Annotated in this window: 58 protein-coding genes (1 of these 58 running past the window's edge); 23 read left to right on the top strand and 35 right to left on the bottom strand. The window is 68.7% G+C overall.

Going from position 1 to position 52,514, the window contains the following annotated elements:
* Positions 1-237: 237 nt before the first annotated feature.
* The 4 genes from H165_RS0110935 to glyQ form a co-directional block, all read right to left on the bottom strand.
* Positions 238-1,011, bottom strand: a complete 774-nt coding sequence (locus tag H165_RS0110935) for a lysophospholipid acyltransferase family protein (RefSeq protein WP_017938981.1) — start codon at positions 1,009-1,011, stop codon at positions 238-240.
* 7 nt (positions 1,012-1,018) lie between these two features.
* On the bottom strand, positions 1,019-1,555 hold the full coding sequence (gmhB, locus tag H165_RS0110930; RefSeq protein ID WP_026146551.1) for a D-glycero-beta-D-manno-heptose 1,7-bisphosphate 7-phosphatase: 537 nt from the start codon (positions 1,553-1,555) through the stop codon (positions 1,019-1,021).
* 77 nt (positions 1,556-1,632) lie between these two features.
* Complete coding sequence (gene glyS / locus H165_RS0110925; protein ID WP_017938979.1) at positions 1,633-3,687, bottom strand: glycine--tRNA ligase subunit beta; 2,055 nt, start codon at positions 3,685-3,687, stop codon at positions 1,633-1,635.
* On the bottom strand, positions 3,684-4,634 hold the full coding sequence (glyQ, locus tag H165_RS0110920) for a glycine--tRNA ligase subunit alpha (protein ID WP_026146550.1): 951 nt from the start codon (positions 4,632-4,634) through the stop codon (positions 3,684-3,686). The genes glyS and glyQ overlap by 4 nt, the downstream gene beginning before the upstream one ends.
* Positions 4,635-4,715: 81 nt before the next feature.
* Between glyQ and H165_RS0110915 the strand changes: the two genes are divergently transcribed.
* The 3 genes from H165_RS0110915 (at position 4,716) to H165_RS0110905 (ending at position 6,600) form a co-directional block, all read left to right on the top strand.
* Positions 4,716-5,276 (top strand): DNA-3-methyladenine glycosylase I, encoded by a 561-nt coding sequence (locus H165_RS0110915; protein WP_017938977.1) that lies wholly within the window; start codon positions 4,716-4,718, stop codon positions 5,274-5,276.
* An 81-nt stretch (positions 5,277-5,357) separates the two neighbouring features.
* Positions 5,358-6,245, top strand: coding sequence for a lysophospholipid acyltransferase (locus H165_RS0110910; protein ID WP_017938976.1), 888 nt, complete (start codon positions 5,358-5,360; stop codon positions 6,243-6,245).
* A gap of 79 nt (positions 6,246-6,324) precedes the next feature.
* On the top strand, positions 6,325-6,600 hold the full coding sequence (locus tag H165_RS0110905; RefSeq protein ID WP_026146549.1) for a PilZ domain-containing protein: 276 nt from the start codon (positions 6,325-6,327) through the stop codon (positions 6,598-6,600).
* Here the strand turns inward: H165_RS0110905 and H165_RS0110900 are convergent, their stop codons facing one another.
* The 5 genes from H165_RS0110900 to def all read right to left on the bottom strand — a co-directional run bounded on the left by H165_RS0110900 (position 6,601) and on the right by def (position 11,215).
* A complete protein-coding gene (locus H165_RS0110900; RefSeq protein ID WP_017938974.1) occupies positions 6,601-6,918 on the bottom strand; it encodes a tetratricopeptide repeat protein in 318 nt (105 codons plus the stop codon).
* Positions 6,919-6,938: 20 nt separating this feature from the next.
* Entirely contained in the window at positions 6,939-8,312 is a 1,374-nt protein-coding gene (gene trkA, locus H165_RS0110895; protein WP_017938973.1) for a Trk system potassium transporter TrkA, read from the bottom strand.
* 40 nt (positions 8,313-8,352) lie between these two features.
* A complete protein-coding gene (gene rsmB / locus H165_RS0110890; protein ID WP_017938972.1) occupies positions 8,353-9,657 on the bottom strand; it encodes a 16S rRNA (cytosine(967)-C(5))-methyltransferase RsmB in 1,305 nt (434 codons plus the stop codon).
* Complete coding sequence (gene fmt, locus H165_RS0110885) at positions 9,654-10,598, bottom strand: methionyl-tRNA formyltransferase (protein WP_026146548.1); 945 nt, start codon at positions 10,596-10,598, stop codon at positions 9,654-9,656. The genes rsmB and fmt overlap by 4 nt, the downstream gene beginning before the upstream one ends.
* A gap of 110 nt (positions 10,599-10,708) precedes the next feature.
* Positions 10,709-11,215: a peptide deformylase gene (gene def / locus H165_RS0110880; RefSeq protein WP_017938970.1), complete on the bottom strand. Its 507-nt coding sequence runs from the start codon at positions 11,213-11,215 to the stop codon at positions 10,709-10,711.
* 149 nt (positions 11,216-11,364) lie between these two features.
* On the opposite strand from def, the gene H165_RS0110875 reads away from it, so the two are divergent.
* From H165_RS0110875 to tsaC, 3 genes are all read left to right on the top strand, one after another.
* Positions 11,365-12,390, top strand: a complete 1,026-nt coding sequence (locus H165_RS0110875) for a LysM peptidoglycan-binding domain-containing protein (protein WP_017938969.1) — start codon at positions 11,365-11,367, stop codon at positions 12,388-12,390.
* A gap of 66 nt (positions 12,391-12,456) precedes the next feature.
* Positions 12,457-13,554 carry a DNA-processing protein DprA gene (gene dprA / locus H165_RS0110870; RefSeq protein ID WP_017938968.1) on the top strand — a complete coding sequence of 366 codons (1,098 nt, stop codon included), beginning with the start codon at positions 12,457-12,459 and terminating at the stop codon, positions 13,552-13,554.
* Positions 13,555-13,615: 61 nt separating this feature from the next.
* Positions 13,616-14,173, top strand: a complete 558-nt coding sequence (gene tsaC / locus H165_RS0110865) for an L-threonylcarbamoyladenylate synthase type 1 TsaC (protein ID WP_017938967.1) — start codon at positions 13,616-13,618, stop codon at positions 14,171-14,173.
* A gap of 18 nt (positions 14,174-14,191) precedes the next feature.
* Here the strand turns inward: tsaC and H165_RS0110860 are convergent, their stop codons facing one another.
* Complete coding sequence (locus H165_RS0110860; RefSeq protein WP_017938966.1) at positions 14,192-15,169, bottom strand: NADPH:quinone reductase; 978 nt, start codon at positions 15,167-15,169, stop codon at positions 14,192-14,194.
* Between the two features lie 123 nt (positions 15,170-15,292).
* Between H165_RS0110860 and hemF the strand changes: the two genes are divergently transcribed.
* Genes hemF through H165_RS0110845 form a run of 3 tightly spaced genes read left to right on the top strand, consistent with a single transcriptional unit; the run spans position 15,293 to position 17,943 of the window.
* Positions 15,293-16,207, top strand: a complete 915-nt coding sequence (gene hemF, locus H165_RS0110855) for an oxygen-dependent coproporphyrinogen oxidase (protein WP_026146547.1) — start codon at positions 15,293-15,295, stop codon at positions 16,205-16,207.
* Positions 16,208-16,256: 49 nt separating this feature from the next.
* A complete protein-coding gene (aroE, locus tag H165_RS0110850) occupies positions 16,257-17,075 on the top strand; it encodes a shikimate dehydrogenase (protein ID WP_017938964.1) in 819 nt (272 codons plus the stop codon).
* A gap of 1 nt (position 17,076) precedes the next feature.
* The gene (locus H165_RS0110845) at positions 17,077-17,943 is read left to right on the top strand and encodes a carboxylate/amino acid/amine transporter (RefSeq protein ID WP_017938963.1); all 867 of its coding nucleotides are present in this window, start codon (positions 17,077-17,079) and stop codon (positions 17,941-17,943) included.
* Here the strand turns inward: H165_RS0110845 and H165_RS0110840 are convergent.
* Positions 17,940-18,383 carry an RcnB family protein gene (locus H165_RS0110840; RefSeq protein WP_017938962.1) on the bottom strand — a complete coding sequence of 148 codons (444 nt, stop codon included), beginning with the start codon at positions 18,381-18,383 and terminating at the stop codon, positions 17,940-17,942. The two genes, H165_RS0110845 and H165_RS0110840, sit on opposite strands and share 4 nt — an antisense overlap.
* A gap of 210 nt (positions 18,384-18,593) precedes the next feature.
* Between H165_RS0110840 and pbpG the strand changes: the two genes are divergently transcribed.
* On the top strand, positions 18,594-19,493 hold the full coding sequence (pbpG, locus tag H165_RS0110835; RefSeq protein WP_017938961.1) for a D-alanyl-D-alanine endopeptidase: 900 nt from the start codon (positions 18,594-18,596) through the stop codon (positions 19,491-19,493).
* Between the two features lie 55 nt (positions 19,494-19,548).
* On the opposite strand, the gene H165_RS0110830 is transcribed toward pbpG, so the two are convergent.
* The 7 genes from H165_RS0110830 to betC form a co-directional block, all read right to left on the bottom strand.
* Positions 19,549-20,895: a glutamine synthetase family protein gene (locus tag H165_RS0110830; RefSeq protein ID WP_017938960.1), complete on the bottom strand. Its 1,347-nt coding sequence runs from the start codon at positions 20,893-20,895 to the stop codon at positions 19,549-19,551.
* A 37-nt stretch (positions 20,896-20,932) separates the two neighbouring features.
* Entirely contained in the window at positions 20,933-21,490 is a 558-nt protein-coding gene (locus H165_RS0110825; RefSeq protein WP_017938959.1) for a helix-turn-helix domain-containing protein, read from the bottom strand.
* Positions 21,491-21,570: 80 nt separating this feature from the next.
* Entirely contained in the window at positions 21,571-22,857 is a 1,287-nt protein-coding gene (locus H165_RS0110820) for an NAD(P)/FAD-dependent oxidoreductase (protein WP_017938958.1), read from the bottom strand.
* Between the two features lie 294 nt (positions 22,858-23,151).
* Positions 23,152-24,042 (bottom strand): LysR family transcriptional regulator, encoded by an 891-nt coding sequence (locus H165_RS0110815; protein ID WP_017938957.1) that lies wholly within the window; start codon positions 24,040-24,042, stop codon positions 23,152-23,154.
* Between the two features lie 250 nt (positions 24,043-24,292).
* Entirely contained in the window at positions 24,293-25,852 is a 1,560-nt protein-coding gene (locus H165_RS0110810; protein ID WP_017938956.1) for a SulP family inorganic anion transporter, read from the bottom strand.
* A gap of 238 nt (positions 25,853-26,090) precedes the next feature.
* Complete coding sequence (gene choX / locus H165_RS0110805) at positions 26,091-27,017, bottom strand: choline ABC transporter substrate-binding protein (RefSeq protein WP_017938955.1); 927 nt, start codon at positions 27,015-27,017, stop codon at positions 26,091-26,093.
* A 23-nt stretch (positions 27,018-27,040) separates the two neighbouring features.
* Complete coding sequence (betC, locus tag H165_RS0110800) at positions 27,041-28,546, bottom strand: choline-sulfatase (protein ID WP_017938954.1); 1,506 nt, start codon at positions 28,544-28,546, stop codon at positions 27,041-27,043.
* Between the two features lie 111 nt (positions 28,547-28,657).
* Between betC and H165_RS0110795 the strand changes: the two genes are divergently transcribed.
* Both H165_RS0110795 and H165_RS0110790 read left to right on the top strand, forming a co-directional pair.
* Positions 28,658-29,611, top strand: a complete 954-nt coding sequence (locus H165_RS0110795) for a choline sulfate utilization transcriptional regulator (protein ID WP_017938953.1) — start codon at positions 28,658-28,660, stop codon at positions 29,609-29,611.
* Positions 29,608-29,976 carry a DOPA 4,5-dioxygenase family protein gene (locus H165_RS0110790; RefSeq protein WP_017938952.1) on the top strand — a complete coding sequence of 123 codons (369 nt, stop codon included), beginning with the start codon at positions 29,608-29,610 and terminating at the stop codon, positions 29,974-29,976. The genes H165_RS0110795 and H165_RS0110790 overlap by 4 nt, the downstream gene beginning before the upstream one ends.
* A gap of 278 nt (positions 29,977-30,254) precedes the next feature.
* On the opposite strand, the gene H165_RS0110785 is transcribed toward H165_RS0110790, so the two are convergent.
* Both H165_RS0110785 and H165_RS0110780 read right to left on the bottom strand, forming a co-directional pair.
* Positions 30,255-30,998, bottom strand: coding sequence for an SDR family oxidoreductase (locus tag H165_RS0110785; RefSeq protein ID WP_017938951.1), 744 nt, complete (start codon positions 30,996-30,998; stop codon positions 30,255-30,257).
* Positions 30,999-31,047: 49 nt separating this feature from the next.
* Positions 31,048-32,157: a TRAP transporter substrate-binding protein gene (locus tag H165_RS0110780; protein WP_017938950.1), complete on the bottom strand. Its 1,110-nt coding sequence runs from the start codon at positions 32,155-32,157 to the stop codon at positions 31,048-31,050.
* Between the two features lie 176 nt (positions 32,158-32,333).
* On the opposite strand from H165_RS0110780, the gene H165_RS0110775 reads away from it, so the two are divergent.
* Together H165_RS0110775 and H165_RS0110770 are read left to right on the top strand one after the other, a co-directional pair.
* Positions 32,334-32,873 (top strand): TRAP transporter small permease subunit, encoded by a 540-nt coding sequence (locus tag H165_RS0110775; RefSeq protein ID WP_017938949.1) that lies wholly within the window; start codon positions 32,334-32,336, stop codon positions 32,871-32,873.
* Complete coding sequence (locus H165_RS0110770; protein ID WP_017938948.1) at positions 32,866-34,239, top strand: TRAP transporter large permease; 1,374 nt, start codon at positions 32,866-32,868, stop codon at positions 34,237-34,239. Before H165_RS0110775 ends, H165_RS0110770 begins: the two co-directional genes overlap by 8 nt.
* Before the next feature lie 3 nt (positions 34,240-34,242).
* Here the strand turns inward: H165_RS0110770 and H165_RS0110765 are convergent, their stop codons facing one another.
* The 3 genes from H165_RS0110765 to trpB all read right to left on the bottom strand — a co-directional run bounded on the left by H165_RS0110765 (position 34,243) and on the right by trpB (position 37,884).
* Positions 34,243-35,661 carry a GGDEF domain-containing protein gene (locus tag H165_RS0110765; protein ID WP_017938947.1) on the bottom strand — a complete coding sequence of 473 codons (1,419 nt, stop codon included), beginning with the start codon at positions 35,659-35,661 and terminating at the stop codon, positions 34,243-34,245.
* A 202-nt stretch (positions 35,662-35,863) separates the two neighbouring features.
* Positions 35,864-36,676 carry a tryptophan synthase subunit alpha gene (gene trpA, locus H165_RS0110760; RefSeq protein ID WP_017938946.1) on the bottom strand — a complete coding sequence of 271 codons (813 nt, stop codon included), beginning with the start codon at positions 36,674-36,676 and terminating at the stop codon, positions 35,864-35,866.
* Positions 36,673-37,884, bottom strand: coding sequence for a tryptophan synthase subunit beta (trpB, locus tag H165_RS0110755; RefSeq protein ID WP_017938945.1), 1,212 nt, complete (start codon positions 37,882-37,884; stop codon positions 36,673-36,675). Before trpB ends, trpA begins: the two co-directional genes overlap by 4 nt.
* 127 nt (positions 37,885-38,011) lie before the next feature.
* On the opposite strand from trpB, the gene H165_RS0110750 reads away from it, so the two are divergent.
* Positions 38,012-38,902, top strand: coding sequence for a LysR family transcriptional regulator (locus H165_RS0110750; RefSeq protein WP_017938944.1), 891 nt, complete (start codon positions 38,012-38,014; stop codon positions 38,900-38,902).
* Positions 38,903-38,912: 10 nt separating this feature from the next.
* Here H165_RS0110750 and H165_RS0110745 read toward each other — a convergent pair whose 3' ends face one another.
* Positions 38,913-39,233 carry an ElaB/YgaM/YqjD family protein gene (locus tag H165_RS0110745; protein WP_017938943.1) on the bottom strand — a complete coding sequence of 107 codons (321 nt, stop codon included), beginning with the start codon at positions 39,231-39,233 and terminating at the stop codon, positions 38,913-38,915.
* Positions 39,234-39,366: 133 nt separating this feature from the next.
* Here H165_RS0110745 and H165_RS0110740 point away from each other — a divergent pair, with 133 nt between their 5' ends.
* The 3 genes from H165_RS0110740 to H165_RS0110730 all read left to right on the top strand — a co-directional run bounded on the left by H165_RS0110740 (position 39,367) and on the right by H165_RS0110730 (position 41,146).
* Positions 39,367-39,582, top strand: coding sequence for a dodecin (locus tag H165_RS0110740; protein ID WP_017938942.1), 216 nt, complete (start codon positions 39,367-39,369; stop codon positions 39,580-39,582).
* A gap of 63 nt (positions 39,583-39,645) precedes the next feature.
* Entirely contained in the window at positions 39,646-40,647 is a 1,002-nt protein-coding gene (locus H165_RS0110735; protein ID WP_017938941.1) for an LLM class flavin-dependent oxidoreductase, read from the top strand.
* Positions 40,648-40,714: 67 nt separating this feature from the next.
* Complete coding sequence (locus H165_RS0110730) at positions 40,715-41,146, top strand: OsmC family protein (RefSeq protein WP_017938940.1); 432 nt, start codon at positions 40,715-40,717, stop codon at positions 41,144-41,146.
* A 6-nt stretch (positions 41,147-41,152) separates the two neighbouring features.
* Here H165_RS0110730 and H165_RS0110725 read toward each other — a convergent pair whose 3' ends face one another.
* Together H165_RS0110725 and H165_RS0110720 are read right to left on the bottom strand one after the other, a co-directional pair.
* Positions 41,153-41,584: a PA0061/PA0062 family lipoprotein gene (locus H165_RS0110725; protein ID WP_017938939.1), complete on the bottom strand. Its 432-nt coding sequence runs from the start codon at positions 41,582-41,584 to the stop codon at positions 41,153-41,155.
* Positions 41,585-41,632: 48 nt separating this feature from the next.
* The gene (locus H165_RS0110720; RefSeq protein WP_017938938.1) at positions 41,633-42,046 is read right to left on the bottom strand and encodes a PA0061/PA0062 family lipoprotein; all 414 of its coding nucleotides are present in this window, start codon (positions 42,044-42,046) and stop codon (positions 41,633-41,635) included.
* A gap of 82 nt (positions 42,047-42,128) precedes the next feature.
* Between H165_RS0110720 and H165_RS0110715 the strand changes: the two genes are divergently transcribed.
* Both H165_RS0110715 and H165_RS0110710 read left to right on the top strand, forming a co-directional pair.
* The gene (locus tag H165_RS0110715) at positions 42,129-43,253 is read left to right on the top strand and encodes an aminopeptidase (RefSeq protein ID WP_017938937.1); all 1,125 of its coding nucleotides are present in this window, start codon (positions 42,129-42,131) and stop codon (positions 43,251-43,253) included.
* Positions 43,250-43,483 (top strand): DUF1161 domain-containing protein, encoded by a 234-nt coding sequence (locus H165_RS0110710; RefSeq protein ID WP_026146545.1) that lies wholly within the window; start codon positions 43,250-43,252, stop codon positions 43,481-43,483. Before H165_RS0110715 ends, H165_RS0110710 begins: the two co-directional genes overlap by 4 nt.
* A gap of 63 nt (positions 43,484-43,546) precedes the next feature.
* On the opposite strand, the gene H165_RS0110705 is transcribed toward H165_RS0110710, so the two are convergent.
* The 9 genes from H165_RS0110705 to zur form a co-directional block, all read right to left on the bottom strand.
* Positions 43,547-44,191, bottom strand: coding sequence for an HAD family hydrolase (locus H165_RS0110705; RefSeq protein ID WP_017938935.1), 645 nt, complete (start codon positions 44,189-44,191; stop codon positions 43,547-43,549).
* A 97-nt stretch (positions 44,192-44,288) separates the two neighbouring features.
* Positions 44,289-44,930: a c-type cytochrome gene (locus tag H165_RS0110700; RefSeq protein WP_026146544.1), complete on the bottom strand. Its 642-nt coding sequence runs from the start codon at positions 44,928-44,930 to the stop codon at positions 44,289-44,291.
* 187 nt (positions 44,931-45,117) lie between these two features.
* Complete coding sequence (locus tag H165_RS0110695; RefSeq protein ID WP_017938933.1) at positions 45,118-45,894, bottom strand: MetQ/NlpA family ABC transporter substrate-binding protein; 777 nt, start codon at positions 45,892-45,894, stop codon at positions 45,118-45,120.
* Positions 45,895-45,965: 71 nt separating this feature from the next.
* Complete coding sequence (locus H165_RS0110690; protein ID WP_017938932.1) at positions 45,966-46,634, bottom strand: methionine ABC transporter permease; 669 nt, start codon at positions 46,632-46,634, stop codon at positions 45,966-45,968.
* On the bottom strand, positions 46,634-47,641 hold the full coding sequence (locus tag H165_RS0110685) for a methionine ABC transporter ATP-binding protein (protein ID WP_017938931.1): 1,008 nt from the start codon (positions 47,639-47,641) through the stop codon (positions 46,634-46,636). The genes H165_RS0110690 and H165_RS0110685 overlap by 1 nt, the downstream gene beginning before the upstream one ends.
* Positions 47,642-47,849: 208 nt before the next feature.
* The gene (locus H165_RS0110680) at positions 47,850-48,491 is read right to left on the bottom strand and encodes a hypothetical protein (protein WP_017938930.1); all 642 of its coding nucleotides are present in this window, start codon (positions 48,489-48,491) and stop codon (positions 47,850-47,852) included.
* A gap of 82 nt (positions 48,492-48,573) precedes the next feature.
* Positions 48,574-49,362, bottom strand: coding sequence for a zinc ABC transporter permease subunit ZnuB (znuB, locus tag H165_RS0110675; RefSeq protein WP_017938929.1), 789 nt, complete (start codon positions 49,360-49,362; stop codon positions 48,574-48,576).
* Positions 49,363-49,365: 3 nt separating this feature from the next.
* A complete protein-coding gene (gene znuC, locus H165_RS0110670) occupies positions 49,366-50,160 on the bottom strand; it encodes a zinc ABC transporter ATP-binding protein ZnuC (RefSeq protein WP_017938928.1) in 795 nt (264 codons plus the stop codon).
* On the bottom strand, positions 50,160-50,642 hold the full coding sequence (gene zur, locus H165_RS0110665; RefSeq protein ID WP_017938927.1) for a zinc uptake transcriptional repressor Zur: 483 nt from the start codon (positions 50,640-50,642) through the stop codon (positions 50,160-50,162). The genes znuC and zur overlap by 1 nt, the downstream gene beginning before the upstream one ends.
* A gap of 67 nt (positions 50,643-50,709) precedes the next feature.
* Here zur and H165_RS0110660 point away from each other — a divergent pair, with 67 nt between their 5' ends.
* From H165_RS0110660 to H165_RS0110650, 3 genes are all read left to right on the top strand, one after another.
* The gene (locus H165_RS0110660; RefSeq protein WP_017938926.1) at positions 50,710-51,603 is read left to right on the top strand and encodes a zinc ABC transporter substrate-binding protein; all 894 of its coding nucleotides are present in this window, start codon (positions 50,710-50,712) and stop codon (positions 51,601-51,603) included.
* A 102-nt stretch (positions 51,604-51,705) separates the two neighbouring features.
* A complete protein-coding gene (locus tag H165_RS0110655; protein WP_017938925.1) occupies positions 51,706-52,167 on the top strand; it encodes a bacteriohemerythrin in 462 nt (153 codons plus the stop codon).
* 143 nt (positions 52,168-52,310) lie between these two features.
* On the top strand, positions 52,311-52,514 hold the 5' portion of the coding sequence (locus H165_RS0110650) for an adenosylcobalamin-dependent ribonucleoside-diphosphate reductase (RefSeq protein WP_017938924.1). It continues 1,926 nt past the right edge of the window; the window shows 204 of its 2,130 coding nt (coding positions 1-204); its start codon is at positions 52,311-52,313; its stop codon lies beyond the right edge, outside the window.

Genomic DNA, 52,514 nt, shown 5'->3' with positions numbered 1-52,514 from the left:
GCTTGCGCTTGCCGGCGTACTCGGCGTCGGCGAAGGTCATCTGCTTCATGGAAGAACTCGGGGGGCGTGATTACCGGCGTATTTCACCAGATTCTGGAAGTGTTTTTCAGACCATCCCTAGAGGGGGTGAAGCGGGGAAATGTCGCGTCGAGAGGGAGGGTGTGGGTAAAGCGGGGGATTGAGCAAGGAGCGGAGGAGTCTTAACGACCCCTCCTCCCCTGTCCTAACGGCCAAGCCTTAGGCTGCTGGTTGCTCGCTCTCGGCCTGGGTGACATAGGCCTTGTCCATCCGCGCCACCTGGGCGTTGATCCAGGCCTCGGCGCGCTCGTTGAGCTCGGCGATGGCGCGTGGGCCTTCGCCGTTGGCGTACATGGGCTCGCCGATCACCACTTCGATGCAACCGGGGTGCTTGGCCCAGCCCTCCCGCGGCCAGAAGCGGCCGGCGTCGTGGGCGACGGGCAGCACCGGCAGGCCGGTGTTTACCGCCAGGGCCGCGCCACCGCGGGAGAACTTGCCGGTCTGGCCCACTGGGATGCGGGTGCCCTCGGGGAAGATCAGCACCCAGCAGCCTTCCTTGAGACGCTGCTGGCCCATCTGGGCGACCTGCTTGAGAGCCGCCTTGGGGTTTTCCCGGTCGATGGCGATGGGCCGCAGCAGGGCCATGGTCCAGCCGAAGAAGGGAACGTAGAGCAGCTCGCGCTTGAGAACCTGGGACAGCGGGCTGAAGTAGCCGGAGAGGAAGAAGGTTTCCCAAGTGCTCTGGTGCTTGGCGAGGATCACGCAGGGCTGTTCGGGGATGTTCTCCGCGCCGCTGACTCGGTAGCGGATGCCCGCCACCACCCACGCCAGGCCGATGGCGAAGCGGCACCAGTTCTGCACGATGAACCGGTAGCGGGAACGGTAGCTGGTCAGGAACGGCAGGCAGAGGAAGCTGATCAGGCTCCAGACCAGCGCGCTGAGGGACAGCAGCAGGTAGAAGACGAAGGTTCTGATGGCCTGCACTGTCGTCATCGGGGGGTCAATCCTCTTCAATCAGGTGGTTGGCCACGGCGGCCAGGTCGTCGAAAACCAGGAGGTTCGCGGGTAGCGGCTTGCCAAGGGTGCGTTCGCCCTTGCCGGTTCTGACCAGCACGGGCTGACAGTCGACGGCCAGGGCGGCGTCCAGGTCACCGCTGCTGTCGCCGACGAACCAGACTCCGGCGAGGTCGATGCCATAGTGGCTGGCGATCTGCCGGAGCATACCGGGTTTCGGCTTGCGGCAGTCGCAACCGTCGTTCGGGCCGTGGGGGCAGTGAACGATCAGGCCCAGCTCGCCGCCCTGCTCCGCCACCAGCTGGCGAAGGCGGGCGTGCATGGCCTCCAGGGTGGCCAGATCGTAATAGCCGCGGGCCAGACCGGACTGGTTGGTGGCCACCGCCACCGTCCAGCCGGCCTTGCTCAGGCGGGCGATAGCCTCGATGGAGCCAGGGATCGGGATCCATTCGGCGAGGCTCTTGATGTAGGCGTCGGAGTCCTGGTTGATGACCCCGTCGCGGTCGAGAATGATCAATTTCAAGGCTGCGAGTCTCAAACTGCCGGCCCCGGGCGCGGCGCAGGCCTGCGCCCGAGGCTGGATAGCGGCGGCTGTGGGGCCTAGCCCAGTACCGAGATGTCGGCGACGCCGAGGAACAGGCCGCGCAGCTTGGCCAGCAGGGCGTAGCGGTTGGCGCGCACCTGCGGGTTCTCGGCGTTGACCAGCACGGCTTCGAAGAAGCCGTCCACCGGCTCGCGCAGGGCCGCCAGGCGGGCCAGAGCCTCGGTGTACTGGCGGGCCGCGGCGAGCGGCTGGATCGCCTGGTCGGCCTGCTGGATGGCGGCGTTCAGGGAGAACTCGGTAGGCGTCTCGAAGTAGTGTGCCTCGACGTTCGCCGGGATCTCGCCCTCCACCTTGCCGAGCAGGTTGGAAACGCGCTTGTTGGCGGCGGCCAGGGCCTCGGCCTCGGGCAGCCTGCGGAAGGCCTGGACGGCCTGCACGCGCTGGTCGAAGTCCAGTGGCGAGCCGGGGTTGACCGCGCGCACTGCCTGGTAAACCGCCACGTCGATACCCTCGTCCTCGTAGCGGGCGCGCAGGCGGTCGAAGATGAACTCCTGCACCTGCTCGGCGAGGCCGGCGGCCTTCACCTTGGCACCGTACTGCTGCACGGCGAAGGCGATGGCGGCGGGGATGTCCAGGTCCAGCTGCTTCTCGATGAGGATGCGCAGTACGCCCAGAGCGGCACGACGCAGGGCGTAAGGGTCCTTGCTACCGGTGGGCAGCATGCCGATGCCGAAAATGCCCACCAGAGTGTCCAGCTTGTCGGCGATGGCCACCGCCGCGCCGGTCAGGGTGCTGGGCAGCTCGGCGCCGGCGCCGCGCGGCATGTACTGCTCGTTGAGGGCCAGGGCGACGTCTTCGGGCTCGCCGTCATGCAGCGCGTAGTAGTAACCGGCGATGCCCTGCATTTCCGGGAACTCACCGACCATCTCGGTGGCCAGGTCGCACTTGCAGAGCAGGCCGGCGCGGGCGGCATGGCCGGCATTGCCGCCGATGCGCTCGGCGACGAAGGCGGCCAGTTGGGAAACCCGCTGGGCCTTGTCGTAGACGCTGCCAAGCTGGGCCTGGAAGACCACGTTCTGGAGTCGCTGGTTGAAGCTTTCCAGGGGCTGCTTCTTGTCCTGGTTGAAGAAGAACTCGGCGTCGGTGAGGCGCGGGCGCACCACCTTCTCGTTGCCGGCGATCACCTGCGCCGGGTCGCGGCTCTCCAGGTTGGCCACGGTGATGAAGCGCGGCAGCAGCTTGCCGTGGGCATCCAGCAGGCAGAAGTACTTCTGGTTGTCCTGCATGGTGGAGATCAGCGCCTCCTGGGGCACGGCGAGGAAGCGTTCCTCGAAGGAGCAGACCAGCGGCACCGGCCATTCCACCAGGGCGGTGACCTCGTCGAGCAGCGCCGGCGGAATGATCGCGGTGCCCTGCTCGGCGGCGGCCAGCTCGTTGACGCGCTTCTCGATCAGCGCTCGGCGCTCGGCGAAGTCGGCCAGCACATGGGCGCCACGCAGGTCTTCCAGGTAGGTGGAAGGCTGGCTGATGCGCACCTTCTCCGGATTGTGGAAGCGGTGCCCGCGGGACTCGCGGCCGGCGCGCTGGGCGAGGATCTCGCAGTCCACCACCTCATCGCCGAAGAGCATCACCAGCCACTGGCTGGGACGCACGAACTCCTCGCGGCGCGCCGCCCAGCGCATGCGTTTGGGGATCGGCAGCTCGTTCAGGGAGCTTTCCACGATGCCCGGCAGCAGGCTGACGGTCGGCTGGCCGGGGATGGTGCGGCTGAACTTCAGCTTGGGCCCGCTGCGGTCGATCTGCTCCAGGTCCACGCCGCACTTCTTGGCGAAGCCCAGGGCCGCCTGGGTGGGATTGCCCTCGGCGTCGAAGGCGGCTTGCACCGGCGGGCCGTCGAGGTTGATGCTGCGGTCCGGCTGCTGGCTGGCCAGTTGCTCCACCAGCACCGCCAGACGACGCGGCGCGGCGAACACGCGGGCCTTGGCGTAGCCCAGGCCGGCGCTCTTGAGGCCTTTCTCGATCCCGGCCAGGAAGGCGTCGCCGAGACTCTTCAGAGCCTTCGGCGGCAGTTCTTCGGTACCCAGTTCGACGAGGAAATCTTGTGCACTCATTCTGCGGCCTCCTTCAGCTTGGCCAGTACTTCGTCACGCAGTTCGGGGGTGGCCATGGGGAAGCCGAGCCGGGCGCGGGCGTTCAGGTAGCTCTGCGCCACCGCGCGGGCCAGGGTGCGCACGCGCAGGATGTAGCGCTGGCGCTCGGTCACCGAGATGGCGCGGCGGGCGTCCAGCAGGTTGAAGGTGTGGGAGGCCTTGAGGACCATCTCGTAGGTGGGCAGCGGCAGCTCCAGCTCGAGCAGGCGATTGGCCTCGGCCTCGTAGAAGTCGAACAGCTCGAACAGCTTGGCCACGTTGGCGTGTTCGAAGTTGTAGGTGGACTGCTCCACCTCGTTCTGGTGGAACACGTCGCCGTAGGTCACCTTGCCGAAGGGGCCGTCGGTCCACACCAGGTCGTAGACCGAGTCGACGCCCTGCAGGTACATGGCCAGGCGTTCCAGGCCGTAGGTGATCTCGCCGGTCACCGGGTAGCACTCGATGCCGCCGACCTGCTGGAAGTAGGTGAACTGGGTCACCTCCATGCCGTTCAGCCAGATCTCCCAGCCCAGACCCCAGGCGCCGAGGGTCGGCGATTCCCAGTTGTCCTCGACAAAGCGGATGTCGTGGACCAGCGGGTCGATGCCGATGGCCTTCAGCGAGCCCAGGTAGAGCTCCTGGAAGTTCTCCGGGTTGGGCTTGAGCACCACCTGGAACTGGTAGTAGTGCTGCAGGCGGTTGGGGTTCTCGCCATAGCGGCCGTCGGTCGGTCGGCGGCTCGGCTGTACGTAGGCGGCATTCCAGGTTTCCGGGCCGATGGCGCGCAGGAAGGTGGCGGTGTGGAAGGTGCCCGCGCCGACTTCCATGTCATAAGGCTGCAATACCACGCAGCCCTGCTCCGCCCAGTATTGCTGCAGGGCGAGGATCAGATCTTGGAAGGTGCGCACGGCAGGCGTAGTCTGGGTCACGAAATTCACCTGTACTGAGGCTGCGACGGAAAAGCGCCGAGTATACCCGATCCGCCCCCCTTCCAGACCCCTGAAAGGCTCATGAACCGTTGCTTCTGGTGCTCCGCCGATCCCTTGTACGTCGCCTACCACGACCAGGAATGGGGCGTGCCCCTGCACGAGCCGCGCGCGCTCTTCGAACTGCTGCTGCTGGAGGGCTTCCAGGCCGGCCTGTCGTGGTTCACCGTGCTGCAGAAGCGCGCCCGCTACCGTCAGGTGCTGCACGGCTTCGACCCGCAACGCCTGGCCGCGCTCGACGACGCGGAGATCGAGGCTCTGCTGCAGGATCCGGGGATCATCCGCAACCGCCGCAAGCTCCAGGCCGCCCGGCAGAACGCCCGGGCCTGGCTGAGCCTGGAGGACCCGGTGGCCTGGCTGTGGTCCTTCGTCGGCGGCCACCCGAGGATCAACCACTTCCGTGACCGTCATGAGGTGCCGGTTGTCACCGCCGAGGCCGAGGCAATGAGCCGGGCGCTGCGTAAGGCCGGTTTCAGCTTCGTCGGGCCGACCATCTGCTATGCCTTCATGCAGGCCAGCGGCATGGTCATGGACCATACCCTCGACTGCTTCCGCCACGCGGAGCTGGCCCGGGGTGCCGGCTGAGTCACGCGGCAGTCCATCCGCCCTGCCCGGTTGCCAGCGTGCCGGCTACAATGCAGGACTTTCGCATTTCTGGAGTCGTTCGTGGATAAGTTGAAAGGCTGGTTGGTGGTCGGATTCCTGCGGCTGTTCGCCCTGCTGCCCTGGCGCGCCGTGCAGGCGGTCGGCGCGGCGATCGGCTGGCTGATGTGGAAGCTGCCGAACCGTTCCCGCGAGGTGGCGCGCATCAACCTGACCCGGTGCTTCCCCGAGCTGGATGCCGCCGCCGTCGACCGGCTGCTCCGCAGGAGCCTGATGGACATCGGCAGAACTCTCACGGAAAGCGCCTGCGCGTGGATTTGGCCGGCGGAGCGCTCGATCGCCCTGATCCGCGAGGTGGAGGGCCTGGAGGTGCTCGAGCAGGCGCTGGCCTCGGGCAAGGGAGTGGTCGGCATCACCAGCCACCTGGGCAACTGGGAAGTGCTCAACCACTACTACTGCAGCCTGTGCAAGCCGATCATCTTCTACCGTCCGCCGAAACTGAAGGCGGTGGACGAACTGCTGCAGAAGCAGCGCGTGCAGCTCGGCAACCGGGTGGCGCCGTCCACCAAGGAAGGCATCCTCAGCGTCATCAAGGAGGTGCGCCGCGGCGGCGCGGTGGGCATTCCCGCCGACCCGGAGCCGGCCGAGACCGCCGGCTTCTTCGTGCCCTTCCTCGGCGTGCAGGCGCTGACCAGCAAGTTCGTCTCCGGCATGCTGGCCGGCGGCAAGGCGGTTGGGGTGTTCATCCACGCCCTGCGCCTGGAGGACGGCTCGGGCTTCAAGGTGATCTTCGAGGCGGCTCCCGAGGAGATGTACAGCACCGATGCGGAAACCTCGGTGGCGGCCATGAGCCGGGTGGTGGAGCGCTACGTGCGCACCTGGCCGAGCCAGTACATGTGGACCATGAAGCGCTTCAAGAAGCGTCCGGCCGGCGAGCCACGTTGGTACTGACGGGGTTCCTGCCCCGGGTGCTGGGCGCCAGGCGTCTTTTGGGTTATGAAAGGCGCTTTCCATCAGCAGGGCCAGGCCGATGAGCAACCAGCGCCAGCATCCCCGTACGCCAATGAAGTGCCGGATCAAGATCTGCCATCCGAGTCTCGGCGAGCTGCTCGCCGAAACCCGCGACCTGTCCGACGGCGGAGTCTATGTGCGGCACGCCGGGCTGGTCGGGCTGCCGGTGGGCGCCGAGGTGACCGGCCAGGTCCAGGGCATGCCGATCGAGGCGCCGGTGCTGCGCATGCAGGTGGTGCGCGTGGATGCCGAGGGCGTCGGCCTGCGCTTCTGCGGCGAGGAAGCCGCCGGCTGATCAACCGGTAGCCTTCTCCAGCCGCTTGAGAAACACCGTCATCTCCTTCTCCGCCTGCTTGTCGCCGCGCGCCAGGGCCACGGCGATGCCCTGCTGCCAGGCCTGCCGCGCTCCGGCCGGGTCGCCGGCGCCCTGCAGGGCCTTGCCGAGCAGCTTCCAGGCTGCCGAGTAGTCGGGATCCAGCTCCACGCAGCGGCGCAGGTGCTCGGCGGCGCGGGCGTGCTCGCCGAGGTCCAGGTAGCCCTTGCCGAGGCCGAAGCGCAGCAGCGGGTTGTCGCTGCCCTTGGCGAGTAGCTTCTCCAGTGCCTGGATGCTCATGGGGCCTCCTCGCGGCTGCTTCAGAAGAAGGTCAGGCCGACCTGGAACAGACGCTCGACGTCGCGGATGTACTTCTTGTCCACCAGGAACAGCAGCACATGGTCGCCGGACTCGATGCGGGTGTCGTCGTGGGCGATCAGCACCTCCTCGTCGCGGACCACCGCGCCGATGGTGGTGCCCGGCGGCAGGGCGATGTCGGCGACCGTCCGGCCGACCACCTTGCTGGAGCGCGAATCGCCGTGGGCGACCACCTCGATGGCCTCGGCGGCGCCGCGGCGCAGCGAGTGGGCGCTGACGATGTCGCCGCGGCGTACGTGGGTCAGCAGGGTGCCGATGGTGGCCAGCTGCGGGCTGATGGCGATGTCGATGTTGCCGCCCTGCACCAGATCCACGTAGGCCGGGTTGTTGATGATGCTCATCACCTTGCGCGCGCCGAGGCGCTTGGCGAGCAGCGAGGACATGATGTTGGCCTCGTCGTCGTTGGTCAGGGCGAGGAAGATATCGGCCTCGCTGATGCTCTCCTCCATCAGCAGGTCGCGGTCCGAGGAACTGCCCTGCAGGACGATGGTGCTCTCCAGCGTGTCCGACAGGTAGCGGCAGCGCGTCGGGTTCTTCTCGATGATCTTCACCTGGTAGCGGCTCTCGATGGCTTCGGCGAGACGCTCGCCGATGTTGCCGCCGCCGGCGATGACGATGCGCCGGTAGCTGTCCTCGAGGCGGCGCAGCTCGCTCATCACCGCGCGGATGTGGCCGCGGGCGGCGATGAAGAACACCTCGTCGTCGGCTTCGATCACCGTGTCGCCGTGCGGCATGATCGGCCGGTCGCGGCGGAAGATGGCCGCCACCCGGGTGTCCACGTTGGGCATGTGCTCGCGGATCTGGCGCAGCTGCTGGCCGACCAGCGGGCCGCCGTAGTAGGCCTTGACCGCTACCAGCTGGGCCTTGCCCTCGGCGAAGTCGATCACCTGCAGGGCGCCGGGGTATTCGATCAGCCGCTTGATGTAGTTGGTGACTACCTGCTCGGGGCTGATCAGCACGTCCACCGGGATCGCCTCGTTGCTGAACAGCCCGCTGCGGGTCAGGTAGGCCGATTCGCGCACCCGGGCGATCTTGGTCGGGGTGTGGAACAGGGTGTAGGCCACCTGGCAGGCGACCATGTTGGTCTCGTCGCTGTTGGTCACCGCCACCAGCATGTCGGCATCGTCGGCGCCGGCCTGACGCAGCACCGTGGGGAACGAGGCCTGGCCCTGCACGGTGCGGATGTCCAGGCGGTCGCCGAGGTTGCGCAGGCGTTCGCCGTCGGTGTCCACCACCGTGATGTCGTTGGCTTCGCTGGCCAGGTGCTCGGCGAGGGTGCCGCCGACCTGTCCGGCGCCGAGGATGATGATCTTCACTCAAACGCTCCTTCGGGGATGACGCGAATGACTCGCCGCTTCAGCGGGCGGCGATCTTGATCAGCTTGGCATAGTAGAAGCCGTCGTGACCGTCCGTCTGCGGCAGTAGCTGACGACCATGGGGCTGCTTGAGGCCGAAGCCGCCGGCGATATCCAGCTCGCGGGCCCCCGGGGTGCGGGCCAGGAAGGCGGCGATGGTCTCGCGGTTCTCCTCCGGTAGCACCGAGCAGGTGGCATAGAGCAGCACCCCGCCCACCTCCAGGGTCGGCCACAGGGCATCCAGCAGCTCACCCTGCAGCCTGGCCAGGGCGGCGATGTCCTCGGCCTGGCGGGTCAGCTTGATGTCCGGGTGGCGGCGGATCACCCCGGTGGCCGAGCAGGGCGCATCGAGGAGGATGCGCTGGAACGGTCGGCCGTCCCACCAGGTGGCGGTGTCCCGGGCGTCGGCTGCGACCAGGGATGCCTCCAGACCGAGGCGCACGAGGTTCTCGCGGACCCGCGCCAGGCGCTTGTCCTCCAGCTCCACGGCGAGCACTTCGGCAAGTCCGGGCTCGGCCTCCAGCAGGTGGCAGGTCTTGCCGCCGGGGGCCGCGCAGGCGTCCAGCACCCGCTGACCGGGGGCCAGCTCCAGAAGCTCGGCGGCCAGCTGGGCGGCCTCGTCCTGGACGCTGACCCGGCCTTCGGCGAAGCCCGGCAGGCCGGTGACCTCGCAGGCAGCGGCGAGGACGATGCCGTCGCGGCTGAAGGCGCAGGGCCGGGCGGCGATGCCGGCGGCTTCGAGCTCGGCCAGGTAGGCGTCGCGGGTGCCGTGCCGGCGGTTGACCCTCAGGATCAGTGGCGGATGGGCGTTGTTGGCGGCGCAGATGGCCTCCCAGTGCTCCGGCCAGGCGGCCTTGAGGGCCTTCTGCAGCCAGCGCGGATGGGCGGTGCGCGCCACCGGGTCGCGCTCCAGCTCGGCGAACAGCGCCTCTCCTTCGCGCTGGGCGCGGCGCAGCACGGCGTTGAGCAGGCCCTTGGCCCAGGGCTTCTTGAGCGGGTCGGCGCAGCCCACGGTCTCGCCGATCGCCGCGTGGGCCGGGATGCGGGTGTGGAACAACTGGTAGAGACCGATCAGCAGCAGCGCCTCGATGTCCTTGTCGGCGGCCTTGAAGGGCTTTTGCAGGAGCTTCTCGGCGAGCAGCATCAGCCGCGGCTGCCAGCGCGCGGCGCCGAAGGCCAGATCCTGGGCCAGGGCGCGGTCGCGGCCCGCCAGCCGTTCGAGCTGCGCCGGCAGACTGCCGCTCAGCGAGGCCTTGCCGGCCAGCACGGCGCCCAGCGCCCGGGCGGCGGCCAGGCGCGGATTCATTGGCCGAGCACCGTGCCGACGGCGAACTGCTCGCGGCGGCTGTTGTACAGGTCGGCGAAGGCCAGCGGCTTGCCGCCGGGCAGCTGCAGGCGGGTCAGGCAGAGCACGCCCTCGCCACAGGCCACGGTGAGGCCGTCCCTGCCGGCGGCGAGAATGGTTCCCGGTGCGCCGACGCCTTCTCCGAGGTGGGCGGCAAGCACCTTGAGCGGTTCGCCGTGCAGCGTGCTGTGGGTGCCCGGCCAGGGACTGAAGGCGCGGATGCGCCTCTCCAGCTCGACGGCCGGGCGGCTCCAGTCGATGCGCCCCTCGTCCTTGCTCAGCTTGTGGGCGTAGGTGGCCAGGGCATCGTCCTGGGGCTCGCCTCGGAGAGTCCCGGCGGCCAGGCCGGCGATGGCCTCGAGCACCGCCGGTGGGCCCAGCTCGGCGAGGCGGTCGTGCAGGCTGCCGCCGGTGTCATCGGCGGCGATCGGGGTGGCGACCTTCAGCAGCATGGGCCCGGTGTCCAGGCCGGCTTCCATCTGCATCACCGTCACCCCGCTCTGCGCGTCCCCGGCCTCCACCGCGCGCTGGATCGGCGCCGCGCCGCGCCAGCGCGGCAGCAGCGAGGCGTGGCTGTTGATGCAGCCGAGGCGCGGGATGTCCAGCACCGCCTGAGGCAGGATCAGCCCGTAGGCGACCACCACCATCAGGTCCGGGGCCAGTGCTGCCAGCTCGGACTGAGCGGCGGGATCGCGCAGGCTCGGCGGCTGGTACACAGGAATCCCGTGCTCCACGGCGAGCTGCTTGACCGGGCTGGGCATCAGCTTCTGGCCGCGCCCGGCCGGACGGTCCGGCTGGGTGTAGACGGCGATGATCCGATGCGGGCTGGCCAGCAGGGCCTTGAGGTGGGCGGCGGCGAAATCCGGGGTGCCGGCGAATACGATGCGCAACGACTCAGACATAAGGCGGGGTCACCAAAGGGGGCATATGAAAAAGGCTTGCCGGCGCGGTACCGGGAAGCCCTTGCGCATCGCTTCCCCAGAGCCTGTCGGCAAGCCTCTGCAGGTCGGGATCAGGCGCGCAGGCGGTGCTGCTTTTCCAGCTTCTTCTTGATGCGGTCGCGCTTGAGGCTGGACAGGTAATCGACGAACAGCTTGCCATTGAGGTGGTCGCACTCGTGCTGGATGCACACTGCCAGCAGGCCCTCGGCGATTTCCTCGAAGGGCTGGCCGTCGCGGTCCAGGGCCTTGATGCGCACCTTCTGCGGACGTTCGACGTTCTCGTAGAAGCCGGGAACGGACAGGCAGCCTTCCTGGTACTGGTCCAGCTGATCGGTCAGCGGCTCGAACTCGGGATTGATGAACACCCGCGGTTCGGACTTGTCCTCGGACAGGTCCATCACAACGACGCGCTTGTGCACATTGACCTGGGTCGCCGCCAGGCCGATGCCGGGAGCGGCGTACATGGTCTCGAACATATCGTCGACCAGCTTGCGGATCGAATCGTCGACCACTTCCACCGGCTTGGCGACGGTGCGCAGGCGCGGATCGGGAAATTCGAGGATGGTCAGGATTGCCATATGCGTTTGTGATGCACTTGTGGAATAAATTTAAACACCGCTGCTAATATGCCGAAGTCATTGAAAAAATGGCTTCGGGCCGCGCCCTGCAAGGGTTTCGAAGCGGCGCTAGGGTGCTTGGGAAGATACATAATAATGGGATTCAGCGAATGAGGAAAACTTTACTCGCCCTGCTGTTCCTCGCCGCTGGCGGCGCGGTCCAGGCCGATGTGCAACTGAGGGAGGGGCACCCGGACCGCTACGTGGTGGTCAAGGGTGATACCTTGTGGGACATCTCCGGGAAGTTCCTGCGCCAGCCGTGGAAATGGCCACAGATCTGGCACGCCAACCCGCAGATCGAGAACCCTCACCTGATCTATCCCGGTGACGTGCTCAGCCTGGTCTACGTCGACGGCCAGCCGCGGCTGATGCTCAGCCGGGGCGAATCGCGCGGCACCATCAAGCTGTCGCCGACGGTGCGTCGCACGCCGATGGCCGAGGCGATCCCCACCATTCCGCTGGAGGCGATCAACAGCTTCCTGCTCAACAACCGCATCGTCGACAAGGTGGAGGACTTCGAAGGTCGTCCCTACGTGGTCGCCGGCAACGCTGAGCGGGTAGTCAGCGGCGCCGGGGACCGCGTCTACGCGCGCGGCCTGCTGGAGCCGGGCGTGCAGGTCTACGGCATCTTCCGCCAGGGCCGCACCTACGTCGACCCGGACACCCAGGAATTCCTCGGCATCAACGCCGACGAGATCGGTTCCGGCGAGGTGGTCGCCGAGGAAGGCGACATCTCCACCCTGCTGCTCAGCCGCTCGACCCAGGAGGTGCGCCTCGGCGATCGTCTGTTCCCCACCGAGGAGCGGGCCATCAATTCCACCTTCATGCCCAGCGAGCCGAGCAGTGAGATCCAAGGCCTGATCCTCGACGTGCCGCGCGGGGTGACCCAGATCGGCCAGTTCGACGTGGTGACCATCAACAAGGGCAAGCGCGACGGCCTGGTGGAGGGCAACGTGCTGGCGGTCTACAAGACCGGCGAGACGGTACGCGACCGGGTCACCGGCGACGCGGTGAAGATTCCCGACGAGCGTGCTGGCCTGCTGATGGTGTTCCGCACCTACGACAAGCTCAGCTACGGTCTGGTGCTCAATGCCACCCGGCAGCTGGCGGTTCTCGACAAGGTCCGCAACCCCTGAGCTGAGTCCCCTCCGAGCCCCCGCCCAGGCGGGGGTTCTGCTTTTCGGCGATCAAGGATGATCCGCATGACCTCGAACCTCTCCCCTGCCGAGCTGGAAGCCCGGCTGCGCCTGCACAGTCTCCCCGAACTCGGTCCCGTCCGTCTGCGCCGGCTGATTGCCGCCTTCGGTGACGCTGCCGCCGCGCTCAGCGCTCCAGCCGGTGCCTGGCGCGCCCTGGGCCTGCCGGCGACCAGCTGCGAGGCGCGGCGCAGCGCCGAGACCCGCGAGCGGGCCGCCGCCACGCTGCGCTGGCTGGAAGCTGCCGACCAGTACCTCCTGATGTGGGACGACCCGGCTTACCCGGCGCTGCTCGCCGAGCTGCCGGACGCCCCGCCGCTGCTCTTCGTCGCCGGCGATCCGCAGGCGCTGGAACGCCCGCAGCTGGCCATCGTTGGTAGCCGACGGGCTTCGCGGCCTGGGCTGGACAACGCCCTGGCCTTCGCCCGCAGCCTGGCCGGCGGCGGTTTCGTGATCACCAGTGGCCTGGCGCTGGGCATCGACGGCGCAGCCCACCAGGGCGCCCTGGAGGCCGGCGGGACCACCGTGGCGGTACTCGGCACTGGCCTCGAACGGATCTACCCGGCCCGTCACGGCGAGCTGGCCCGGCAGATCCGCGAACGCGGCGGCGCGCTGGTCTCCGAGCTGCCGCTGGACTGCCCGCCCCAGGCCGCCAACTTCCCGCGCCGCAACCGGATCATCAGCGGCCTGTCCCTGGGCGTGCTGGTGGTCGAGGCCAGCCCGTCCAGCGGCTCGCTGATCACCGCCCGGCTGGCCATGGAGCAGGGCCGCGAGGTCTACGCCCTGCCCGGCTCCATCCATCACCCCGGGGCACGCGGCTGCCACCAGCTGATCCGCGAGGGCGCGACCCTGGTGGAGAGCGTCGAGCACATCCTCGAAGGCCTGCGCGGCTGGCAGCAGTTGGTCCCGGTGCCCGAGAACCTGGGGCCGTCCAGGCCGGCCGAGCATCCCCTGGTGGCCCTGCTGCACGCCGCGCCGGCCAGCAGCGAGGCCCTCGCCGAACGCAGCGGCTGGCCGCTGCCGGAGGTGCTGGCGGCACTCACCGAGCTGGAGCTGGACGGCCGGGTGGTCTGCGAAGGTGGCCTATGGCTGGCCAGGGCATAGGCACGGGCGGGGTGGCGGGCATTTGGGTACACTGCCGGCTTTCCTCTTCGGGAGTCTGGCGATGGTCGGCAGTTGGCGTGTTTGGCAGGTGGCGCGGGTGGTGCGGGACGGCGGGCTGATCGCCTATCCCACCGAGGCGGTCTGGGGCCTGGGCTGCGACCCCTGGGACGAGCTCGCGGTGCTGCGCCTGCTGGCGCTCAAGGAGCGGCCGATGGAGAAGGGACTGATCCTGGTGGCCGCCGATATCGAACAGTTCGACTTCCTTCTCGATGGCCTGCCCGAGGCCTGGCTGGAGCGCCTCGCCGCCAGCTGGCCGGGGCCGAACACCTGGCTGGTGCCGCATCAGGGGCTGCTGCCGGAATGGATCACCGGCGGCAGCGACAAGGTGGCCCTGCGGGTCAGCGACCATCCGCTGGTACGCGCGCTGTGCGCCGAGGTCGGCCCCCTGGTGTCCACCTCGGCGAACCCCAGCGGGCGCCCGGCGGCGCGCAGCCGGCTGCGCGTCGAGCAGTACTTCCACGGCCAGCTGGATGGGGTGCTCAACGGCCAGCTGGGCGGGCGCCGCAACCCCAGCCTGATCCGTGACCTGGTCAGCGGCGCGGTGATCCGCCCGGCCTGAGTCGGGCGGCAGGCTGCCTCAGGGCAGCAGGATGGTCGAGCCGGTGGTCTGCCGGCTGCTCAGGGCTTCCTGGGCCTTGGCGGCCTCGGCCAGCGAATAGCGGCGGCCGATCTCCACCTTGATCTGCCCGGAGAGGATCAGTCCGAACAGCTCGTCGGCCATCGCCTGCAGACGCTCGCGGGTATTGGCGTAGCCGAACAGGGTAGGCCGGGTGACGTACAGCGAGCCCTTCTGCGCCAGTACTGCCAGGTTGACTCCGGTGACCGGTCCGGAGGCGTTGCCGAAGCTGACCAGCAGGCCGCGCGGCGCCACGCAGTCCAGGGATATCTCCCAGGTATCCTTGCCCACCGAGTCGTAGACCACCGGGCACTTCTCGCCGTTGGTCAGCTCCAGCACCCGGGCCGGCACGTCCTCGCGGCTGTAGTCGATGGTCGCCCAGGCGCCGTTGGCCTCGGCCAGCGCGGCCTTCTGCGGCGAGGACACGGTGCCGATCAGCTTGACCCCCAGGGCTCGCGCCCACTGGCAGGCGAGCAGGCCGACCCCGCCGGCGGCGGCATGCCAGAGGATGGTCTGTCCGGGCTGGACCTGGTAGGTCTGGCGCAGCAGGTACTGCACGGTGAGGCCCTTGAGCATCACCGCGGCGGCCTGCTCGAAGTCGATGCCCTCCGGCAGCTTGACCAGGTGGCTGGCCGGCAGCACGTGCAGATCGCTGTAGGCGCCGAGCGGGCCGGTGGCATAGGCCACCCGGTCGCCCACGGCCAGCTCGGTGACCTCGCTGCCCACCGCCTCCACCTCGCCGGCGCCTTCGGTGCCCAGTCCGGAGGGCAGCGCGGGCGGCGCGTAGAGGCCGCTGCGGTAGTAGGTGTCGATGAAATTCAGGCCGATGGCCCGGTTGCGTACGCGGACCTCGTTGGGGCCGGGCTCGGCCGGCTGGTAGTCGAGGTATTCGAGGACCTCGGGGCCGCCGTGGCGGGAGAACTGGATACGCTTGGCCATGTGCTTTCCTCTTAGGCTGAACCTGACATCCAAGCCGGCCGCCTGATCGTCGTCAAGTCTCCCCGCCGGGGGACGATGGTATGCTTGCGCGCAATTTTAGACTTCCATCCCGATGGTGATCCCGTGACCCTACCCGTGGAGGCCGTGAAGGCCTATCTGCTCGACCTGCAAGATCGCATCTGCAACGCCCTGGAAGCCGAGGACGGCCGTGCCCGTTTCCGTGAGGAAAGCTGGCAGCGTCCCGCAGGCGGCGGTGGCCGCACCCGGGTGATCGCCGATGGCGCGCTGATCGAGAAGGGCGGGGTGAACTTTTCCCATGTGTTTGGCGACGGCCTGCCGCCTTCGGCCAGCGCCCATCGCCCGGAACTGGCCGGGCGCAGCTTCCAGGCCCTGGGGGTGTCCCTGGTGATCCACCCGGAGAACCCCCATGTGCCCACCTCTCACGCTAATGTGCGCTTCTTCATCGCCGAGAAGGAGGGCGAGGCACCGGTATGGTGGTTCGGCGGCGGCTTCGACCTGACCCCCTACTACGCCCACGAGGAGGACTGCGTGCACTGGCACAAGGTCGCCCGCGACGCCTGCGCGCCCTTCGGCGCCGACGTTTACCCACGCTACAAGGCCTGGTGCGACCGCTACTTCCACCTCAAGCACCGCGGCGAGCCGCGCGGCATCGGTGGGCTGTTCTTCGACGACCTGAACGAGTGGGACTTCGACACCTGCTTCGCCTTCCTGCGCGCGGTGGGTGACGCCTACCTGGAGGCCTACCTGCCGATCGTCCGCAAGCGCCGCCACACCCCGTTCACCGCGCAGCAGCGCGAGTTCCAGGCGTTCCGTCGCGGCCGCTACGTGGAGTTCAACCTGGTTTACGACCGCGGCACCCTGTTCGGCCTGCAGTCCGGCGGGCGCACCGAGTCGATCCTCATGTCCCTGCCGCCGGTGGTGCGCTGGGGCTACGACTGGAAGCCGCAGCCGGGCAGCGAGGAGGCACGGCTGACCGAGTACTTCCTCCAGGACCGCGACTGGCTGGCCGGCGTCTGACCTGGGTGGCGTCGCGCGCTCTCTACCGACTGAATCCCAAGGACTCTCCATGGATCGCTACGCCGTATTCGGCAACCCCATCGGCCACAGCAAATCGCCGCTGATTCACCGGATGTTCGCCGCGCAGACAGGCCAGCAGCTCAGCTACGAGGCCATACTGGCGCCGCTGGACGACTTCGCCGGGACCGCCCGGGCCTTCTTCCGCGAGGGGCTCGGTGCCAACGTCACCGTGCCGTTCAAGGAGGACGCCTACCGGCTCTGCGACGAGCTGACCGAGCGGGCCCGCCGCGCCGGCGCGGTGAATACCATCAGTCGCCTGGCCGACGGGCGCCTGCGTGGCGACAACACCGACGGCACCGGGTTGGTGCGCGACCTCAAGGTGAATGCCGGGATTCCCCTGGCCGGCCGGCGCATCCTGCTGCTCGGCGCCGGTGGCGCAGCCCGTGGGGTGCTTGAGCCGCTGCTCGCCGAGGCGCCGGCGCAGCTGCTGATCGCCAACCGCACCCTGGAGAAGGCCGAGGTGCTGGCACACCTGTTCGCCGACCTGGGCCCGGTGTCCGCCTGCAGCTTCGAGAGCCTGGCAGGCGAGATGGACCTGATCGTCAATGCCACCTCGGCGAGCCTGGCCGGCGAGCTGCCACCCCTGGCCCCGGAGCTGGTGCGCGCCGGGCATACCTGCTGCTACGACATGATGTACGGCAAGGAGCCTACCGCCTTCAACCGCTGGGCCGCCGGCCTGGGCGCCGCCCGGGTGGTGGACGGCCTGGGCATGCTGGTGGAGCAGGCCGCCGAGGCCTTCCTGGTCTGGCGCGGGGTGCGTCCGGATAGCGTCGCGGTGCTCGCCGAGCTGCGCCGCCAGCTGGGCTGACATGCCCCAGCTGCTGGTGGTCACCGCCCTCTGGGCGTTCTCCTTCAGCCTGATCGGCGAGTACCTGGCCGGGCAGGTGGACAGCGACTTCGCCGTGCTGGTGCGGGTGCTGATCGCCGCTCTGGTGTTCCTGCCCTTGACCCTCTGGCGCGGCCTGCCGCGGCCGCTGCTGGCCGGTTTCTGGCTGGCCGGGGCGCTGCAGTTCGGCATCACCTACCTGTGCCTGTACCGCAGCTTCCAGGTGCTGACGGTGCCGGAGGTGCTGCTGTTCACCGTGCTCACGCCGATCTACGTGACCCTGCTCGACGACGCCCTGGCGCGGCGCTTCAGCCCCTGGGCGCTGCTCGCCGCGCTGGTGGCGGTGAGCGGCGGGGTGATCATCCGTTTCGACCGCCTGGAGGGTGACTACCTGCTCGGCTTCGTTCTCCTGCAGATCGCCAACGCCACCTTCGCCGCCGGCCAGGTGCTGTGCCGGCGTCTGTTGCTGCGCTATCAGCCGCAGCAGCCGCTATACCGCTTCTTCGGTCACTTCTTCCTCGGCGCGCTGGTCCTGGCGCTGCCCTCCTTCCTGCTCTTCGGCAATTCGGACAGGCTGCCGCAGACCGGCGTGCAGTGGGGCGTGCTGCTGTGGATGGGGCTGTTCGCCACGGCCCTGGGGCTGTACTGGTGGGTCAAGGGCAGCACCCGGGTGGATGCCGGCACCCTGGCGATCATGAACGAGCTGCACGTTCCGGCCGGCCTGCTGGTCAACCTGCTGATCTGGAACCGCGACTTCGACCTGCCGCGCCTGGCAGCCGGCGCCGCGGTGATCCTCGCCGCCATGTGGCTGAATCAGCGCGGCCGCCAGCCGGTCGGCACGGCCTCTTAGCCGAGGACGTTGTCGAGGATGGCGTAGACCGCGCCGTTGCTGCGCTTCACCAGTACCAGGTCGCGGCCGACGCGCTGCCACTCGTAGCCGTGGTACTGCGGCAGGCCGCGTAGGGCATGGACGTCCAGACGCTTGCCGTAGCCCTTGGGCAGCGGCTTGCCGCGCTCGATGCGCAGCCCCGGCGGCAGCGCCGGGCCGTGGCCGATCTGCCCGCTCCGCTGGCGGAAGGCGTGGCGTAGCGCCGCCAGATCCCGGGGCGGGATCGGCTGATGCACGGCAGGCGGTGGGGTGTGCCCGGGCAACTGGCGGGCCAGCGCCTTGTGGGCCTGCCCGTGGTGCTGCGGCTGGGGCGGCTGGTGGGCCGGGGCGGCCAGCAGCAGGCTGCTGCTGCCGGCCAGGAACAGACCGAAGAGGACGGCGAGGGAACTGGCTGCTTTCATCGGGCGACTCCTTTTGAACGGTTCTGGCGCGCCCTGGGGTGGCGCGTCCTACAGTCTTAGTGAGCGCCGGCAGCGAATTTATCCTCGGTAAAGACGTCTTTACCCGGATCTTTACCTTGGGCTGCCGGTCGGCGAGGCTTCCCGTATACTGCGCGGGCCGGCAAGGAGTGCTTTGGCCCCCTTCTTCTACTCCAGAGCGGAAATCCCGACGTGAACATCCTTCGTTACCTGGCCAGCGCCGTGCTGGCGGCGGCGACTCTGATCGCCCAGGCCGCTACTCCGGTCCAGGAGCTCGCCTCCGGCAGCGCTCTGCTGGTGGATCTCGACAACGACCAGATCCTCTACTCCAGCAATCCCGACCTGCAGGTGCCGATCGCCTCGGTGACCAAGCTGATGACCGCCATGGTGGTGCTTGACGCCAAGCAGCCGCTGGACGAGCAGCTGTCTGTGGTGATCCGCGACGTGCCGGAGATGCGCGGGGTCTATTCGCGGGTCCGGCTGGGCAGCGAGATCAGCCGCCGCGAAATGCTCCTGCTGACTCTGATGTCCTCGGAGAACCGTGCCGCCGCCAGCCTGGCCCACCACTACCCGGGCGGCGTGCCGGTCTTCGTCGCGGCGATGAACGCCAAGGCCCGCGCCTTGGGCATGAGCCACACCCACTACCAGGAACCCACCGGGCTGTCCGAGGCCAACGTCTCCACTGCCAGCGACCTGGTCAAGCTGCTCAAGGCCACCCGCGACTACCCACTGATCGGCCAGTTCAGCACCACCTCGGAAAAGACCGTGAGCTTCCGCAAGCCGGCCTACAGCCTGGGCTTCCGCAACACCAACAACCTGGTGCGCAAGCCGGACTGGAGCATCCAGATCAGCAAGACCGGCTTCACCAACAAGGCCGGCCACTGCCTGGTGATGCGCACCCAGATGGCCGGTCGCTCGGTGGCCTTTGTGGTCCTCGATGCCTTCGGCAAGTACACCCACATGGCCGATGCGGTACGCCTCAAGCGCTGGCTGGAAACCGGTCGGGTCACCCCGGTGGCCCCGGCGGCGCTGGCCTACAAGCAGCAGCGCCAGGCCGAGCGGGCCCGCCTGGCCCAGGCCTCCAGCCGCTGACGGCATGGCCTTCTACCCTCCCCGCCGGCCCGGCTCTTGCCGGGCCGTCGTCCTTTCAGAGGAACCAGCGGTACTCGCGGGCGCTGATTTCGCTCATGAAATCCAGATGGTCGTGGCGCTTGTTCTCGCAGTAGACGAAGACGAACTCGCTGCCCAGCTTGTCGCGCACCACCGGATGATGCTCCATGGCCGCCACTGCGCCGAGCATGTCCTTGGGAAAGTCGATGCCGCTGGAACGGTCCTGGTTGAGCGGGGCTATGGGCTCCAGACGCTTGTCCAGGCCGTGCTCAATGCCGCTCAGGATGGCTGCCAGGACCAGGTAGGGGTTGGCGTCGGCGCCGGCCAGGCGGTGCTCGATGCGCAGGTTGCGGGCGTCCGACTCGGGGATGCGTAGGCACGCGTCGCGGTCCTCGAAGCCCCAGCTGGCGCGGCTCGCCGCGTTGACCATGGCGCCGTAGCGGCGGAAGGCGTTGTGATTGGCGGCGAAGATCGGCATGCAGTGCGGCAGCAGCTCCAGACAGCCGGCCACCGCATGGCGCAGCGGACGCTGCCCGTCGGCGGCGAGCAGGTTGTTGCCGTCGCGGTCGTAGAGACTGACGTGCACGTGCATGCCGCTGCCCGGGGCGTTCAGGTAGGGCTTGCTCATGAAGCTGGCCCGATAGCCGTGCTTCAGGGCCACGCCACGGGTGCTGCGGCAGAACAGCGCGGCCCAGTCGGCGGCCTGCAGGCCGTCGGCGCTGTGCCCGAAGTTGATCTCGAACTGCCCGGGGCCCAACTCGGCGGTGATCACGTTGGCATCCACGTCCTGCTCGCGGGCCGCCTCGACGATTTCGTGGAGCACGCCGGAGAAGCGCGACAGGCGCTCGATGTGCATGTTCGGCTGGTCGTCCTCGTCGCCGGTCAGCGGGTCGCGGGGGAACTGCGGCAGGCCGTCCTTGAGGGCGCGGTCGAACAGGTAGAACTCCAGCTCGAAGGCCACCACCGGGCGGATGCCGCGGGCTTCCAGGCGCTCGAGTACCCGGGCCAGCACCTCGCGGGGCTCGAATTCGATGGGCGACTCGGTGCCGTCGGAGCTGATCAGCATCTGGCCAAGGGGCTGCGCTTCCCAGCGCACCGGCTTGAGGGTGCCGGGAATCAGGCGCCGTGGGGCATCCGGGTCGCCGTCATGGAAGCAGTAGTCGCCGATCGGGTGCAGGCCACCCTGGGCGCCGAGCAGCACGCAGTTCTGCGGCAGCTTCAAGGGGGCGCCGGCGGCCACCTTCTCGAGCATCTCCACCGGGTAGCGCTTGCCGTAGAAGTGCCCGGGGATGTCCAGGCTGATCAGGTCGACGTAGCGCACCTCGGGATGCCCGGCGCGGAAAGCGCGGACTTCGCTGAGCAGGTCGGGATGGCTGGTTGTCATTGTCAATGGGATCCTTGCGATGCGATGGCCGGGGGCCTCAGGTGAAGACCCAGAGCACTCTGGCGGGCTTGTCGGTGCGGTTGGCGTAGCGGAACTTGGCGTGCGGCGGCAGCTGGAAGGCGTCGCCGGGGCCGAGGGTGACCGGCTCGGCGTCCTCGCCGTGCCAGATGGTCAGCTCGCCCTCGAGGACGTAGCCGCCTTGCTCCGAGCTGTCGTCGAGGTGCCCGGTGCCGCTGGTGGCGCCGGGTTCGAGGTGGCTTTCCAGCATGGAGAAGCCGCCGGACATGGTCGGCGAGACCAGCACGTCGGTGATGCCGCCGGCGTAGTACAGCGTGCGCCGCTCGCCGGGGCGGGTCACCCAGCGCAGCTCGCGCGGCCGGCCGGGGTTGTAGAAGTAGGTGGTCGGCACGCCGAGCGCTTCGCTGATCGCGGTGAGGTCGGCGACGGTGGGGCGCGACAGGCCGCGCTCGACCTGGGAGAGGAAGCCCACCGAGCGGTCGATGCGTGCGGCCAGCTCGCCGAGGGTGACGTTCTTGTGCTTGCGCAGGTCGCGGATCAGGATCGCCAGACCTTCGATTTCTTCCTGCTGGTTCATCGGGGTTCCTGTGTTGCTCGTTGGGGCCGTGTGGCGGTGGAAAACGCTTCGCGGTTTTCCACCCTACAGGCGCATTCGTATCAGAGGCTGTCGCGCAGCCGGTACCAGGCCTTGCCGATCGCCTCCATCGGGGCGCGCAGCAGGTCGCCGCCGGGGAAGCGCGGGTTGTCCAGGCCCTGGTAGAGCTCCAGCAGGCGGTCGTCGCCGAGGATGGCGTCGGCGACAGCCCGCGCGGCGGCCAGGGTGGGCAGCACGCCGTGGCCGGAGAAGCCCTGCAGCCAGTATTTCTGGCCACTGCGCCCGACGTCCGGAGTACGCCGCAGGGTGCAGTCGATGTGCCCACCCCAGCCGTACTCGATGCGCACCCCGCGCAGCTGCGGGAAGACCCGCTCCAGGTTGGGGCGCATGGCGGCGGCGAAGTCCCTGGGCAGGCCGCCCAGGTAGGTGCAGCCGCCACCGAACAGCAGGCGGTTGTCTGACGACAGGCGGAAGTAGTCGGGAACGAACTGGTTGTCGATCACGCAGCTGTTGCGCGGCAGCAGCGCTCGGGCCTGCTCCGGGTCCAGCGGCTCGGTGGCCACGATGAACGAGCCCACCGGCAGCAGGCGGGCCGACAGCGCGCGGTCGAGGCGGTCGATATAGGCATTGCAGGCCAGCACCAGGACGTCGCCCTGCACCTCGCCTTTCTCGGTGCGCACCCGATAGCCGTCGCCGCTTTGCCGCCATTCCAGCGCACGGCTCTGCTCATAGATGCGCCCGCCGGCGCGCTCGATGGCCTCGGCCAGACCCAGAGCCAGCTTCAGCGGGTTGAGGTGGGCGCCCTCGGGATCGTAGAGGGCAGCCTGGTAGCGCGGGCTGGCGATCCATTCCGGCAGCTCGTCCTTGCCGATCAGGCGCAGCTCGCAGTCCCACTTGCGGGCGGCTTCCTCCTGGGCTTCCTCGAGCAGCCGCACCCGGCGCGGCAGCACCGCGGTCCACAGGCTGCCGACCCGGTAGTCGACGTCGAAGCCATGCCGCTGCGGCAGCTCGCGCAGCTCGGCGGTGGCCCAGCGCATGCTCTCCCAGAGTTCCCGGGCGCGTTCGTAGCCGAGGGCCTTCTCCAGGGGCGGCAGGTCGCAGGACCAGCCGGGCAGGGCCTGGCCGCCGTTGCGTCCGGAAGCTGCCCAGGCCACCCGACTGGCCTCGATCAGCACCACCCGCTTGCCGGCCAGAGCCAGGCGCAGCCCGGTATGCAGGCCGCTGAAGCCAGCACCGACGATCACCACGTCGCAGTCTTCATGGCCTTGCAGGGTGGGGCGCAGCGGGATGGCGGCGGGAAAGGTGCCGGCGTAGTAGCTGGCGACATGCTGGGCGGATTGCTTGAACATGGCGGCCTCATGAAATTCTGTTTATTTAATTTCATGAAAAAATACACGATAAAATTCATGAGGCCAAGCTTGGGGAGGAGATTGTCGTTTGGGGAGGTGGGTTGGGAGTTTGTGGGTGGGGGGCGGAAAGGCTGTACTTGCTTGACGTTCGGTCCCTCACCCCAACCCTCTCCCAGGGGGAGAGGGGGCTGTCCGAGGTGTCGGTGGGCACAGTGACATAACCGCAACTCCGATCTGCCCCCTCTCCCATTTATGGGAGAGGGCTGGGGTGAGGGGCGGTGTTTCGTTCCCCCTTTACTTGGCCCGCAAATGCTCACTCAGGTAATCGAGAAAACAGGCGATCCGCGAAGCCAGCGCGGTGTTGCGGTAGTACACCGCGTGGATCGGCTGGCGCACTTCGACGCGGTGTTCGGCCAGCACCTCGACCAGGTCGCCGCGCTCGCGGTCGGCGTCGGTCATGAAGTCCGACAGGCAGGCCAGCCCCTCGCCGGCCAATGCCAGCAGGCGCACGGTGTCGCCGCTGGAGGCGCGGATCGACGGGGCGATGCGCCAGCGCTCGCCGAGGGCGTGGCGCAATGGCCAGTCGTTGAGGCTGTCCGGCTGGGTGAAGCCGATCAGGCTGTGCCCGGCCAGCTCCTCCACAGTGCGCGGTGTGCCGTGGCGCTCCAGGTAGGCCGGGCTGGCCAGCACGCGCCGGCGGCTGTGGCACAGCGGTCGCGCGTGCAGGGTGGAGTCGCCGAGCGGACCGATGCGGATGGCCACGTCGGTGCGTTGTTCCAGCAGGTCGATGATCTGGTCGCTGCTGTGCAGTTCCAGTTCGATCTCCGGGTAGCGGGCGCGGAAGCCGCCGATCAGCGGCACGATCACATGCAGCATGAACGGCGAGGCGGTGTTGACCCGCAGGCGCCCGGCCGGCTTCTGGCGGCGCACGCGCATCTGCTCCTCGGCGTCTTCGACGCTGGCGAGGATGCGCCGTGCCTGGACGAGAAATGCCTCACCCTCCTCGGTCAGCTCCAGGCGCCGGGTGGTGCGGCGCAGCAGGGTGACTTCCAGCTTGTCCTCCAGGCGGGCGAGCGCCCGGCTGACGCCCGAGGCGGTCTGGCCCAGGTGTTCGGCGGCGGCGCTGATCGAGCCGCTGTCGACCACCGTGGTGAAGGCCTGGAGTTCGTCGAGGGTGGTTTTCATCGGGCCGGGCTCTGGTGGGGGCTTTGAGTGCGTTTTATTGGGTCCCCGCGTTCGCGGGGATGACGTGAACGAAACACCGTTGCCCGACTGTCATCCCCGCGAACGCGGGGATCCAAAAACAGCCGCTCCTGACAAAAGCGATTCGTGATCAGCGGGCAAGTATTTCCAGTCTAGGATCGATTTTTCCGCATGAGTCTGGCGTGGAGGAGACGGGTCATCAAGCTCATTCGAGACCGGTTGCAACGCACTTCTACGTTTCGATCACCAGGCTGCTGCGCTCGTCCTCCAGCTTGCGCAGTTCCCGCTCCACCTGTGGCCGGGCGCGGCGCAGCACCAGGCTGCGGCCTTCGCCGCCGAGGCGCCGGGCTTCATCGTGCAGCATGCTCACCCCGGCGTAGTCGATGAAGTTCACGTGGTGGGCGTCCAGCACCAGGCGTCCGGCGCGGCTGCGCTGGATCAGCCGTTGCAGGTAGGGGCAGGCGCCGAAGAAGATCGAGCCTTCGATGCGCAGCACCTCGTCGTCGCCCTCCTTCGCCTGCAGCACCCGTGGCCGCGAGGTGCGCTTGAGGTAGAAGAACAGCGACGCCAGCACTCCGGCGTAGATGGCCGTCTGCAACTCCAGCAGCAGGGTGGCGGCGCAGGTCAGCGCCATCACCGCGAATTCCGCCCGGCTGACCCGCCAGAGTTGGCGGATGCCGCGCCTATCCAGCAGCCCCCAGCAGATCAGCAGGATGCTCGCCGCCATGGCCGGCAGCGGGATATGGGCGATCAGGCGTGCGCCGAGCAGGGCGAAGAGCGCCACCCAGAGCGCCGAGAACACCCCGGCCAGGGGCGAGCGGGCGCCGGCCTGGAGGTTCAGCGCGGAGCGGGTGAAGGAGCCCGCCGAGAGGTAGCCGGAGAACCAGGCGCCGACCATGTTGGACAGGCCCTGGCCACGGGTTTCCCGGTTGGCGTCCAGCACCTGCCCGGACTGGCTGGCCAGGGCGCGGGCAATGGACAGGCTGGTGACCAGCCCGAGCAGGCCGCAGGCCACGGCCGAGGGCAGCAGGCGCAGGATGGTCTCGGCATCGAAGCGGATCGCGGCCAGTGGCGGCAGGCTGCCGCTGAACGGCGTCACCAGCTCGACGCCGGCGAAGACGTCGGGCAGCGCCGCCACCAGCAGGCTGCCGGCGGCGATGCCGATCAGCAGCGCCGGCAGGCGCGGCCACAGGGCTCGTATCAGGACGGACAGGCCAAGGGTCAGGACCGCCACCAGCAGCGAAGGCCAGTGCACTTCGCGCACGTGTTCGATCAGTTGCAGCATGGTCTGCCAGGCGGTGGCGCGGCCTTCTAGGTTGGCCAGGCCCAGCAGGTTGGGCACCTGGCCGAGGGCGATCACCAGCGCCGCGCCGAGGGTGAAGCCGAGCACCACCGACTGCGAGACGAAGTTGGCGAGGACGCCGAAGCGCAGCACCCCCAGCAGCCACTGGAAGGCGCCGGCGATGAAGGTCAGCAGCAGCACCAGGCCGATGTAGTCCTGGCTGCCGGGCAGGGCCAGCGGGCTGACGCTGGCGAACAGCACCACCGAGATGGCCGCCGTGGGCCCGCAGATCAGGTGCAGCGACGAGCCCCAGAGGCAGGCGACGATCACCGGAACCACCGCCGCGTAGAGCCCGTATTCCGCCGGCAGCCCGGCGATCAGCGCATAGGCGATGGATTGCGGCAGGGCGAGGATGGCGCCGGTCAGCCCCACCAGTGCGTCGCGGCCGAGAGTGCGCGGGCGGGTGGAGGGCAGCCAGTGGAGGAAGGGGAAGAGGTTGGGGAGGTTCATTGGGCTGGTTGTGTGGTGGTGTAGGGCGGGGGAAATGGTTGAAGTCCGCCCCTCACCCCAGCCCTCTCCCGGAGGGAGAGGGAGTCTACGGAACCGGACTTCGACTCCTGAGCTCGAACACAACTCCGGCCAGTCCCCTCTCCCTCAGGAGCGGGGCGCGCAGCCAGGGTTAGGGTGAGGGAGCGTACGAGCGAGCAGCTCCATGGTTGGGATTCGCCCCAATAACACTCCCTTGGCCTCAGAGCTTCGCCTTCACCGCCGCCGCCCCATCCCCACCATCCCGGGTGGTTACGCCTTCCAGCCAGCCGTCGATCGCCGTCGGGTTGTTCTTGAGCCAGTCCTTCACGGCCGCGTCGGTGCTGGCGCTGCCGTTGAGCACCTGGTCCATGATGGCGTTCTCCATCTCCTGGGTGAAGCGCAGGTTGGTCAGCAGCCTGGCCACGTTCGGGCACTGCTCGGCGTAGCCCTTGCGCGCCAGGGTGTTCACGCTGCCGCTTTCGCCGAAGTACTTCTCGCCGCCCTTGAGGTAGGCCATGTCGAACTGCACGTTCATCGGGTGCGGGGTCCAGCCGAGGAAGACCACGAACTGGTCGCGCTTCACCGCCCGGCCCACCTGCACCAGCATCGCCTGTTCGCTGGACTCCACCAGCGTCCAGCCGCCGAGGCCGAACTCGTTGCCGGCGATCATCTGGCGGATCGATTCGTTGGCCGGCGCGCCGGAGCCGATGCCGTAGATCTTGCGATCGAACTTGTCGGCGAACCTTTCCAGGTCGGCGAAGGTTTTCACGCCGGCGTCATGGACGTAGCGCGGCACGGCCAGGGTGTACTCGGTGCCGCTGAGGTTCTGGGTCAGCTTGTCGACGCTGCCGGCGGCGACGAACTTGTCGTAGTTGCTCTGCTGGGCCGGCATCCAGTTGCCGAGGAAGGCGTCGATCTGCCCCTTGTGCAGGCCGGCGAAGATGATCGGCACCGCCAGGGTCGGGGTTTCGGCGCGGTAGCCCAGGCCGTCCAGCAGGAAGCGCGCGATGCCATTGGTCACGGCGATGTCGCTCCAGCCCGGGTCGCCCAGTTTCACGGTGGCGCAGCGGGTGTCCTCGGCCTGGGCGTTGAACGCCAGGCCGGCCAGGAGCATGGCGCCAGCGAGCACTGCATTGATCGTCTTCATGCCTTGGTTCCTCGCAGAGTGGGTCAGGGTCGGGGGAAGCGCGCCCGGCGCTCCAGGTCGTCCAGGTCGATGTGATTGCGCATGTACTGCTGGCTGGCGTCCACGAAGGGCTGGTGGTCCCAGCTCTTCAGTTTGCCGTGTCGCAGGGCGTCGGCGACGAAGCGGCGGCGGCGCTGGCTGGCCAGGGTCGCCTGGTGGATGGCCGGGATGTCCCAGCGCGTGCGGGCCTCCGCCAGGAAGGCGTCCAGCAGCGCCCGATGGTCGGCGGAACCGGCCAGGTTTTCCAGCTCCTGCGGGTCGTTGGCCAGGTCGAAGAGCAGGCAGGGGTCTGCTTCCGAGTAGATGAACTTGTAGGGGCCGCGGCGGATCATCATCAGCGGGCTGGTGGTGCCTTCGGCCATGTATTCACCCAGCACGCCGTCGTGCCCGCCTTCACCCCGCAGGTGTGGCAACAGCGAGCGGCCATCCAGCGGCAGGTTGCGTTCCAGCGAGCCGCCGGCCAGTTCCACCAGGGTGGGCAGCAGGTCGACGGTGGATACCGACTGGCTCACCCGGTGCGCCTGGAAGCGCCCGGGGGCGTGGACCAGCAGCGGCACGCGGGCGGCCATCTCGAACCAGTGCATCTTGTACCAGAGGCCACGCTCGCCAAGCATGTCGCCGTGGTCGCCGGAGAACACGACGATGGTGTCCTGGTCCAGGCCGCAGTCGGCCAGGGTCTTGAGCAGGCGGCCGACCTGTTCGTCGACGTAGCTGCAGGCCCCGTAGTAGGCGCGTCGCGCATCGCGGATCTTCTGCTCGGGCAGCGGTTTGCCCCAGAGGTCGATGACCTTGAGCAGGCGCTGGCTGTGCGGGTCCTGCTCGGCATCGGCGATATGCACGCGGGGCAGCTCGATGTCTTCCTCGCGGTACAGGTTCCAGTATTCCTCGGGGATGGTGTAGGGGTCGTGGGGATGGGTCAGCGACACGGTCAGGCAGAACGGCTGGCCGCTGTCTTCGCGCACGTGGTCGTAGAGGTACTGGCGGGCCTTGAACACCACCTCCTCGTCGAAATCCAGTTGGTTGGTGCGCACGCAGGGTCCGGCCTGCAGCACCGAGGACATGTTGTGGTACCAGCTCGGGCGCACGTCCGGCTCGTCCCAGTTCACCGCCCAGCCATAGTCGGCCGGGTAGATGTCGCTGGTCAGGCGCTCCTCGTAGCCGTGCAACTGGTCCGGGCCGCAGAAGTGCATCTTGCCCGACAGCGCCGTGCGGTAGCCGAGGCGGCGCAGGTAATGGGCATAGGTGGGCACGTCGGCGGGAAAGTCGGCGGCGTTGTCGTAGGCCCCGATCTTCGACGGCAGTTGCCCGCTCACCAGAGTGAAGCGCGAGGGCGCGCAGAGCGGGCTGTTGCAGTAGGCCGAATCGAATACCACGCCCTCGGCGGCGAGCCGCGACAGGTGCGGCACCTTGATTGGCGAGGGCGCGTAGAAGGGCAGCAGCGGCGCGGCCATCTGGTCGGCCATGATGAAGAGGATGTTGGGGCGTTTCATCGTTCGCTTATCCATACTGTCGAATTATGCGAAAGTGCTGGCAGCGATGATTGCGCCGGCAGCCTGCCCGGTAAACCGCACGACGGAACATGACTCGGATAAGCAAACGTTATGGCAGAACCGCAGCCTGAACTTTCCCTGGACCTGCTGCGGGTGTTCGAATCCGCCGCCCGCCACCTGAGCTTCACCGCCGCCGCGGTGGAGTTGGGCACCACCCAGCCGGCGGTGAGCCAGCAGATCCAGCGCCTGGAGAAGCAACTGGCGACCCGGCTGTTCGACCGCGTCTACCGTGGCATCGAACTGACCGACAGCGGCCGCCTGTTGTTCGGCCACGTGCAGGAGGGCCTGCAATCCATCAGCGCCGGCCTGGAGGCCATCGGCTCGCAGCCGCAGCACGAGGTGCTGCAGGTGGCCACCGACTTCGCCTTCGCCGCCTACTGGCTGATGCCGCGCCTGCACCGCTTCCACGAGGCGCACCCGGACATCGACGTCAGCATCGTCACCAGCGATCGCACCATGGGCATGCTGCGTCCGGACGTGGACATCGCCATCGCCTTTGGCGACGGCCGCTTCAAGCGCGGCGAGGCCCTGCTGCTGTTCCGCGAGGAGGTCTTCCCGATCTGCAGCCCGCGCCTGCTGGCCGGGCGCGCCGGCCCGTTGCCGGTGGCCGCCCTGGCGGAGCTGCCGCTGCTGCACCTCAAGCCCGAGGTACGCACCCGCTGGTTCGACTGGAACGCGCTGTTCCGCGCGCTGGGGATCGTGCAGCCACCGGGCCCGGGTACGCTGCGCTTCGACAACTACACCCTGCTGATCCAGGCGGCCATCGCCGGCCAGGGCGTGGCCATCGGCTGGCGCTACCTGGTGGACGACCTGCTCGACCAGGGTCTGCTGGTACCCTTGCTGGACGGCAGCGTCAGCTCGGATTTCGGCTATTACCTGGTACAGCCGGAGCGCAAGCGTCGCGCGCGGCTGATGAAATGCTTCGTCGACTGGCTGCAACAGGAACTGGGCGACGAGGCCCGCCAGGCCCAGCTCATCAAGCATCGGGAAGGAATCGCCATATGAACCTGACTCCCACTCCCCGGATCAAGGGCTTCCACGCCCACGTCTACTTCGATGCGGAAACCATCGACCAGGCCCGCGAACTCTGCGAGGAAGCGGCCCGGCGCTTTCCGCTGAAGATGGGCCGCGTTCACGAAAAGCCCGTGGGCCCGCACCCCGACTGGAGTTGCCAACTGGCCTTCAAGCCGGAGCTGTTCGGCGAACTGATTCCCTGGCTGGCGCTGCACCGCAATGGCCTGACGGTGCTGGTGCACCCGATCACCGGCAGCGACCTGCGCGACCACCGCGACTACCCCATGTGGATGGGCGCGATGCGGCCGCTGGATCTGTCCTGCCTGTCGGATGGGGCGGTGGAGTATGACGTGTAGGGGGTAGCGGGGGTGGGTGCTGGTTGTTGGGTCCGCCCCTCACCCCAGCCCTCTCCCGGAGGGAGAGGGAGCTACTCCGTGGTGTCGGTCAGGTATCGTGCTGTGCCAAATCTTCCCGGCTGCTCGGAAGCAAAGCCCGAACGCCAAACTACCAAACCACACCGAACAGTCCCCTCTCCCCCTGGGAGAGGGTTAGGGTGAGGGAACGCGGCTGCGCCCAGTCCCCGACTTACCCCCGAACGACAGTCCGGGTGGGCTGAAGCCCACCCTTTCCTGCTTCAGCGGCCGCCGGCGATATCGACCAGTGCGCCGGTGGTGTACGAGGCCTTGTCATCGAGCAGCCAGAGGATCGCTTCGGCGACTTCCTCGGCGCGGCCGGCACGGCCCAGCGGGGTGGTCCTGCCGAGGCGCTCGGCACGATCCGGCTGGCCGCCGCTGGCGTGGATCTCGGTGTCGATCAGCCCCGGGCGCACGGCGTTGACGCGGATCCCCTCGCCGCCCAGTTCTTTGGCCAGGCCGCGGGTCAGCACGTCCAGGGCGCCCTTGGCGCCGGCGTAGTCGACGTACTCGAAGGCGGCGCCCAGGCTGGCGGCGATCGAGGAGACCAGGACCATGGCCCCGCCCTGCCCGCCGCGGCTTTTGGCCATGCGCCGGGCACCCTCGCGGGCGGTCAGGTAGCTGCCCAGCACGTTGATCCGGAAGATGCGTTCCAGGCGCTCGGCGGACATGTCCATGAGCGGCAGCGGCGGCGCCACTATGCCGGCATTGACCACCACGCCGCGTAGCGGGCCGAGGGCGGCCGCCGCATCGAACAGGCGCAGCACCTCGGCCTCGACGCTGACGTCGCCCTGCAAGGCGAGAGCCTGGCCGCCGGCCTGGACGATCTGCGCGACCACGGCGTCGGCCGCGGCCCGCTCACGGTGGTAGTTGACCGCCACCGCCCAGCCGCGTTCGGCGGCCAGCAGGGCGGTGGCGCGGCCGATGCCGCGACTGGCACCGGTGATCAGCAGGATTCGGCTCATGGGCCAGGCTCCAGGTCTGGGGAGCACCGGCCCGGAGCCGGTGCGGGGTTCAGTTGCGAATGTTGTAGATCAGCTTCTCGGAGTCCTCGGCGTAGGCGCGCAGACGGGCCAGGTAGGCCTTCTGGTGTTCCCACACCTTGCTGGCCATGGCGTCCGCCGCGGCGCTGGCCTCGACCACTTCGGCGGCCACCTCGCGCAGGCGGGCGAGCACCTCGTCGGGCAGTCGGCGCACCTCGACGCCTTCGCTGCGGAGCTTCTCCATGGCCTCCATGTTGCGGGCACTGTAGTCGTCGAGCATGTCGCCGTTGACGTCGCGGGCGGCGCTGCGGACGATCGCCTTGAGGTCGTCGGGCAGGCTGTCCCAGGCCTTTCGGTGGACGATCAGCTCGAAAGTCACGTTGGGCTCCTGCCAGCCGGGAATGTAGTAGTACTTGGCGGCCTTGTGCAGGCCAAGGGCCAGGTCGTTGTAGGGGCCGATCCATTCGGTGGCGTCGATGGCGCCGGTCTGCAGGGCGGTGAAGATCTCCCCGGCCGGCAGGTTGACCACGGTGCCGCCCATTTTGGTCAGCACCTCGCCGCCGAGGCCCGGGGTGCGCATCTTCAGGCCGCGGAAGTCGTCCACAGAGTTGATTTCCTTGTTGAACCAGCCTGCGGTCTGCACGCCGGTGGCGCCACAGGCGAAGGGCACCACGTTGTAGGGCTGGTAGGCTTCCTCCCAGAGCTGCATGCCGCCGCCGTAGTGCAGCCAGGCGTTCATCTCCTGGGCGTTGGGGCCGAACGGCAGGGCACAGAAGAACTGCGCGGCTGGCACCTTGCCCTTCCAGTAATAGGGTGCGCCATGGCCCATCTCCACGGTGCCGCGCGACACCGCGTCGAATACCTCCAGGGCCGGTACCAGCTCGCCGGCGGCATACACCTTGACCTGTAGGCGCCCGGCGCTCATCTCGTTGACCAGCCTGGCGAAGCGTTCGGCGCCGACGCCGACGCCGGGGAAGTTCTTCGGCCAGGAGGTGACCATCTTCCAGCTGAAGGTCTGGGCCTTGGAGGCTTCGTCCTGGCCAGCGCCGGTGGCGGTCGGCTGCTGCTCGTCCTTGCAGCCTACCAGGGTGGCGGCAGCCAGCCCGGCGCCGGCCGCGGCGAGGATGTCTCGACGTTTCATACGGCTCTCCTTGTTGTTGTTGTGTCCGATCGGAATGCGTCAGAGGCGGGTGACTTAGATTTGCTCAGTCAAGGTTAGTCGCTACAACTAAAGGTGTTGGCCGATCGTCGGCCAAGGGGGTGCCGGTTCGTACGACCGGCGACCTGACCATATGCACAACAAGAAGGAGCTGCCCCATGTCGGACTCCCCTACCGTGCTGCTGACGGTGAGCCGAGCCATCGATGCGCTGAACGCCTGGCTGGGGCGCGGCTGCGCCTGGCTCACCCTGTTCATGGTCGCCGCCACCACCGTGGTGGTGCTGCTGCGCTACGGCTTCGGCATCGGCGCCATCGCTCTCCAGGAGGCGGTGATGTACGCCCACGCCCTGGTGTTCATGGGCGCCGCGGCCTGGGCTTTGCAGCGCAACGCCCACGTGCGGGTGGACATCTTCTACCAGCGCTTCGGGCGCCGCCGGCAGGCGCTGGTGGACCTGCTCGGCACCCTGCTGTTCCTCCTTCCGGTGTGCCTGTTTCTCGGCTGGAGCAGTTGGGACTACGTGGCCTCCTCCTGGGCAACCCGCGAGGTCTCCGGGGAGAGCGGCGGGCTGAAGTTCGTCTACCTGCAGAAGAGCATCATCCTGGTGCTGGTGGTCAGCCTGTGCCTGCAGGGCCTTTCGGAACTGATCAAGGCTGGCCTGCTGCTGGCCGGGCGGCTACAGGAGGTGGAGCATGGCTGAGCTGATGGCCCTGCTGCTGTTCGTCTGCATCTGCCTGGCGCTGATGGCCGGCTACCCGGTGGCCTTCACCTTGGGCGGCATGTCTCTGCTGTTCGCCGGCCTCGGCATCCTCACCGGCAGCTTCGAGGCCGGCTACCTGAGCGCCCTGCCCAACCGGCTGTTCGGCATCATGAACAACCAGACCATGCTGGCCGTGCCGCTGTTCGTGTTCATGGGGGTGATGCTGGAGAAGTCGAAGATCGCCGAGGACCTGCTGGAGTCCATGTCGCGGCTGTTCGGTCGGCTGCGTGGCGGGCTGGTGATCTCGGTGTGCGTGGTCGGTGCGCTGCTCGCGGCAAGCACCGGGATCGTCGGCGCCACCGTGGTGACCATGGGCCTGCTGGCCCTGCCGAGTCTGCTGCGGCGCGGCTACGACCCGGCGATCGCCACCGGCACCCTGGCGGCTACCGGCACCCTCGGACAGATCATCCCGCCGTCCATCGTGCTGGTGCTGCTCGGCGACGTGATGTCCACCGCCTACCAGCAGGCACAGCTGAAGATGGGCATCTTCTCGCCGAAGACGGTGTCGGTGGGCGACCTGTTCATCGGCGCGCTGCTGCCCGGGCTGATGCTGGTCGGCCTGTACATCCTCTATCTGGTGGCGATCACCTTCCTGCACCCGGAGAAGATGCCGGCGGTCCCCAGGGAGGAACTGGGGCGGGTGGACTGGGGCAAGCTGCTCGGCACCCTGGTGCCGCCGCTGGCGCTGATCGTCTCGGTGCTCGGCTCCATTCTGCTCGGCTACGCCACGCCCACCGAGGCGGCGGCCATCGGGGCGGTGGGCGCCACCCTGCTGGCGCTGTTCAAGGGCCAGTTGACGTTCGGCCAGCTTCGCGGCGTGGTCCATGACACCACCAGCATCACCTGCATGGTGTTCCTGATCCTGGTCGGCGCCTCGCTGTTCTCCCTGGTGTTCCGCGGCTTCGGTGGCGAGCAGGTGATCGAGGACGTGTTCCGCGCCCTGCCCGGCGGGGCGCTCGGCGCCTTCTTCGTGGTGATGCTGGTGATCTTCCTGCTTGGCTTCATCCTCGACTTCATCGAGATCATCTTCGTGGTGGTGCCGATGGTCGGGCCAGTGCTGCTGGCCATGGGGCTGGACCCGGTGTGGCTGGGGGTGATGCTGGCCCTCAACCTGCAGACCTCCTTCCTCACCCCGCCGTTCGGTTTCTCGCTGTTCTACCTGCGCGGGGTGACACCCAGCAGCGTGGCCACCACCACCATCTACCGCGGGGTGATCCCGTTCATCGGCCTGCAGATCCTCATGCTGGTGATCGCCTACTTCTGGCCGGAGCTGATCACCTGGCTGCCCACGCGGTTCTACGGCTGAGGCTCAGTCGGGGCGTTCCTCGGCCATCATCACCCGGTTGCGGCCCTGCGCCTTGGCCTGGTAGAGGGCCATGTCGGCGCGCAGCAGGGCCTGTTCGAGGGGCAGGTCGTATTCCCGCTCGCCGAGGGTGGCCACGCCGATGCTCACGGTGATGCGCAGCGTCCCGCCATCGGCCAGCGGGAACTGCAGACGCTCCACCGTGGCGCGCAGTCGCTCGGCGATGTGCAGCGCCTCGACGCGGTTGGCGCCGGGCAGCACCACGGCGAACTCCTCGCCGCCCAGGCGGCCGAACAGCTCGCCCTGGCGCAGCTGCTGGCGCAGTTCCGCGGCGAAGGTGCGCAGCACCTGGTCGCCCATGGCATGGCCGTGGGTGTCGTTGATCGCCTTGAAGTGGTCGATGTCGATCATCAGCAGGGACAGCGGCGAGGATCCCGGCTGCTGGCGGCGACGCTCCAGCAGCGCGCTGGTCTGCTGGGCCAGCGCGTTGCGCATCAGGGCGCCGGTCAGGGTGTCGTGGTTGGCGCGGTGCTCCAGGCGCTCCAGCAGCTGGCGGTTGATGGTGGTGGCCACGGCGACCACCAGAGGGCCCATCACCAGCATGGAGATGCCCAGCCGCGCGGACATCAGCGCGCTGTCGTCGATGCTGTGCTGCGCGACGCCGTAGAAGGTCAGACTGCCGGCTACCCCGACGATCTCCACCAGGCCGGTGAGCATGGTCAGCACCGCCAGGGTGAACAGCCGGTATCTCAGTGCGCACCAGAGCAGCGCCGGCACCGGGAAGGCCAGGGCGCCGGGGCCGCCGATGACCAGGCCGGCGGCCAGGGATGCCAGCAGGGCGAGCAGCGGCAGCGCCCTGAGCAGTCTGAGCTCGTGCAGGTTCGGCCTGTGCCAGCTGCGCGGCGCGGTGAGCAGGGCCGGGAGGATCAGCAGGCAGGTGGAGAACTGTTCGGTGAACCAGGACAGCCAGGTGGTCTGCAGGGTGCCGTCGAACCAGCGCGCGCCGTCCATGGTGCAGGCCAGGCTGGCGGCCACCGCGGCGCCGGCGGCGCAGGCAAGGAGCAGGTGGAGGAGCGCCAGCGGGTGCTCCAGGCGTGGCTGGCCCGGCAGGTGCACCATCAGGTACCAGGCGGTAAGCAGCAGGCCCATGTTGCAGGCGTTCAGCCACAGCGCGGTAAGCAGGTCGTTGCCGGTCAGCAGGTCGGCGGCCACCATGCCCAGATAGATCGCCAGCCAGCCCGGCGGCGTGGCCAGGCTGGCCTGGCGCAGCAGCAGGCCGAGGAGGATGGCGTTGATCGGCCAGAACAGCGACAGCGACTCGATGGGCCGGGTCAGGGTGCCGAGCAGGGTCAGCCCCAGGGTAAGGACGAACAGCCCGGCAAGCGGGAGAATCGAAGGTGGATGAAAGAGCTTCCTTGCGGCCATGGGATGTCCTGCCAGGCAATAGACCGGAGCGCAGAATCCGGCCGATGGCAATCACCAGGCAAACTGCACTGTGTTCCCAGATTCCGCAAGGCGCGGGGGAATGTCAATCGGGTCATGGCCATCTGCCAGGCGATCGGCACCGGATCGCCGCAGATGGCCTCCGGAACGGGGCGCCCGGGATTTCCGCGGCGGCCCGTCTAGCTCAGGCTTTTCGCGCCGAGTGCACGCCGTCGGCGAGCTGCCGACAGAGGCCCAGCACGCCATCCACCGCCTGGGCAGGGTTGGCCGCCCCGGCGATCTGCTCGACCAGCGCCGAGCCGACCACCACGCCGTCGGCCAGGCGGGCGACGCTGGCGGCGTGTTCCGGAGTGCGGATGCCGAAGCCGATGGCCACTGGCAGATCGGTGTGCCGGCGCAGGCGTGCCACGGCCTGTTCGACGTGCTCCAGGGTGGCTGCGTTGGCGCCGGTGACCCCGGCCACCGAGACGTAGTAGACGAAGCCCGAGCTGCCTTCCAGAACCACCGGCAGGCGCGCGTCGTCGGTGGTCGGCGTGGTCAGGCGGATGAAGTCCAGCCCGGCGGCCTGGGCCGGCAGGCAGAGGTCCTCGTTGTGCTCCGGCGGCAGGTCGACGACGATCAGCCCGTCCACTCCGGCGGCCTTGGCATCGGCGACGAAGCGCGCCACGCCGTACTTGTGGATGGGGTTGAAGTAGCCCATCAGGACCAGCGGAGTGCTGTCGTTGCTGGCGCGGAACTCGCGGACCATCTGGAGGGTTTTCGCCAGGGTCTGCTTGTTGGCCAGGGCGCGGATGTTGGCCAGTTGGATCGCCGGGCCGTCAGCCATCGGGTCGGTGAACGGCATGCCCAGCTCGATCACGTCGGCGCCGGCTTCCGGCAGGCCCTTGAGGATCGCCAGGGAGGTGGCGTAGTCGGGGTCGCCGGCGGTCACGAAGGTCACCAGGGCGGCGCGGTTCTGCTCCCTGAGTTCGGCGAAGCGGGTGTGCAGGCGGCTCATGCCTGGGCCTCCTTCTGTTGCATGTGGTGCATGACGGTCTGCATGTCCTTGTCGCCGCGGCCGGACAGGTTGATCACCATCAGGTGGTCCTTGGGCAGCTTGGGCGCGCGTTTGAAGGCCTCGGCCAGGGCGTGGGACGATTCCAGGGCCGGGATGATGCCTTCCAGGCGGCAGCAGGTGTGGAAGGCCTCCAGCGCCTCCTGGTCGGTGATGGCGGTGTACTCGACACGGCCGATGTCGTGCAGCCAGGCGTGCTCCGGGCCGATGCCGGGATAGTCGAGGCCGGCGGAGATGGAGTGCGCGTCGAGGATCTGGCCATCCTCGTCCTGCAGTAGGAAGGTGCGGTTGCCGTGCAGCACGCCGGGTACGCCGCCGTTCAGGCTGGCCGCGTGCTTGCCGGTGTCGATGCCGTGGCCGGCGGCCTCGACGCCGACGATCTGCACGCTGGCGTCGTCGAGGAAGGGGTGGAACAGGCCCATGGCGTTGGAGCCGCCGCCGATGCAGGCGACCAGGGAGTCGGGCAGGCGCCCCTCGCGCTCCAGCAACTGCTCGCGGGTTTCCTTGCCGATCACCGCCTGGAAGTCGCGGACCATCGCCGGGTAGGGGTGCGGGCCGGCCACGGTGCCGATCAGGTAGAAGGTGGTGTCGACGTTGGTCACCCAGTCGCGCAGCGCCTCGTTCATGGCGTCCTTGAGGGTGCCGGTGCCGGCGGTGACCGGGATCACCTCGGCGCCCAGCAGCTTCATGCGGAACACGTTGGCCTGCTGGCGATCGATGTCGGTGCTGCCCATGTAGACCACGCACTGCATGCCGAAGCGCGCCGCCACGGTGGCGGTGGCCACGCCGTGCATGCCGGCGCCGGTCTCGGCGATGATGCGCTTCTTGCCCATGCGTCTGGCCAGGAGGATCTGGCCGATGCAGTTGTTGATCTTGTGCGCGCCGGTGTGGTTCAGCTCCTCGCGCTTGAGGTAGAGCTTGGCGCCGCCGAAGTGCTCGGTGAGGCGCTCGGCGTAGTACAGCGGGCTGGGCCGGCCGACGTAGTCACGCTGGAAGTAGGCCAGCTCCTTCTGGAATTCCGGGTCGGCCTTGGCCTTCTCGTATTCGCGGGCCAGCTCGTGGATCAGCGGCATCAGCGTCTCGGCGACGTACTGGCCGCCGAAGCTGCCGAACAGGCCCTTGGCGTCGGGGCCGTTGCGCAATGTGGTCATGATGGGCTCCTGCGTCTGAGCTCCGGCCTGTAGGGCGGAGCTGGTGGATGCCGTCATTCTACCCCTGGCCGCCCGGGCGAAAAGCGATTAGATTGCCTCCATATGTCAGAAAAACTCACAGGTTGACATGGCCCAGGAACTCCCTCCGCTGAACGCCCTGCGGGCCTTCGAGGTGGCCGCCCGGCTGCTCAGCGTCAGCCGGGCAGCCGCCGAGCTGCACGTCACCCACGGGGCGGTGAGCCGGCAGATCCGGGCCCTCGAGAGCCAGCTTGGAGTGAGCCTGTTCAGCAAGGAAGGACGCGGCCTGAAACTCACCGATGCCGGCCTGCGCCTGCGCGACGTCAGCGGCGAGGCCTTCGCCCGGCTGCGCGCGGTCTGCGCCGAACTGCGCCAAGGCCGCGCCGACGCGCCCTTCGTGCTCGGCTGTCCGGGCAGCCTGCTGGCGCGCTGGTTCATCCCGCGTCTGGACCGCCTGAACCGCGATCTGCCGGACCTGCGCCTGCAGCTGTCGGCCAGCGAGGGCGACCTGGATCCACGGCGCGCCGGTCTGGGTGCCACCCTGTGGTTCGCCGAGCCGCCCTGGCCGGCGGACATGCAGGTCTTCGAGCTGGCCGCCGAACGCATCGGTCCGGTGCTCAGCCCGCGCTATGCGGGCTATGCGCGCTTGGTTGACGCTACACCGGCCGCCCTGCTCGACGAGCCACTGCTGCACACCGCCTCCCGTCCCCAGGCCTGGCCGCAGTGGGCGCAGGCCCAGGGCCTGGACCCGCGGCGTCTGCAGCTGGGCCAGGGCTTCGAGCACCTCTACTACCTGCTGGAGGCGGCGGTGGCCGGGCTTGGCGTGGCCATTGCCCCGGAACCCCTGGTGGCCGACGAGCTGGCCGCCGGCCGCCTGCTGGCGCCTTGGGGCTTCGTCGCCACCCCGGCGCGCCTGGCGCTCTGGGTTCCGGCGCGCAGCGGCGACCGGCGCGCCGAACGGCTCGCCGCCTGGTTGAAAAACGAGCTGAACGACCGCTGAGCGACGCGGCTCAGTGGCGGTTTTTATACAGGCAGTAGCCGATCAGGCCGATCGCTCCGAGCAGCAACCCGGCGCTGGCCAGGGGATGCTCGCGGCCGAACTCGCGGGTCGCCCGGCCGGCCTGACAGGTCCGTTCGAGCACCTGGTCGTAGCTTTCGGCGAGCAGCTTGCGGCTATGTTCCAGGGCGTTCTCGACGTTGCGCCTGAGCTGGCCGAGGGAGCGCCGGGACTCCTCGCTGGCGCCTTCCTTGAGTTGTTCCAGGCTGCTCAGCAGGTTGTTCAGCTCGGTTTCCAGGTCTTCCAGGGACTGCTTGCGGGAGAGCAGGGGCATGGGTGGAACCTCCGGGGGTTGCGTGGGAGCTGAAGCATCCGACTGCGCCGGGGCTGGAAAGTGCGACTAGGCTGAAGCTCAGAACAGGCTTCCGGCGCCCCAGGGATGCCGGCCCAACCCGAGGAGAAGCGCCATGTCCGATCACCATATCTACAAGAAGGTCGAGCTGGTCGGCTCGTCGAAGACCAGCATCGAGGACGCCATCCACAACGCCATCGCCGAGGCGGCCAAGAGCCTCAAGCACCTGGAGTGGTTCGAGGTGGTGGAAACCCGCGGGCACATCGTCAACGGCGCCGTGGCCCACTACCAGGTGACCCTCAAGGCGGGCTTCCGCATCGCCGACAGCTGAGCGGCGGGGGCTTGCCTGCCGCCCGGGTCGTCCCCACATTGCAGGGACGACCCTGGAGGCCCTATGACCCGACTGGCAGACATCCGCATTTCCGTCCTCGACCTGGCCCCGATCCGCGACGACGGCAGCCCCGCCGAGGCGCTGCGCAATTCCCTGGCCCTCGCCCGCCACGCCGAGGCCCTCGGCTACACCCGCTTCTGGGTGGCCGAGCACCACAATATGGACGGCATCGCCAGCTCCGCCACCGCGGTGCTGATCGGCTATCTCGCCGCCGGCACCAGCCGGATCCGCGTCGGCGCCGGCGGGGTGATGCTGCCCAACCATTCGCCACTGGTGGTCGCCGAGCAGTTCGGTACCCTGGAGACCCTCTACCCCGGGCGCATCGATCTGGGGCTCGGACGCGCCCCGGGAGCCGACCAGTACACCGCCCATGCCCTGCGCCGCGACCGCCTCGGCGGGCCGGACGACTTTCCCGCCGACGTCGAGGAGCTGCAGCGCTACCTGGGCCCGCGCACCCCGGACCAGCGGGTGATCGCCATGCCCGGCAGCGGCACTCGGGTGCCGCTGTGGATCCTCGGTTCCAGCCTGTTCGGCGCCCAGTTGGCCGGGATGAAGGGCCTGCCTTTCGCTTTCGCCTCGCACTTCGCGCCGCGCCTGCTGCACGAGGCGATCCGCGTCTACCGTGACCACTTCCGGCCCTCGGAGGTGCTCGATCGGCCATACCTGATGCTCGGCGTACCGCTGCTCGCCGCCGACAGCGACGCGCGCGCCGAGTATCTGGCTACTTCCGCCTACCAGCGCATCCTCGCCCTGATCCGCGGTCAGAGCCTGGTACAGCGCCCGCCGGTGGAAAGCATGGAGGGCCTCTGGCTGCCCCACGAGCGACAGGCAGTGGGTGACTTCCTCGGCCTGGCGCTGGTCGGCGGCCCGGAGAAGGTCCGCGCGCGCCTGGAGGTGCTGCTTGAGCAGACCGGCGCCGACGAGCTGATCTTCACCTGTGACCTGTACGACTTCGCCGACCGCCTGCGCGCCTACGAGATACTCGCCGGACTGCAGCAGGGCTGAGCGTGCCGAAATCCGCTGATGGCCTAGGCTTGGGGGAGACAGCGGTGACCGTGAGGAGGAAAGCGCAATGCTCATCACCAAGCACGCCACGGCGCACTGGCAGGGTGGTCTGAGGGACGGCCGCGGCAGTCTGTCCACCGAGAGCGGCGCGCTGCGCGACACGCCCTACGGCTTTCGCAGCCGCTTCGAGGGTCAGCCGGGCAGCAACCCCGAGGAGCTACTCGCTGCCGCCCATGCCGGCTGCTTCACCATGGCCCTGGCCATGCAGCTGGGACTTGCCGGAATGAGCGCGGAGAGCCTGGAAACCCGGGCCGAGGTGACCCTGGAGCAGGACGAGGGAGGCTTCACCATCAGCGCCGTGCACCTGGCGCTCCGCGCGCACGTCCCAGGCGCCGAGCGGGCGGCCTTCGAGAGCGCGGTGGAGGCGGCCAAGACCGGCTGTCCGGTGTCCCGCCTGCTGGATGCGGAGATCACCCTGGAAGCCAGCCTGCAGAACTGAGGGGCGCTAGTAGGGTCCGCAGCGCAGCACCTCGCCGCGCGCCAGCGGGGTGCGTCCTTCGCCGTACAGCCAGGCCTGGGCCTTGGCGGCCAGCGGGCGGGCTTCCAGGCGGTAGCGCTGGCCGGAGGTGAAGCCGTCGTAGCGCACCCGCAGGTAGCAACTGATGTCGCCCGGCGTGCTGCCCGGCTGCATCCCCCCGCCGCTTCCGCCGCCGGAACGCTCGAAGGTGTAGCGCACCACCAGTTCGTGGGCGCCCGGGGGCATCTGGAAGAAGCGGCCGTCGCGCAGCCGCTGGCCATCCAGGCGGCTGGCGCTGAGGGTCTGGCTGGGCAACTGGGCGTGCAGCTCGACCCAGGCCTGCTGCGGATCGCGCGGTGGCAGGTCGCTGGCGCAGCCGGTCAGGGTGGCGGCGAGGATCAGAGGGGACAAGGAACGCATGGGAAGGTCTCGGTACGGCGTGATCCTCCAAGCATAGCCTCGCGCGCCTCAGAACTCTCCACAGCGCCCCTCGCGACCGCGGGCCAGCTCCCGGCTGTGCGCGTCGTAGAGTTTCGCCCAGGTGCGGAAGCCGACGTTGCCGGCGACCAGTCGGTAGCGCTTGCCGGCGGCGAAGTCGGCGTATTCCACCAGCACCTGACAGTTGCGGGTGTGCTGCTCGCCGCCCGGGCCGATGTCACTGGATGGCACGGTGAATTCCAGGCGCGCCTGCAGGGTGTGGTGGCCGGGCGGAACCTGGAAGAAGCGCTCGTCGTCCAGCGGCCGGTAGTCCACTTCGGCGGCGCGCAGGCGGTTGTCGGGGGAGGTGTGCAGGTCGATCCAGGCCTGGCTCGGGTCGTGCGGTGGCAGCAGCGAGCAGCCGCCCAGTGCGATCAGGCCGGCGATGAGAAGCGGGGTACGCATGCGGTGCTCCAGGTCTTCAGGCAGACGAGCGGCGCCGGATGCAGTAGTGTCGTGCGAGAATCCCGCAGCGCTCCGGCCCGCCATGAGTTTCCTGTCCAGCATTCTCGACCGTATCTCCGCCCTCTGGGTTCCCCTGCTGCTGGCCGGCGCGCTGGGCGGTTGCACCAGCCTGTCCTACTACGACCAACTGGTGGAGGGTCAGCTCGACCTGCTTCGGCGCAGCGAGCCGGTGGAGTCGATCCTCCGCGACCAGTCCCGCGACCCCGAGCTGCGCCGTCGCCTGGCCCTGGCCCAGGAGGCGCGGGCCTTCGCCAGTCGCGAGCTGGGGCTGCCGGACAACCGCAGTTACCGGCGTTACGTCGAGCTGGACCGCCCCTACGTGGTCTGGAACCTGTTCGCCACCCCGGAGCTGTCCCTGACGCCGCTCACCCACTGCTTCCCGATCGCCGGCTGCGTCGCTTACCGCGGCTACTACCGCCAGGGCGCGGCCCGCGGCGCGGCGGCGCTGCTCCAGCTGGAGGGCTGGGACACCTACGTGGCGGGCATCGAGGCCTATTCCACCCTCGGCTGGTTCGACGATCCCATCCTCAGCAGCATGCTGCGCTGGGACGACGAGCGCCTGGCCGCGCTGATCTTCCACGAGCTGGCCCACCAGCGGGTCTACGTGCCGGGCGACACCGCCTTCAACGAGTCCTTCGCCAGCTTCGTGGAGCGCGAGGGGGCTCGCCAGTGGCGGGCGGCGCGCGGTCTGCCGCCGCCCGACGGTCGCACCGAGCGGCAGCGCGAGCAGTTCACCGCACTGATCCTGGCCAGCCGCGAGCGCCTGCGGCAGCTCTACGCCAGCGAACTGGACGAGGACGCCAAGCGCGCCGGCAAGGCTGCCGAGTTCGAGCGCCTGCGCGCCGAGTACCGGCGCCTGCGCGATGGAGAATGGCAGGGCGACCGCCGCTACGATGCCTGGATGGCCGCGCCGCTGAACAACGCCCGGCTGCTGCCGTTCGGCCTGTACGACCAGTGGGTGCCGGCCTTCACCGCGCTCTACCGCCAGGCGGGCGACTGGGCGGCCTTCTACGCGCGCGCCGCGGCGCTCGGCCGGTTGCCGGTCGAGGAGCGCCAGCGCACCCTACGCGCCCTGCTGGCGGAGAACCCGGCCGTCACCGGCGCAGTCCAACACGGTACCGGGTCCACCGAGGACGAGAAACGATGAACAGATGGATGGCGGGCGTCCTGCTCGGCCTGCTGGCCGGCGGCGCCGCGGCTGCGACCAAGCCCTGCGAGGAGCTCAAGGCGGAGATCGAGGTGAAGATCCAGGCCGCCGGGGTAACCAGCTACACCCTGGAGATAGTGCGCAACGACGAGGTGACCGACCCGAGCATGGTGGTCGGCAGCTGCGACGGTGGCACCAAGAAGATCATCTACCAGAAGAACGGCAGCTGAGCTGTTGCGGGCTGCGGCGCCCCTTGGCCTGGCCCTCTCCCGCTGGCACCGGCGGCAAGGGCCCTAGCCGAAGGCCAGCCGCAACTCCTCCAGAGTGGCGAAATGGTAGGTCGGCTGCTCCGCCGCCAATTCCGCGAAGCTGCCGAAGCCGTAGCCGACCGCCGCGCAGTCCAAACCGTTGCGCCGCGCGCCGATCAGGTCGTGCTTGCGGTCGCCGATCATCAGCGCGCTCCGTGGTGGCAGGCCTTCCGTTTCCAGCAGGTGGGCGAGCAGCTCCGCCTTGTCGGTGCGCGTCCCGTCCAGCTCGCTGCCGTAGATGCGCCGGAAGTAGCCGGCGATGCCGAAGTGCCGGGCGATCTCCTCGGCGAACAGGGTGGGCTTGCTGGTGGCGATGTACAGCGTGCGGCCCTGGCTGACGAGGCGTTCCAGCAGTGCCGGGATGCCGTCGAACAGGCGGTTCTCGTACAGCCCGGTGACCCTGAAGCGCTCCCTGTAGTGGTTGACCGCCTGCCAGGCGGTGGCCTCGTCGAAGCCGTAGCTGGCCATGAAGCACTGCAGTAGCGGCGGGCCGATGAAGTGTTCCAGACGGGCCAGATCCGGCTCGTCGATGCCCAGCTGGGCGAGAGCGTACTGCACCGAGCGGGTGATGCCCTCGCGCGGGTCGCTGAGGGTGCCGTCGAGGTCGAAGAGGATGTGCGGGTAATCCATGGACGCGCCTGGCGGAAGGGAACGGTCGGCAAGGATACCAGCCCGGGCGGGGCGCTGCCGGCGCCCGCGCCCGCCCGGTGCCGCAGGCCGGTGGCGTTCAGGGCGTCAGCTGCTGCAGGTAGGCGGCCACCGCGTCGATCTCCCGCTCGCTGAGCTGCGGGGCGACGGTTTGCATGATCGAGCCGGTGCGGCTGGGATCCCCCTCGCGGTACTTGTTGAGGGTCACCCGCAGGTACTCGGCGGGCTGGCCGGCCAGGCGCGGGGCGTTCTCCTGGCCCTGGCCCTTGTCGCCGTGGCAGCCGTAGCAGGCCTTGTCCTGGAACACCGCCTGGCCGGCATCCTGCAGGCTCGGCTCGCCGGCGCTGGACTGGCGGGCCTTGACGGTCTGCTGGCTGAAGTAGACGGCGATGTTCACCCGCTCCTCGAGGCTGAGCATCTTCGCCGCCTGGTTCATCACGAAGTGGGTGCGGTGGCCGTCGACGTACTGCTCGAAGGCGCTGAACAGGTAGCGCGGGTTCTGCCCGGCCAGGTTGGGGATGTAGTCGCGCTTGCTGTTGCCGTCCTCACCGTGGCAGTAGCCGCACAGGGTGATGCGTTCCTGGCCGGCCGCGTAGGCCTGGGCGCGCTGTTCGGGGTTGCCCATGATGGCGTCGAAGCGCGCCATGGGATCGTCGTTGGCCTGCACCAGGGCGCTGATGCAGAGGAAGAGCAGAGGCAATGGGGCTGTTCTTGTACGCATGAGGCAATTCCAGAGCTTGCCGGCTCCCGGCGAGCCGCCAACTCTACGCAAGGAAGGCGCCTCGGGTGCTGATCTGGCTCAATGAATCGCCGAGGCAAGGTGACGAAAATCGCAAAATTGTCACGAACTCCGTCCCAGAACGAACGAAGCCCGCTCAAGCGGGCTTCGCAGACCAGCGAGGGAGGGTTCAGAACGCCGGCACCACGGCGCCCTGATAGTTGTCCTCGATGAACTTCCTGACCTCTTCGCTGTGCAGGGCCTTGGCCAGCTTCTGCACGGCGCTGCTGTCCTTGTTGTCCGGACGGGCGACCAGGATGTTCACGTAGGGCGAGTCGCTGCCCTCGATCACCAGGGCGTCCTGGGTGGGGTTGAGCTTGGCTTCCAGGGCGTAGTTGGTGTTGATCAGCGCCAGGTCCACCTGGTTCAGCACGCGCGGCAGGGTGGCCGCCTCCAGCTCGCGCACCTTGATGGCCTTGGGATTCTCGACGATGTCCTTGGGGGTGGCGGCGATGTTGCTGTTGTCCTTGAGCTTGATCACCCCGGCCTTGTCCAGCAGCAGCAGGGCGCGGCCGCCGTTGGTGGCGTCGTTGGGGATGGCCACGGTGGCGCCCAGCGGCAGATCGGCGAGGCTCTTGTGCTTGCTGGAGTAGGCGCCGAAAGGCTCGACGTGGACGCCGGTGACGCTGACCAGTTCGGTCTTGCGGCTGGCGTTGAACTCGTCCAGGTACGGCTGGTGCTGGAAGAAGTTGGCGTCCAGGTTCTTCTGCTGGACCTGCAGGTTGGGCTGCACGTAGTCGGTGAACACGCGCACCTTCAGCTCCACCCCTTCCTTGGCGAGGATGGGTTTGACGAACTCGAGGATCTCCGCGTGCGGCACCGGGGTGGCGGCGACGCTGAGGGTTTCCGCCGCCTGGGCGGTGTGGAAGGCGGCAAGGACGGCCAGACCGGCCAAGAGTTTTTTCATGGTTCGACTCCTTGTGTATGGGGCGGGGTTCGGCCGACCGATCCCCCGCGGATTTCCTACTTCTTGCGTGTTTACTTGCGGGAGAAATGCACCACCAGGCGGTCGCCGGCGGATTGCAGGATTTGCACGAGGATCAGCAGCAGCACCACGGTGACCGCCATCACGTCCGGCTGGTAGCGCTGGTAGCCGTAGCGTACCGCCAGGTCGCCGAGGCCGCCGCCGCCGATCAGGCCGCTCATCGCGGTGTAGGAGACCAGGGTGATGGCGGTGACGGTGATCGCCGCGATGATCCCCGGCCGCGCCTCCGGGAGCAGGGCGCTGAAAATGATCTGCCGGGTGGTGGCGCCCATCGCCTGGGTGGCCTCGATGATGCCGCGGTCCACCTCGCGCAGGGCGGTCTCCACCAGACGGCCGAAGAACGGCGTGGCGCCCACCACCAGCGGCGGGATGGCCCCGGGCACGCCCAGCGAGGTGCCGACCAGCAGCTCCGTGAAGGGGATCATCAGGATCAGCAGGATGACGAAGGGCACCGAGCGCAGCAGGTTGACCACGAAGGACAGCAGGCGGTACACGGTCGGTTGCTCGAGCAGCTGGCGCGGCCCGGTGAGGAACAGCAGCACGCCGAGCGGCAGGCCGAGCAGCACGGTGAACAGCATGGCGCCGGCGAGCATGTTCAGGGTGTCCAGGCTGGCCTGCCAGATCTCCGGCCAGAACACGTTGGGCAGGAGTTGTTCGAGCATCAGCGCAGTACCTCCAGGTGCACGTCGGCGGCTTCGAAACGCGCCAGCGCGGCGTCCAGGTCGCCGCCGGTGAGGGCCAGGGTCAACTGGCCGTAGGGGGTGTCCTTGATGCGGTCGATGCGCCCGGCGAGGATGCTGTAGTCCACCCCGGTCTCGCGCGCCACGGTGCCGAGCAGCGGCGCGTAGGTGGCCTCGCCCTGGAAGGTCAGGCGCAGGATGCGCCCGGGCACCTGCTCGAAGTCGGCGTGCAGGCTGTCTTCGTCGAGGTGCTCGGACTCCAGCACGAAGCGTCGTGTGGTGGGGTGCTGCGGATGGAGGAACACCTGGGCCACCGGGCCCTGCTCGACGATGGTCCCGGCATCCAGCACCGCCACCCGGTCGCAGACCCGGCGGATCACGTCCATCTCGTGGGTGATGAGAACGATGGTCAGGCGCAGCTCGCGGTTGATCTCGGCGAGCAGCTGCAGCACCGAGGCGGTGGTCTGCGGGTCGAGGGCGCTGGTGGCCTCGTCGCAGAGTAGGATCTTCGGCCGGGTGGCGAGGGCGCGGGCGATGCCGACGCGCTGCTTCTGGCCGCCGGAAAGCTGCGCCGGGTACTTGCCGGCCTGTTCGGCCAGGCCCACCCGCTCGAGCAGCTCGGCGACCCGTTCGGCGATGGCTGCGCGGTCCAGCTCGCCGGCCAGCTTCAGCGGCAGGGCGACGTTCTCGGCGACGGTCTTGGAGGACAGCAGGTTGAAGTGCTGGAAGATCATCCCGACCTGCTGGCGGAAGCGCCGCAGGCCGTGCTGGTCCAGCGCGGTGACGTCCTCGCCGTCGATCAGGATGCGTCCGCCGGACGGCTCCTCGAGACGGTTGATCAGGCGCAGCAGGGTGCTCTTGCCGGCGCCGGAGTGGCCGATCAGGCCGAACACCTCGCCCGCCTCGATAGACAGGTTGGTGGGCTGCAACGCCGGAATGCTGCGGCCGTTGACGAGATACGCCTTGTGGACGCGGTCGAATTCGATCACTGGTTGAACCTTATGGGTACGACATCGGGAAGCGGGCCGCATGTTCGCCGGGTAGGCAAGGGCGACGGGTTCCAACGACTCTAGGCGGTTGGCCGAAGGTGCGCATTCTAGCCCGACTGCTTATGCGATCTTAGTTTTTATTATTCGATTTACCATCCAAACAGTAATAAGCCGACGGCCGGTGCCGGCGCCCCAGGCGCGTTTCCGGCTAGGGTCTGGCCGGGCTGAGCAGCAGCTGTGGCGGCTCATCGGGCTGCAGTGCCTCGCTCAGGCGCAGCGAGAAGTCGGGCTGCCGGCGCCTGACCCCGGCTTCGAGCAGCGAGGCGACCCAAGGGTAGTCGATGCGCTGGCGCACCTGGATGCGCACCTGGCACTGGCAGTCCACCACCTCGGCGGCGACCTGGTCGAGGCGCGCGCGCAGCGCCGCGGCGTCGCGCGCGTCGAGCATCGGCAGCGGCACCGTGCGGCTCTGCGCCTTGCGGGCCTGGCTGATGGCCGCATCGAGGCCGGTGGTCAGCGCCGGGGCCTGGGGCTTCAGGCTGCGGGCCCGGCCGAGGGCATGGGTAGCGGCGTCCAGGTCGCCGTGTTGCAGGGCGTTCTGGCCGCGTTCCAGGTAGGCGTCGGCGAGCTGGCGCTGCAGGGCCTCCAGGCGGCGGTCGCCGGCGGCGCGCTGCTGCAGTGCGGCGAGCTGCTCGTCGGCGGCCGCCAGCCGGCCCTGCGCGATGCTCCCTTCCAGCCGGGCGATGGCGTCGGCCGGCGCGGTGGCGGAGGCGCCCGGGGAGCTCTGGCAGGCGGCCAGCACCAGGGAAAGTGCGGCTATCGCCAGATAACCTGGGGTGAACGACGGCATTTTCGGTGACTCGTGATTGCGCGAAAGCATGCCAGTCTACATCGCCCTGCGGATTTCCCCCAATGCGGGCGTCGACGGGAGGTCAGGCACCGCGCCGTGGCAGCGCCAGGCTGACCAGGAACAGCGCGGCGGCGCTGACCACGATGGACGGCCCGGCCGGGGTGTCCTGGAACCAGGACAGCGCCAGTCCGCCCCCCACCGCGAGCAGGCCGAGCAGGCTGGCGCCGACGGCCATCTGCTCGGGGGTGCGCGCGTGGCGTTGGGCGGTGGCGGCGGGGATGATCAGCAGCGAGGTGATCAGCAGCACGCCGACGATCTTCATGGCCACGGCGATCACCAGGGCGATCAGCAGCATCAGCGCCAGGCGGAGGCCGGCCACCGGCAGGCCCTCGACCCGCGCCAGCTCCTCGTGCACGGTGATCGCCAGCAGCGGCCGCCAGAGCAGCATCAGGAGAACCAGCACCAGGGCGCTGCCGCCGAGGATCCAGGCCAGGTCGGTGGTGGACACCGCCAGCAGGTCGCCGAACAGGTAGGCCATGAGGTCGATGCGTACCTCGGACATGAAGCTCAGCGCCACCAGGCCGAGGGACAGGGTGGTCGGTGCCAGGATGCCGAGCAGGGTGTCCGAGGCCAGCGGCTGGCGCTGCTGCAGGGTGACTAGCACCAGGGCCAGCAGCAGGCAGCCGGCGGTCACCGCCAGGGCAGGGCTGAAGCCGAGCAGCAGGCCGAGGGCCACGCCGAGCAGCGCGGCGTGGGACAGGGTGTCGCCGAAGTACGCCATGCGCCGCCAGACCACGAAGGATCCCAGCGGACCGGCGACCAGGGCGAGGGCGAGCCCGGCGATCAGGGCGTTGAATAGGAAATCGGGCATCTTTCAGTGACGACAGTGGGGACCGTGGCGGTGGTCGTGCACGGGGCCGAGGATGCTCAGCCCCGGCTGGCGGACCACCGCACCGTGCAGGTCGTGGGCATGGTCGTGGTGGTGGTAGACCGCCAGAGCTGGCGCGGCCTGGCCGAACAGCTCGACGAAGGCCGGGTCGCTACCGACCTGTTCGGGATGCCCGGAGCAGCACACGTGGCGGTTCAGGCAGACCACCTGGTCGGTGGTGCTCATCACCAGGTGCAGGTCGTGGGAGACCATCAGCACCCCGCAGCCGTGGCGGTCGCGCAGCTCGGTGATCAGCCGGTACAGCTCGGCCTGGCCGGCCACGTCGACGCCCTGCACCGGTTCGTCGAGGACCAGCAGCTCCGGTTCGCGGAGCAGCGCGCGGGCCAGCAGCACGCGCTGCAGCTCGCCGCCGGAGATCTTCTGCAGCGGGCTGTCGATCACCTGTTCGGCGCCCACCTCGGCGAGCGCCGCCAGGGCGCTGGCGCGATCCACCCCCGGCACCAGGCGCAGGAAGCGCAGCACCGAGAGCGGCAGGCTGGCGTCGACGTGCAGCTTCTGCGGCATGTAGCCGATGCGCAGGTGCGGTTTGCGGTGCACCCGGCCGCGGTCGGGGGTGAGCAGGCCGAGCACGGCGCGTACCAGGGTGGTCTTGCCCGCGCCGTTGGGACCGATCAGGGTGACGATCTCGCCGGGGTGGACGCGCAGCTGCACTTCGCTGAGCACTTGCTGGCCGGCGAACTCGACGGACACCCCGTCGAGCCGGATCAACGGCTCGCCCATCAGGCGGCCCGGCAGCCGGCGCAGATGCCGACCACTTCCACGGTCTGCTGCTCGACGCTGAAGCCCACCTCGCGGGCGCTGTCGACGATCGCCCGGCTGATCGCCTCCTGCTCCAGCTCGATGGCCGCGTGGCAGTTGCGGCAGATCAGGAACTGGCCCTGGTGGGCCTGCGCCGGGTGGTTGCAGCCGACGAAGGCGTTCAGCGAGGCGATGCGGTGCACCAGGCCGTGCTCAAGGAGGAAGTCCAGGGCCCGGTAGACGGTCGGCGGCGCGGCGCGGCGGCCGTCCTCCTCGGTGAGCACGCCGAGGATGTCGTAGGCGCCCAGCGGCTTGTGGCTCTGCCAGACCAGCTCCAGCACGCGCTTGCGCAGCGTGGTCAGGCGCAGGCCCTGACGTGCGCACAGGGCCTCGGCCTCGGCGAGGGCGTTGTGCACGCAGTGGGAATGGTCGTGGGGGCGCGAGGCCAGGGGGGTGAGGGTCATGGCAGCAGCGACGATGACGGATGGAGACGTTATTCTATAACTCTTTTGCTCAAAGAGTGCGCTTTCCGTGTTCCGATACTTCTGCGTCCTGCTGTTCTGCGCCTGGGCCGCCGCCGCCCAGGCCGAGGTCCGGGTGCTGACCAGCATCAAGCCCCTGCAATTGATCGCCGCCGCCGTCCAGGACGGGGTGGGCAGCCCCGAGGTACTGTTGCCCCCGGGCGTCTCCCCGCACCACTACGTGCTGCGTCCCTCCGAGGTGCGTCGCATCGGCGCCGCGGAGCTGCTGTACTGGATCGGCCCGGACCTGGAGACCTTCCTGCCCAAGGTGCTGGCCGGACGCAGCCGGCCGAGCGTCGCCGTACAGCAGCTGGCCGGCTTGCAGCTGCGGCATTTCGGCGAGGCGCACCATGACGAGCATGACCATGACCACCGTCCCGGCAGCCTGGACGCCCACCTCTGGCTGCTGCCGGCCAACGCCAAGGTGATCGCCGCGCAGATCGCCGCCGACCTGGCCGCCGCCGACCCGGCCAACGCGGCGCGCTACCAGGCCAACCTGATCGCCTTCCAGTCCCGCCTGGAGGCCCTCGACGCGCGCCTCGCCGCGCGCCTGGCGCCCCTGGCCGGCAAGCCCTACTTCGTGTTCCACGAGGCCTTCGACTACTTCGAGGCGGCCTACGGTCTCGAACACGCTGGAGTGTTCGCCGTGGCCCAGGAGGTCCAGCCCGGCGCCCGCCATGTAGCCGAGCTGCGCGCCCGCCTGCAGCAGGCCGGGCCGAGCTGCCTGTTCAGCGAGCCGCCGCTGCGCCCGCGCCTGGCCGAGACCCTGAGCGCCGGCCTGCCGGTGCGCCTGGCCGAGCTGGACCCTCTGGGCAGTGCGGTGGCGGTGGACGCCCGCGGCTACGAGCGGCTGCTGGAGAACCTCGCCGAGGCCTTGGGCGGTTGCCTGGAAGAGCTGCCGTGAACTTGCGCACACCTTGATCCGGATCAATAGGCGAGACCGCCCGGTCATTTAGACTAAACCGCTCTAGCCCGTGGCTTTGCGGGCAAGCTGATGGAGAAACTGATGGGTCATCTGGCCTGGCAGAACGATTTGAACACCGGCATCGCGGTGATCGACAGTCAACACAAGCGCATCGTCGAGATGATCAACCAGCTCTACGACGCTGAGCAGATCGGTGACCGCGAGGCGGTGGGTCAGGTGATCGAGGACTTGGTGGACTACACCATGTCCCACTTCGCCTTCGAGGAGACCCTGATCGAGGATGCCGGCTACCCGCTGACCCGCGCCCACAAGAAGGTCCACGAGCTGTTCATCCGCCGCGTCAACGACTACAAGCTGCGCTTCCACGCCGGCGAGAACGTCGCCCATGAGCTGCGTGAGATGCTCGCCCGCTGGCTGTTCAACCACATCCGCAACGAGGACGCCGCCTACACGGAGGCGGTGCGCAACAACCTGGCCGAGCTGACCCGCGACAAGAGCGAGGGTGGCTGGCTGGCGCGCTCGCTCAAGCGCTTCTTCCGTTAGCCCTTGCAGGCTCGCCGGTCGGGTACTAGGCGAGCATCGCCTTCAACCTGTATGGTGTTCCGATCTGCCCACCGGGTCCGACCTGGGCGGACCGCCGCGCCTAGGCAAGGATACGCAGAGCTTTTCACCGGGAGGACTTACTCATGCCCATGATCGGCAACGAGCCGCAGGTTTCCGCCCCCTTCGAACTGGCTTTGCAGCCGGCCTCGCTGGACATCTGGGACAGCAAGTACCGCCTGCGCGACCGCAACGGCCAGCCGCTGGATGCCGACCCGGACGCCACCTTCCGCCGCGTGGCGCGCGCCATCGCCGCGGTGGAGCGCGACGAGGCGCTGCGCGAGCACTGG

The organism is Pseudomonas thermotolerans DSM 14292 (assembly GCF_000364625.1).
Taxonomy (GTDB): Bacteria; Pseudomonadota; Gammaproteobacteria; order Pseudomonadales; family Pseudomonadaceae; genus Aquipseudomonas; species Aquipseudomonas thermotolerans.
The sequence above is the reverse complement of the archived record's forward strand: the minus strand, read 5'-3'. Positions and strand labels throughout refer to the sequence as shown.

What these genes read in the sequence shown, in the direction of transcription:
- H165_RS0110705 (WP_017938935.1), bottom strand. Translation starts at nt 44,191, where the DNA reads ATGGATTACCCGCACATCCTCTTCGACCTCGACGGCACCCTCAGCGAC.
- H165_RS0110780 (WP_017938950.1), bottom strand. Translation starts at nt 32,157, where the DNA reads ATGAAACGTCGAGACATCCTCGCCGCGGCCGGCGCCGGGCTGGCTGCC.
- zur (WP_017938927.1), bottom strand. Translation starts at nt 50,642, where the DNA reads ATGACCCTCACCCCCCTGGCCTCGCGCCCCCACGACCATTCCCACTGC.
- choX (WP_017938955.1), bottom strand. Translation starts at nt 27,017, where the DNA reads ATGAAGACGATCAATGCAGTGCTCGCTGGCGCCATGCTCCTGGCCGGC.
- rsmB (WP_017938972.1), bottom strand. Translation starts at nt 9,657, where the DNA reads ATGAATCCGCGCCTGGCCGCCGCCCGGGCGCTGGGCGCCGTGCTGGCC.
- H165_RS0110735 (WP_017938941.1), top strand. Translation starts at nt 39,646, where the DNA reads ATGACCCGACTGGCAGACATCCGCATTTCCGTCCTCGACCTGGCCCCG.
- H165_RS0110785 (WP_017938951.1), bottom strand. Translation starts at nt 30,998, where the DNA reads ATGAGCCGAATCCTGCTGATCACCGGTGCCAGTCGCGGCATCGGCCGC.
- H165_RS0110715 (WP_017938937.1), top strand. Translation starts at nt 42,129, where the DNA reads ATGAGTTTCCTGTCCAGCATTCTCGACCGTATCTCCGCCCTCTGGGTT.
- dprA (WP_017938968.1), top strand. Translation starts at nt 12,457, where the DNA reads ATGACCTCGAACCTCTCCCCTGCCGAGCTGGAAGCCCGGCTGCGCCTG.
- H165_RS0110860 (WP_017938966.1), bottom strand. Translation starts at nt 15,169, where the DNA reads ATGGCCAAGCGTATCCAGTTCTCCCGCCACGGCGGCCCCGAGGTCCTC.
- H165_RS0110695 (WP_017938933.1), bottom strand. Translation starts at nt 45,894, where the DNA reads ATGAAAAAACTCTTGGCCGGTCTGGCCGTCCTTGCCGCCTTCCACACC.
- H165_RS0110840 (WP_017938962.1), bottom strand. Translation starts at nt 18,383, where the DNA reads ATGAAAGCAGCCAGTTCCCTCGCCGTCCTCTTCGGTCTGTTCCTGGCC.
- H165_RS0110680 (WP_017938930.1), bottom strand. Translation starts at nt 48,491, where the DNA reads ATGCCGTCGTTCACCCCAGGTTATCTGGCGATAGCCGCACTTTCCCTG.
- aroE (WP_017938964.1), top strand. Translation starts at nt 16,257, where the DNA reads ATGGATCGCTACGCCGTATTCGGCAACCCCATCGGCCACAGCAAATCG.
- H165_RS0110845 (WP_017938963.1), top strand. Translation starts at nt 17,077, where the DNA reads ATGCCCCAGCTGCTGGTGGTCACCGCCCTCTGGGCGTTCTCCTTCAGC.
- H165_RS0110710 (WP_026146545.1), top strand. Translation starts at nt 43,250, where the DNA reads ATGAACAGATGGATGGCGGGCGTCCTGCTCGGCCTGCTGGCCGGCGGC.
- betC (WP_017938954.1), bottom strand. Translation starts at nt 28,546, where the DNA reads ATGAAACGCCCCAACATCCTCTTCATCATGGCCGACCAGATGGCCGCG.
- tsaC (WP_017938967.1), top strand. Translation starts at nt 13,616, where the DNA reads ATGGTCGGCAGTTGGCGTGTTTGGCAGGTGGCGCGGGTGGTGCGGGAC.
- H165_RS0110820 (WP_017938958.1), bottom strand. Translation starts at nt 22,857, where the DNA reads ATGTTCAAGCAATCCGCCCAGCATGTCGCCAGCTACTACGCCGGCACC.
- fmt (WP_026146548.1), bottom strand. Translation starts at nt 10,598, where the DNA reads ATGTCTGAGTCGTTGCGCATCGTATTCGCCGGCACCCCGGATTTCGCC.
- H165_RS0110745 (WP_017938943.1), bottom strand. Translation starts at nt 39,233, where the DNA reads ATGCCCCTGCTCTCCCGCAAGCAGTCCCTGGAAGACCTGGAAACCGAG.
- H165_RS0110720 (WP_017938938.1), bottom strand. Translation starts at nt 42,046, where the DNA reads ATGCGTACCCCGCTTCTCATCGCCGGCCTGATCGCACTGGGCGGCTGC.
- H165_RS0110795 (WP_017938953.1), top strand. Translation starts at nt 28,658, where the DNA reads ATGGCAGAACCGCAGCCTGAACTTTCCCTGGACCTGCTGCGGGTGTTC.
- H165_RS0110740 (WP_017938942.1), top strand. Translation starts at nt 39,367, where the DNA reads ATGTCCGATCACCATATCTACAAGAAGGTCGAGCTGGTCGGCTCGTCG.
- H165_RS0110690 (WP_017938932.1), bottom strand. Translation starts at nt 46,634, where the DNA reads ATGCTCGAACAACTCCTGCCCAACGTGTTCTGGCCGGAGATCTGGCAG.
- H165_RS0110700 (WP_026146544.1), bottom strand. Translation starts at nt 44,930, where the DNA reads ATGCGTACAAGAACAGCCCCATTGCCTCTGCTCTTCCTCTGCATCAGC.
- H165_RS0110900 (WP_017938974.1), bottom strand. Translation starts at nt 6,918, where the DNA reads ATGAGCATCCAGGCACTGGAGAAGCTACTCGCCAAGGGCAGCGACAAC.
- H165_RS0110790 (WP_017938952.1), top strand. Translation starts at nt 29,608, where the DNA reads ATGAACCTGACTCCCACTCCCCGGATCAAGGGCTTCCACGCCCACGTC.
- H165_RS0110765 (WP_017938947.1), bottom strand. Translation starts at nt 35,661, where the DNA reads ATGGCCGCAAGGAAGCTCTTTCATCCACCTTCGATTCTCCCGCTTGCC.
- H165_RS0110775 (WP_017938949.1), top strand. Translation starts at nt 32,334, where the DNA reads ATGTCGGACTCCCCTACCGTGCTGCTGACGGTGAGCCGAGCCATCGAT.
- def (WP_017938970.1), bottom strand. Translation starts at nt 11,215, where the DNA reads ATGGCAATCCTGACCATCCTCGAATTTCCCGATCCGCGCCTGCGCACC.
- H165_RS0110725 (WP_017938939.1), bottom strand. Translation starts at nt 41,584, where the DNA reads ATGCGTTCCTTGTCCCCTCTGATCCTCGCCGCCACCCTGACCGGCTGC.
- H165_RS0110770 (WP_017938948.1), top strand. Translation starts at nt 32,866, where the DNA reads ATGGCTGAGCTGATGGCCCTGCTGCTGTTCGTCTGCATCTGCCTGGCG.
- H165_RS0110875 (WP_017938969.1), top strand. Translation starts at nt 11,365, where the DNA reads ATGAGGAAAACTTTACTCGCCCTGCTGTTCCTCGCCGCTGGCGGCGCG.
- H165_RS0110915 (WP_017938977.1), top strand. Translation starts at nt 4,716, where the DNA reads ATGAACCGTTGCTTCTGGTGCTCCGCCGATCCCTTGTACGTCGCCTAC.
- H165_RS0110825 (WP_017938959.1), bottom strand. Translation starts at nt 21,490, where the DNA reads ATGAACCAGCAGGAAGAAATCGAAGGTCTGGCGATCCTGATCCGCGAC.
- H165_RS0110935 (WP_017938981.1), bottom strand. Translation starts at nt 1,011, where the DNA reads ATGACGACAGTGCAGGCCATCAGAACCTTCGTCTTCTACCTGCTGCTG.
- znuC (WP_017938928.1), bottom strand. Translation starts at nt 50,160, where the DNA reads ATGGGCGAGCCGTTGATCCGGCTCGACGGGGTGTCCGTCGAGTTCGCC.
- H165_RS0110810 (WP_017938956.1), bottom strand. Translation starts at nt 25,852, where the DNA reads ATGAACCTCCCCAACCTCTTCCCCTTCCTCCACTGGCTGCCCTCCACC.
- H165_RS0110830 (WP_017938960.1), bottom strand. Translation starts at nt 20,895, where the DNA reads ATGACAACCAGCCATCCCGACCTGCTCAGCGAAGTCCGCGCTTTCCGC.
- H165_RS0110815 (WP_017938957.1), bottom strand. Translation starts at nt 24,042, where the DNA reads ATGAAAACCACCCTCGACGAACTCCAGGCCTTCACCACGGTGGTCGAC.
- H165_RS0110750 (WP_017938944.1), top strand. Translation starts at nt 38,012, where the DNA reads ATGGCCCAGGAACTCCCTCCGCTGAACGCCCTGCGGGCCTTCGAGGTG.
- trpA (WP_017938946.1), bottom strand. Translation starts at nt 36,676, where the DNA reads ATGAGCCGCCTGCACACCCGCTTCGCCGAACTCAGGGAGCAGAACCGC.
- glyS (WP_017938979.1), bottom strand. Translation starts at nt 3,687, where the DNA reads ATGAGTGCACAAGATTTCCTCGTCGAACTGGGTACCGAAGAACTGCCG.
- trpB (WP_017938945.1), bottom strand. Translation starts at nt 37,884, where the DNA reads ATGACCACATTGCGCAACGGCCCCGACGCCAAGGGCCTGTTCGGCAGC.
- H165_RS0110730 (WP_017938940.1), top strand. Translation starts at nt 40,715, where the DNA reads ATGCTCATCACCAAGCACGCCACGGCGCACTGGCAGGGTGGTCTGAGG.
- znuB (WP_017938929.1), bottom strand. Translation starts at nt 49,362, where the DNA reads ATGCCCGATTTCCTATTCAACGCCCTGATCGCCGGGCTCGCCCTCGCC.
- H165_RS0110655 (WP_017938925.1), top strand. Translation starts at nt 51,706, where the DNA reads ATGGGTCATCTGGCCTGGCAGAACGATTTGAACACCGGCATCGCGGTG.
- H165_RS0110905 (WP_026146549.1), top strand. Translation starts at nt 6,325, where the DNA reads ATGAGCAACCAGCGCCAGCATCCCCGTACGCCAATGAAGTGCCGGATC.